This window comes from Caballeronia sp. BCC1704 (assembly GCF_902833455.1).
Lineage (GTDB): Bacteria > Pseudomonadota > Gammaproteobacteria > Burkholderiales > Burkholderiaceae > Caballeronia.
Map to the genome: position 1 here is coordinate 226,134 of NZ_CADFFT010000002.1, position 57,671 is coordinate 283,804.

Genomic DNA, 57,671 nt, shown 5'->3' on the forward strand with positions numbered 1-57,671 from the left:
AGCACCGCGCTGCCGATGACCGCCGCGAGTTCCCGGTCGCGCGTGTGCGATGCGTCGGCGGCGGGCGGCGCGTCGGGCACGATGCGCGTGGCTTCATAGCCGGCTTTCGTGATGGCGGCGAGGAGTTGGTCGTCGGTGACGGCGTCGCTCGCGTGAACGGTGGCGCGCTCGGTCGCGAGATTGACGGCGACGGCATCCACGCCCGGCACGCGCTTGAGCATCTTTTCGACGCGCGCGACGCACGACGCGCACGTCATGCCGCCGACGGCGAATTCGGCGGTCCGTTCCGATTGAGTTGAAGCCGATGACATTGGTGAAACGCTCCGGATGTGGCTGAACGGACGCAATTCCCGTTCTCATGCATCCAGTATCGACCTTCCCATGACTGGAAGGTCAAGCGCGGTTCTCAGCCGCGCGGCGGATCGCTCAGCGTGGCGGACATGACGTCGGCGAGCGCATGCGCCGCGTCGCCGCCGCGCTGACGCAAGCCCTCGACCGCGCCGAGACGGTCGGCATCGGCCTTGTTCTGCGAGAGCTTGGCCTTGCCGACGAGCCGCGTCACCTCGATCTCGATGCCGACGATCGCGCCCAGCAGCTCGTCGATGTAATCGCGCGGCGCGTCGCCCATCTTCCACGGCGCGGGCTCGGCCGCTTCCATCTTGCGCGTGAGCCGCGCGACGACGCCGCGCACGTACGCTTCGTCGTCGCGCACGGTGATGCGGCCGTGCGCATGCACGACAAAATAATTCCAGGTCGGCACTTGCCGATGCGTTTCCTGCTTGCTCGGATAAAAATTCGGCGAGATATACCCGGCTTCGCCCTGAAAAATCACGAGCACGTTGTCTCCCGGCGCGACTTCCTTCCACACCGGATTGGCCCGTGCCACATGCGCCCGCAGGACGCCGCGCTCGCCCGCGGCCGCTTCGAATTCGAACGGAACATGATTTGCGTCCAGCCCGTTCGGACCGTGCGTGACGAGCGCGCCGAACGGGTTCGCGGCGATCAGCGCGTGAAGCACGTCGGCGCGGTTTTCTTCGAAATGGGCGGGCAGATACATCGGTCGGCTCTGTGACGGTGGCATGAAGAACAGCAGAAAACCCGATGTTACGCGATGCCGGCGCATGCGGTTTGCTTCCGTCATCAGCGCCTGATGACGGTTTTGGCAGCGGCTCCTTGCCTATCATCAGCGGATACGTTAAAACCCGAATTTCGAGATAGTTTCCGCGCCTGTAACAAAGGCGCAAACGTTAAGGCGGCAGCATCGGTTTGCGCGCCGGAAGTTGCGTCAACCCATGCGAAACAAGAACCGGACTCCCATTCGAATGAACCTACCACGACGCTGGACCTTCCCGCTCAACGCCGCTTTCTGTCTAAGCGCAAGCATCGCCGGAGTGAGCCTCCTGTCCGGCTGCGCGGCGAACAAGCCGCCCGAAGCCAAAGCCAGCACCGGCTGGGTGAAGGACCAGGTGGCGGACGCCTACACCTTCGGCTTCCCGCTCGTTGCCTCGGACATCGCCCGCGAGCGCGCGAGCGGCAACGCGGCGCAGTCCGGCCGCGCGCCGCTCAACACCTTCCGGCACGCGAGCGCGCTGCCGCCTGTGGGCGCGGCGGGCTGGCCGAGCGTCGATACGCTCGACTCGACCGCATGGCTGGATGTGTCGGCCGATCCGGTGATCGTCTCGCTGCCCGCCGCGCCGCGCGGGCGATATCTGGACGCGCGCGCCTTCGACGCGTGGACCAACGCGCTCTATTCGAGCGCCGATACCACGCCGTATCCGAAGATGCAGTCGATCGCGTTCGTGCCGGCGGGCTTCAGCGGCACGCTGCCCGCGGATGCCACGCGCGTCGAATGCCGCACGCGCTACGTGTGGCTCTCGGTGCGCGTGCGCGTGAACGGCCCGCGCGACGTGCGCGAGGCGCGCAAGCTGCAAACCGGGATGCGCATCGAGCCGCTCACGCCCGCGAAGGGCTCCGTTGCCGATGCGACGCCCGCCGTCACCGGCGCATGGCCCGGCGGCAGTAGCGGGCAGCAGCCGGCGGTGCCGCCGTTGCCCGCCGCGCCGCCGACGGCATCGCCCGGCGCGCAGGCCGAATCGCTCGACGCAAGGGCCTTCTTCGCGCGTCTTGCCCGCTCGCTCGACGACAACCCGCCCGCCACCGCCGACACGCCCGCGATGAGCCGTCTCGCCGCCATCGGCGTGAAGCCCGGCGAACCGGTGCAGTTCAAGACGACGGACGCGCCGGTGCTCGACGCGGGCATCGCGGAGGCGCGCGAGCGGCTCTCGACCGTGCCGCCCAACGCGATCACGAAGAACGGCTGGACGTGGTTCGGCGACGGCGTCGGCAACTACGGCACCGACTACACGCTGCGCGCCTACCTCGCGCGGCGGCAGACGGCGACGAGCACGAAAGACGGCGAAACGAAGCCGGTCGCATCCGTCGACAGCGACGGTCACGCGCTGAACGGCGCGAACGACTACGTGCTGCACTTCGAGCCGAATCAGCTTCCGCCGGTGCGCGGCTTCTGGACGCTCACGGCCTATACGAAAGACGGCGCGCTCGCCGATGCCAAAGTGCCCCGCCTGTCGCTTTCCGACCGCGACCGCCTGAAGAAGAATCGCGACGGCTCGATCGACGTGATCGTGTCGTCGGAGTCGCCCGGCAAGGCGCGAGCGTCGAACTGGCTGCCCGCGCCCGCGGGCGAGTTCCAGCTCGCCATGCGCCTCTATGCGCCGAAGCCGCAGGCGAGCGACGGCACGTGGGCGCCGCCGCCCGTCCAGCGGCAGTAGCGTCTTTTTTGCGCGGCGTTATCGAAGAGTTTTGACAACGTTGGCGCGGCGCATCGTCGTATACTCGGGCATCCTCCTTCCGAGACGGCGAGATCGCGCCGCGCCGATGCGCGCATCGCGTCGCCGCGCATCGCATGTCAAGCACCACGAAGTCAACGTTCACCACGGCCGGGCAGACCTTGCGCGGCGTGGTCCACGCGCCCCGCACGCGGCGCATCGCCATCGGGTTTGTCGTCGCGCTGCTGGTGATCGGGCTGCTCGGGTTCTTCGTCGCGCCGCCGGTCATCCGGCACGTCGCCGAACAGCAGCTTTCGCAACAGCTCGACCGCCCGGTGAGCATCCGGCGCATCGCGCTCAATCCCTATACGCTCGTTTTCCAAGCCGATGACGTGCATATCGGGGAATCCCGTGCGCAAGGCCCGAACGCGCCGGGCTTCGTGGATGTGTCGCGGCTCGTCGTGCGCACTTCGTGGACGTCGCTGTTCCGGCTTGCGCCGGTGATTGATGAACTGAAGATCGACTCGCCGCGCATCAACATCGTCCGGTACGACGCCGAGCATTTCAATTTCTCCGATCTGATCGCGAAGTTCTCGAAGCCTTCGTCGCCGCCCTCGGACAAGCCCGCGCGGTTTTCCGTGTCGAACATTCGGATCGAGAACGGGCGCATCGTTTTCGACGACAGGCTCACGAAGACCAAGCACACCATCGACCGCTTCGCGCTCGGCATTCCGTTCATCGCGACGTTGCCGTCCGCCACGGACATCTTCGTGACGCCGCTTTTGCAGGCGCGCATCGACGGCTCGCCGCTCGTGCTGAAGGGCCGCACGAAGCCGTTCGCGCAGTCGCGGGAATCGGAAATTGCGCTGACGCTCGACGGGCTCGACGTGCCGCAATTGGCGTTGTATGCGCCCGCCTCGCTGCCGGTCGCGGTCAAGAGCGGCCGGCTTTCGACCGATCTCAACGTGCGTTTCGCGATTGCGGGCGACGTGCCGACCATCCGCATCGACGGCACTGCCGATCTCGCCGACGCCGCCGTGACCGACCGCGCGAACGCGCCGCTCATCGCCGCTCGCGCGCTGCACGTCAAGATCGCGGACATGCAGCCGCTGCGCAGCGTCTATCACTTCGAGGAGATCACGCTGTCCGGGCCGGATGCGCATATCACGCGCGACGCCTCGGGCGTGTACAACGTGACGAGGCTCGCGTCGCCTTCGAAGCCTGAAGCCACGAAGACCGCGGATAGCAAGTCACCGCCGCTCGACCTCGCGATCCGCCATCTCGCCATCGATGGCGGGCGCCTCGCGTATGCCGACGACCTGCTGAAGCAGCATGTCGAAGCCGCGCTGACGAACCTCGCCGTGACGCTCGACGGCTTCTCCACGCTCGGCGAGACGCCCGCGCGCTACACGCTCCAGACGGCGTCGGACAAGGGCGGCACGCTCGCGGCATCGGGCAACGTCACGCTCGCCGCCCACACGGCGGACGCGAAGCTCGCGCTCGACGCGTTGGCGTTGCCGCCGCTGCAGCCGTACATCGCGAACATGGTGGCAGCGCGGGTCGTCGCGGGCACGGTGAGCGCGAATCTGCCGGTGTCGGTCGACTGGTCGAAGCCCGACGCGGGCGCGCAGGTCGGCGCGGGCGATGTCACGGTCGCGGGTCTCACGCTCGTGCCGTCGAACGCGGCGGGCGCAGCGCCGATCAAGCTCGGCTCGGCGGTCGCGAAGATCAGCAAGGTCGATGTGGCCGCGCGCACCGCCGCGCTCGACAGCGTGCGGGCGAGCGGCCTCGCGCTCGAGGCGACGCGCCGCAAAGACGGCAGCATCGATCTGGCGGCGCTCGCGGGACCGCACGAGGCCGCGCCCGAGCAAACGGCGACGCGCAAGGTGCAGAAGGCGCAGCAGGCCGGTCCGGCGTGGCGCTATCAGATCGGTCAGATCGGGCTGGACGGCGCATCGGCGACGTTCACCGACGAAACGCCCGCGCGGCCGGTGAAGCTGAGCGTCGCGCCGCTGTCGGTGGAGCTCAGGCAGTTCAGCGACGACATGACGAAATCGCTTCCCATCGACGGCAAGCTCACGCTCAACGGCCGCGGCGCGCTCGCCGTGAACGGCAATGTGACGCTCAGTCCGCTCAAGGTCGCGCTGCATGTGAAGGGCGATCAGATGGATGTGTCCGCGTTCGAACCGTATTTCGGCGACAAGCTCAACGTCGAAGTGGCGAGCGCCGCGCTCAACGCGAACGGCGACGTCGCGATTTCGGGCAGCGGCAAGACGCTCGCGGCGTCGTACAAGGGCGACGCGTCGCTCACCGACGTGCGCATGATCGACAAGGCGACCTCCGACCGCTTTGCCGGCTGGAAGCTGCTCGGTCTCACGAATCTGAAGGCGAGCTACGGCGAGCGCGGCACGGACGTGGAGGCGGCGCGCGTCACGTTCGCCAATTTCTACGGGCGCGTGCTGCTGGATGCGCAGGGCAAGCTGAACCTGAAGAACGTCGTGGCGAGCGATCACGCGGCGGCGCAATCGGTGACGCAGCCGGCGGCGTCTGCGTCAGCCTCGGCGCCGGTTGCCGCGAGCGCGCCCGCCGACACGGCGAAGTCCGGGCCGCCGGTGAACCTGCGCTTCGGCGAGCTCGTCCTGCAGAACGGCCGCGTCACGTACACCGACAACTTCATCAAGCCGAACTACACGGCGAATCTGGTGGCGATCAACGGGACCATCGGCGCGTTCGGCACGCAATCCACGACGCCCGCGCCCGTCGACGTCACCGCGAAGCTCGCGGCCAACGGACCGGTCTCGATCAAGGGGCAGGTGAATCCGCTGATCGCGAAGCCCGCGCTCGATCTGACCGCGAGCGCGCACGACGTGGAGTTGACCAACCTCACGCCGTATTCGGCGAAGTACGCGGGCTACCCGATCACCAAGGGCAAGCTGAACGTCGATCTGCACTACATGCTCGCCGACGACAAGCTGACGGCGAACAACCACCTGTTCATCGACCAGTTGACCTTTGGCGATCACGTCGACAATCCGAGCGCGACCAAGCTGCCGGTGCGGCTCGCGGTATCGCTCTTGAAGAACTCGCGCGGCGAAATCGACGTGAACATTCCGATTTCCGGCTCGCTGTCGAATCCGGAGTTTTCGGTCGGCGGGCTCGTGTGGCAGGCCATTCTGAACCTCGTGCAGAAGGCCGTCACCGCGCCGTTCTCGCTGCTGGCGCATGCGTTCGGCGGCAACGGCGAGGAGTTGAACTACGTTGAATTCGACGCCGGCTCGGCCACGCTCACGGATGCCGCGCAGAAGAAACTCGACACGATCGCGAAGGCGCTCGCGGACAAGCCGTCGATCCGGCTGGACGTGACCGGCCGCGTCGATCCGAAGGTGGACGAACCGGGCTTGCGCAGCGCGTGGCTCGACGCGCAGGTGAAGCGCGCGAAGGTGCGCGACATGTCGGGTAACGGCGAAAACGTCGACTGGGCGAGCGTGAAGGTGTCCGCCGACGACTACGACAAGTACCTGACGAACGTCTACAAGTCGGCCGATTTCAAGAAGCCGCGCAATATGATCGGTCTGACCAAGACCTTGCCGGATGCCGACATGAAGGCCGCGCTGTTGCAAAACGCGCCGGTCGACGAAGCGTCGTTGCGCGACCTCGCGCAGCGGCGCGCGCAGGCGGTGCAGGAATATTTCGACGGCAAGATTGAAAGCAGCCGGATTTTCGTGGTCGCGCCGAAGTTGACTGCCGACGGCATCGACGATAAAGGCGCGGGAAGCCGCGTCGATCTGGGCCTGAAGTAGCGGCGTTAGCCGAACGGACGATCTCGAAGAATAGCGAGGGGCGAATTACGATGAGCCAAACCGGAGATTCGAAAGAAGACGGGAGTCAGCCGATGGGAACGCCTTACGAGCAGGACGTCGTCGCGTGGGCCAGGGAACAGGCCGCGCTGCTGCGTGCAGGGAAGCTCACCGCCATCGATATCGAACATATCGCAGAGGAAATCGAGGACGTGGGTAGGAGCGAACAACGCGAACTGGCGAGCCGGATGTCGGTGTTGCTGGCGAATTTGTTGAAGTGGACGTATCAGCACGCAAGACGAAGCAAGAGCTGGAGCCATACCATCCGCACGCAGCGCAAAGAAGTGGCATACGCGCTGAACGAAGCGCCGAGCTTGCGCGGAAAGTTCGACGACGCGGCGTGGATCGACGTGGTCTGGTCGCGCGCACGCAATCTCGCGGAATCGGAAACGGGTCTGGATATCGACGCGTTTCCCGGGACCTGCCCCTGGCCGATGGCGCAGGTCCTCGATCCGGAGTTTTACCCCGATTGAGCGGAGGCCCGCGCCCGCTCTAATGCGCCCCCGCCGCGGCCCCACCTCCACCGCCCTTCGCCACCTTCGTGATCCAGATGAGCGGGATGATCAGAATGAAGATCACCGCCGAGATCAGGAAGATATCGTTCAGGCCCATCATCGCGGCCTGCGAATTCACGGTGAAGTTGAACATGCCGCGCGCCTGTGCTTCGCTGATATCGAGCGTCGATTGCGACGCGCCGAGCGCCTGCCAGAACGTCGGGTTGAAGGCATTCGCCTGCTCGGTCAGCCGTTCGTGATGCAGCGCGATGCGATCGTCCCACGCATTGCCGGCGAGCGACGTGCCCACAGCGCCGCAAAACACCCGCGCGAAATTCGATAAACCGGCCGCCGCCGGAATCTTCGAAGGCGGCAGGCCCGATAGCACGATGGCCGTCAGCGGCACGAAGAACATCGCCATCGGAATGCCCTGAAGCAGCGTCGGCAGCACGAGGTGGAACGTGTCGATCTCGATCACGTATTTCGAGCGCAGCCAGAACACGAACGCGAAGCCGATGAACGCCATGGTCGCGATCACGCGGGCGTCGCTGCGCGGCAGGATCTTGCCCATGATCGGCGCGAGTATCACGGCGAAGACGCCGAGCGGCGCGGTGACGAGCCCGGCATCGACGGAACGGTAGTTCAGGTACTGCTGCATCCACTGCGGCAACAGCACGAGGTTGCCGAAGAACACGCCATACGCCACCGAAATGGCCACCGTCCCGCCGAAGAAATTGCGCCCGGTGAAGAGCCGCAAATCGACCACCGGATTCGCCTCCGTCAGTTCCCACACGACGAAGAACGCAAACGAAATGGCCGCGACGATTGCCAGCACGACGATCACCGGCGACGAGAACCAGTCGAGGTCGCGTCCCTTGTCGAGCATGATCTGCAGCGACGCCACCCACGCGACGAGCAGCGCGAGCCCGATCACGTCGATCGGCGCCTTGCGCGTCGGCGATTCACGCGTGCGGTAGATGAACCACGTCACGCCCGCCGCGAAGATGCCCACCGGTATGTTGATGTAAAAGATCCACGACCACGAATAGCTGTCGGTGATCCAGCCGCCGAGCGCGGGGCCGGCAATCGGCCCGACGGTCGCAGTCATCGCCCAGAGCGAGAGCGCCATCGACGCTTTCTCTTTCGGATACGAGCCGAGCAGAATGGCCTGCGAAAGCGGAATCAGCGGCCCGGCCACCGCGCCTTGCAGCACGCGGGCAATCAGCAGCACCGGCAGATTCGGCGCGAGCCCGCAGAGCCAAGACGACAGCACGAACATGAGAATCGCGCCGACGAAAAGCCGGATCTGCCCGAGCCGTTGCGTGAGCCAGCCGGTCAGCGGAATGGAAACCGCGTTCGACGCCGCGAACACGGTGATGACCCACGTGCCTTCGTTCACCGACACGCCGAGGTTGCCGGAGATCGTCGGAATCGCGACGTTGGCAATCGACGAGTCCAGCACGTTCATGAAGGTCGCGAGCGCCACGGCGAAGGTGGCGAGCACGAGTTGGCCGCCCTTGAGCGGCGGTGGTGGCGGTGCGGCGTTGGTTTGCGGCGGCGTGCTCATGCAGTTCCCGGCGAAGCGCCGCGACGGTGAAATCGCGGCTGGATGTCAACGAATCCGCCAGTGTGCCTGCGCTTCAAAAAAGCTGCACAGCCGCCGCCACGCAGCTTACTTCGCTGAAATGTCGATGTTGCCGAGATACTTCTTCGCGTACTTGTCGATGGTGCCGTCCGCCTTCACCTTCGCGATGGCCGCGTCGAGCTTGGTCTTCAGCGCATCGTCGCCCTTGCGGATGCCGTACGCGATGCCGCTGCCGAGAATCTTGTCGTCGCGCACCGGCGCGCCGGCAAACGAAAAGCCTTCGCCGTCGGGCTTCGAGAGGAAGCCACTTTGTCCGGCGGGCGCGAGCACGAGCGTCGCGTCGAGACGGCCGGACTTGAGGTCCGCATAGACCTGATTCTGGTCCTGATACGGCACGATCTTCACGCCTTCATTCTCCCAGTGCGCCTTGGCGAACGTTTCCTGAATGGAGCCTTGCAGCACGCCCACGCTCTTGCCTTTGAGCGCCGCCGCCGTCGGCTCGATCCCGCTGCCGGTCTTCGCGATGAGTTGCGTCGGCACGCGATACACGACCGTCGTGAAGTCGATCGCCTGGCGGCGCTGCTCGGTGGCGTTCATCGCGGAATTGATCGCGTCGAACTTGCGGCCCTGCAGCGCGGGAATCAGGCCGTCGAACGACGTTTCGACCCATTTGCACTGCATCTTCGCGGCGGCGCAGACGGCGTTGCCGACGTCGATATCGAGTCCTTGCAGTTCGCCCGTCGCCGATTTCGATTCGAACGGCGGGTACTGCGCTTCGACGCCGAAGCGCAGGGTGTCGGCGGCGAGCGCCGCGCCGCTCGCGAGCGAGCACGCGACGAAAAGCGCGGCGGCGAGGTGGTTGTTCTTCATCGTGGTCTCCGGGAAATCAAAGGGCTAGATCTGGCAAAGGCGGCGCGCGCCTTCGACGAGCGTATCGTCGTCCTTCGCGAACGACAGGCGAATCAGGCGATTGTCGGTGCCGTCCGTGTAGAACGCGGACAGCGGAATGGTCGCGACGCGCGCCTCGCGGATCAGCCGCAGCACGAAATCGCTGTCGGGCGCGTCCGAGATGGCGCTGTAGCGCGCGAGCATGAAGAAACTGCCTGCGCTCGGCAACAGTTCGAAACGCGAGCCGGCGAGCGCGCGGGCGAGCACGTCGCGCTTGTGCTGATAGAACGGCCCGAGGTTCAGATAGCTCGATTCGTCGGCGAGCGCCTCGGCGAACGCCATTTGCATCGGCGTGTCGGCGGAGAAGGTCATGAACTGGTGAATCTTGCGGATCTCGGCGGTCAGCGCGGCCGGCGCGAGGCAATAGCCGACGCGCCAGCCCGTCACGTGATACGACTTGCCGAACGACGACACGATCACGCTGCGTTCGGCGAGCGCCGGATAACGCGCCATGCCGTGATGCGGCGCGCCGTCGAACACGACGTGCTCGTACACTTCGTCTGACAGCACGACGATTTTCGTATCGCGCGTGAGCGCCGTGAGCCGCTTGATGTCGGCGGGCGTGAACGCGCTGCCTGTCGGATTGTGCGGCGTGTTGACGAGAATCATGCGCGTCTTCGGCGTGATGGCGGCGGCGACTTCGTCCCAGTCGATGCGAAAATTTTCCGGCGACAGCTTGATCGCGATCGGCGTCGCGCCCTGAAGCTGCACGATCGGCGCGTAGCTGTCGAACGACGGCTCGAAGTAGATCACCTCGTCGCCGGGATGCACGAGCGCGCTGATGCTCGCATACAGCCCTTCGCTCGCGCTCGCGACCACGGTCACTTCCGTGCCCGGATCGTACTGCGCGCCGTAGACCTTCTGCGTCTTGACGGCGATGGCCTCGCGCAGTGCCAGCACGCCGGACATCGGCGAATACTGGTTATGTCCTGCCTGCATGGCTCGCGTGACGCCTTCGACGAGCCTCGGATCGCACGCGAAATTCGGCGCGCCCTGCGACAGGTTCAGCGCGTGATGCTCTTCGGCAAGCTGGCCGATGACCGTGAAAATGGTGGTGCCGACTTTCGGCAGCTTCGATTCGGGAATGCAGGCGCTGTGCACGACGGCTCGCTCCAATAGACAGTGCGACGATTCAACCGCGGCAATAAACGGCCGACAATCGAAACTTTGTCATACTAGCCATGTGCGCCGCTCATGGCTCCTTTCGTTAACCCGATGAAACCGCTGCCCTCGCTCGACGTTCTCAAGACTTTTCTCGTGGTCGCCCAGAAGCTGAACTTCACGCGCGCCGCCGATGCGCTCAACGTGACGCAGGGCGCGGTCAGCCGGCAGATCGCGGGACTGGAGGCGCAGCTGGGCTACGCGCTGTTCGTGCGGCAGGCGCGCGGGCTTGCGCTCACGCATCACGGCGCGCTGCTGATCGCGCCGTTGCAGCAGGCGTTCGCGCAGATCGGCGACGCGCTCGCCAAGGGCGGCAGCGCATCCGGCACCTTGCGCGTCAAGTGTCCGACGTGCGCGATGCGCTGGGTGCTTCCGCGCGTGATCCGGCTGCAGAACGAGCGGCCCGAACAGGTCGTGGAAGTGACGGCGTCGGTGTCGCACGGCGTCGAGTTCAATGCGGAACAGTTCGACGCCGCCATCGTCTTCAGCCCGACGTCCGCCAAGCCGTCGGGCAAGGGCCTGACGGTGCATCATCTGTTCGATGAAGTGCTCACGCCGGTCTGCGCGCCCGAACTCTGGAAACCGCGCGGCAACGCGGAGCCGACGCCCGACGACCTCGCGGGCCAGACGCTGCTGCACCCGACGCGCGATCGCCGCGACTGGCTCTTGTGGCTCGGCGCTTACGGCTACGACGGCTTGCCGTCCGCGAAGGCGCAGCATTTCGACACGCTCGACCTCGCGATCTCGTCGGCGATGCAGGGCCTGGGCGTCACGATCGGCGATGTCTCGCTGATCGAAGAAGACCTGCGCGCGAAACGCGTGATCGCGCCATTCGCGTTGCGCGTGCCGAGCGGCGCGGCCTACTACCTCGTCTATCCGGAGCGGCCGGCGCCGTCGCCCGCGTTGCAGCAGTTCGCGCAGTGGCTGAACGGCGAAGCCGCGGCCACGCGCGACAACCTGCGTTCTCAATAGCGCCTACATGCCGTGCTTGGTGACGACGGTTTCCCACTGCCCGTTCTTCACCTGATACAGCGTCGACGACGCGTTTTTCAGCGCGCCGTTGTCGTCGAACGCAATGGGACCTGTGATGCCCTCGAACGAAATCTTCTTCAGCACCGGGCGATACACCTTCGGATCGGCGGAATTCGCTTTCTCCATCGCGTGCATCGCCGCCCACGCCGCGTCGTAGCCGAACGGCGCGTACGACAGAATCGCGACGCCGAAGCGCTTCTGGAACTTGTCGCTGAACGCCTTGCCTTGCGGCAGCTTGTCGAGCGGGCTGCCGTATTCCCACGCCTGCGCGCCTTCGGCGGCGTCGCCCGCGAGCTTCAGGAAATCGGCGTCCATCACGCCGCCGCCGCCTACGAACTGTGCGTTGACGCCGAGCTGCTTCATGCGCTTGACGACCGCCGCCGCTTGCCGGTCCAGTCCGCCGAAGAAAATCAGGTCCGCGTTCAGGGCCTTGATGCGCGTGAGTTGCGCGCTGAAATCGACGGTCTGGTTGTCGCTGAATTCGCGGCCGACGATATTGCCGCCTTTCGCCTTCACCGCTTTCTCGAACTCGTCGGCTTCGCCCTGACCGAAGGCCGTGCGGTCGTCGATGATCGCGATGCGCTTCGCTTTCGTCGTCGTCACCGCATAGGCGCCGGCATTGCCCGCGTTCTGGGCGTCGCTGGAAATCACCGTGAACACGTTCTCGAGGCCGCGCGTGGTGATCGTCGGATTCGTCGCGGCCGGATCGATCATCGGAATGCCGGCGTTGTTGTAGATGGGCGAAGCGGGCAGCGTCGTGCCGGAATTGAAATGACCGACGACGACCGCCACGCCGTCATCGACGAGCTTCTGCGCCGCCTGCACGCCGACGCGCGGGTCCGCCTGATCGTCTTCCGCCTGAATCTCGAACTTCGCCGTCTTGCCGCCGATGCTGATCTTCTTGGCGTTCGCCTCGTCGAGCGCGAGCTGCACGCCGTTCTGGAGATCCTTCCCGTAGCCCGCGTTCGCGCCCGTGAGCGGCGCGGCGAAGCCGATCTTAACCGTGACGTCTTCGGCGGCGGCGGTCATGGGCGCGGCGGCGAATGCGGCGCTCGCGCACGCCACCAGCCATGCCAAGGGTTTGACGCTCGTACGGATACGCATGGTTTCCTCTCCTTTTGTGGTTTGGCAATCCAGGAACGCGGCTACTGCATGGAACATGACCAATTACCCGCCCGCAAGACGGAGTTGCCCTCGGCGCGGCGAAAGTCGCATCCGGACCCGCATGGCGGCGGACAAGCGCAATGTAGGAAGCCAAATTGGCGGCGTCTTGTCGATTCGTCGCGCGGCAACTGCGGATTTCGGCACAGGCGCGGCAGGGCGCTTTTCCAGACGCGGCGCGGCGTCACGCGTTTCGCCGAGCCCGGGCGCGCGACGATTCGTGCCGCGTCATGCGCTTGGCCTATCGCGCCGATGAAAACGCGCCATTTGACACGAGTGCATATACACATATAAGCTACGAGTCATGTCAACGCACTCATCTCCTCTCGACTGCAACTGCTTCGCCATCCGGCAGGCCGCGCGATATGTATCGCAACTCTACGAGCGGCACATGGGCGAAGTCGGCCTGACTTCGGCGCAATTCACGCTGCTCGCGTCGATTGCGCGCAAGCCCGGCGTGCAGATGGTCGAGCTCGCGGACGCCATGGTCATGGACCGCACGACGCTCGTGCGCGCGCTCAAGCCGCTTCAGCGCGACGGCATGGTGCAGGCGGATCAGCAGTCGCCGAATTCGCGCGCGGTCGGTCTCACGTTGACGGCCGCAGGTAAGGCGCTGCTCGCGCAGGGCGTCGAGAAGTGGCGGACGGCGCAGGCCGAATTCGAGCAGAAATACGGCGAGAAGCGCGCGAAGTCGTTGCGTCAGATGCTGTTTGAGATCACCGCAATGGATTGAGTCCAGCAAACCGGGCACGCAGGGCCGCGTGCCTTTTTTATGTCGGCTAAAGTGCATATTCACTAACAGGAGCAGTCATGCAGATCAAGGGAAAGGTCGTACTCGTCACCGGCGCGAACCGCGGTCTCGGCAAGCAGTTCGCGAAGTCGCTGTTGCAGGCGGGCGCCGCCAAGGTTTATGCGGCGGCGCGCGATCCGGGCAGCGTGGATATCGAAGGCGTCGAAGCCATCCGCCTCGACGTCACGAAGCCTGCCGACATCGCCGAAGCCGCAGCCAAGTACACAGACGTGCAGATCGTCATCAACAACGCGGGGGCGTTGGCGCGCGGCGCGCTGGTCGATCCGGCATCGACGCAAGACATGCGCGATCTTTTCGAAGTCAATGTGATCGGTCCGCTCGCCGTGACGCAGGCGTTCGCGCCCACGCTCAAGAAGAACGGCGGCGGCGCGGTCATCAACGTACTGTCCGTGCTGAGCTGGGTCGCGCTGCCGGATGCGGGCGCGTACAGCGCGTCGAAGTCGGCGGCGTGGGCCGTGACCAACGCGCTGCGCGGCGAGCTGCGCGGACAGGGTACGCTCGTGGTCGGCGTGCATCCGGGCTACATCGACACCGACATGGTCGCCGAAGTCGACGCGCCGAAAACATCGCCCGCGAGCGTGGTCGAGCAAGTGCTCGCGGCTGTCGAGCGAGACGAAGAAGAAGTGCTCGTCGATGACACCGGCCGCGGCGTCAAGCAGTCGCTGTCGACCGCGAAGCCGATTTACATCACCGGCATTCCCGGTTAAGCCGGCCTCTGCGCCTTCTGCATTTCTTCGAAGCCGGCGGCGGCTTCCTGCACGTCGGACGGGAAGTCGCCGAACTCCTGCACTTGGCGCACTTCGATGATCTCGTTCGCCGAAGCGGGACACCGCTTCGCCCATTCGATCGCCTCTTCGCGCGACTTCACCTGAATCATCCAGTAGCCGCCGAGCACTTCCTTGGCTTCCGCGAACGGCCCGTCGGTCACGCGCGGCTTGCCGCCTTCGAACGTGACGCGCGCGCCCATCGACGGCGGATGAAGTCCGTCGAGCGCCAGCAGCACGCCGGCCTTCTGCAACTCTTCGTTATACTTCATCATCGCGGCGACGGCTTCAGCGCTCGGCATCGCGCCGGGCTCCGCGCTTTCGTAGCCGCGCGGGATCATCAGCATCATGAATCGCATGGAGTGCTCCTGTTCGAGGTCGACAAACGCGCGGTTCCGCGCGTTCACACCTTACGACGCGCACGCCGCCACGCGATCGACACGAGCCGTCGAACTTTCGCTTAGGCGTTTATCCCTATCCGATTCGGGTTGCCTTCCGGACAAACACCGTCGAATAATGTAATCCATTACATTTCGTTCGCCGCCCGGCACGCAGCATGTCCGATCCCGTGCGTCCTCCCGAGGAAGTATCGATTGCCGACGTTGCCCGGCGTGCCGGCGTGTCCGTCGCCACGGTGTCGCGCGTGCTCAATAGCCACAGCAACGTGCGCGAGGCCACGCGCGAGAAGGTACGCGAGGCGGTCGCGGCGAGCGGCTATCGCGTGAACGAGCTTGCGCGCAATCTGCGCACGGCCGAAAGCCGCCTGCTTCTCACGATGGTCCCCGACTTCGGCAACCCGTTCTATGCGGCCATCGTGCGCGGCATCGACACGGTCGCGCGCCAGAACGGCTACTTCATGCTTCTCTGCGACACGGGCGCCGATCCATTGCGCGAGCGCAGCTACTTCGACCTGCTGCGCGGGCGTCGCGCGGACGGCGCCATCTGTCTCGACCCTGCCGCCGTGCAGAAGGCGCTCGTCGAGCAGGCGTCGACGCTGCCGTGGGTCGCGTGTTGCGAATTCGATCCGGCCGCGCGCGTGCCTTACGTGGGCATCGACAACCATCTTGCCGCAGGCGATGTCGTGCGTTATCTGTTGGACAAGGGCCACGAGCGCATCGCGCTGATCAACTCGGGCGAAGGCTATCTGTATGGCCGACAGCGCCTCGCGGGGTATCGCGATGCGCTGCAGGCCGCGGGCATCGTCGCGAATCCGGCGTGGCAAGTCGAACTGGACAGCCTCGATTACGACGCCGGCGAGCGCGCCGCCCGGCAGCTCGCGTCGCTCGGGCGCGACCGGCCGACCGCGATTTTCGCGGTGTCGGACACGCTTGCCATCGGCGTGCTGAACGGCCTGCGCAGCGCGGGGCTGCGCGTGCCGGAAGATGTCGCGGTCGTCGGATTCGATGACATCGCGGTGGCCGCCCACGCCGTGCCGCCGCTTACGACCGTCGCGCAGCCGATGCGCGCGCTCGGCGAGACGGCGGCGGAACTCTTGCTCAAGCGCCTGCGCGATCCGCGCGCGGAGGTGCCGGGCGTGCTGCTGCCGCATCGCCTGATACAACGAAGGAGCGCCTGACGATGACCCTTGCCGTGCGCTTCGACGCAGTCGAGAAGAACTTCGGCCCGGTGCGCGTGCTCCACGGCGTGAGCTTCGATCTCGCGCCGGGGCGCATCTACGGCTTGCTCGGCGAAAACGGCGCGGGCAAGTCCACGCTGATGAAAATCCTCGCGGGCTACGAGCGCGCGAGCGCCGGCGACGTGCTGATCGACGGCACGCCCGCTGCCTTCGCGAGTTCGCGCGACGCCGAGCGCGCGGGCATCGTGCTAATCCACCAGGAACTGAATCTCGCGGATCATCTGAGCATCACGCAGAACATGTTTCTCGGCCACGAGCTGCGCAAAGGCTTCTTCCTCGACGAACCCGCGATGCGCGAGGACGCCCGCGCCGCGCTAGGCGAAGTCGGCCTGCACAAGAACCCGGACACGAAAGTGCGCGAGCTGATCGTCGCGGAGAAGCAGCTTGTCGAGATCGCGAAGGCCATGCTGCGCGACACGCGCCTGCTCATCATGGACGAGCCGACCGCCACGCTGACGCCGTCGGAAACGCAGCGCCTCTTCGCGCTGATGGCGCGCCTGAAGGAGGCGGGCACGACGATCGTCTATATCTCGCACAAGCTCGACGAAGTGGAACGCGTGACCGACGAAGTGATCGTGATGCGCGACGGCCGCTTCGTCGCGCGTGCGCCGACCGCCGACCTCACGCGCCGCGAAATGGCGAACCTGATGGTAGGCCGCGAAGTCTCCGACATGTTTCCTGAAAAGCCCGCGCTCGCCGCGAACGCGCCGCTCGCGTTTCAGGTGGAAGGCGCGTCCGTGCCCGGATGGGCTGAAGGCGTGAGCTTTTCCGTGCGCCAGGGCGAAGTGTTCGGCTTCGCGGGGCTCGTCGGCGCGGGACGCACGGAACTGTTCGAGGCGCTCGTCGGCTTGCGGCCGCTCGCGGCGGGGCGCATCGCCATCGAAGGCGAGACCGTGAGGCTCAAGAACCCGCGCGACGCGATGCGCCACGGCATCACTTATTTGAGCGAAGACCGCAAGGGACGCGGCCTGCATGTGGACATGGCGCTCAAGGACAACCTCACGATGATGACGCTGGAACGCTACGCGCGCCCGCTCATCGACTCGCGCGCCGAGCGCGACGCGCTGACGCTGGCGGTCAAGGACTTCGGCATTCGCACCGGCAACACGCGCAGCCGCGCCCGCATGCTCTCGGGCGGCAATCAGCAGAAGCTGGCGCTCGCGAAGTTCCTGCATCCCGATCCGCGCGTGGTCGTGCTCGACGAACCCACGCGCGGCGTCGATGTCGGCGCGAAACGCGACATCTATTTCCTGATCCACCGCCTCGCCGCCGAAGGCCGCGCGGTGATCGTCATTTCTTCCGAGCTGATCGAACTGATCGGGCTGTGCCATCGCGTCGCGGTGATGCGCGCAGGCGAACTCGTCGCGACGCTCGGCATGGACCTTCTGACCGAAGAGAGGTTGATCGCGCATGCGACCGGCACACACTGAAGACACCGCGCAAGAAAGCCGCCTCACCGCCGTCGCGCGGTTTCTGCTCGGCGTCGGGCCGCTGATCGGGCTCATCGCGCTGTGCATCGGCGGCACGCTGCTGAACGGCGACTTCGCCACCTTCGACAACGCGATGAACGTGCTCACGCGCACGTCGTTCATCGGCATCATCGCGGTGGGCATGACCTTCGTCATCATTTCGGGCGGCATCGACCTGTCCGTCGGATCGATGGCCGCGCTCATCGCGGGCAGCATGATCTTCATGATGAACGGCCTGCTTCAGGGCGTGCACGGGCATGCGCTGCCGCCGCTTCTGATCGTCGCGCTCGGCATCGTGCTCGCGCTCGTGCTAGGCGCGCTGTTCGGCTTCGCGCACGGACTGCTCGTGACCAAAGGGCGCATCGAGCCGTTCATCGTGACGCTCGGCACGCTCGGCGTCTTTCGCGCGCTGCTGACGTGGCTCGCGGACGGCGGCGCGCTCACGCTCGACAATTCGCTCGTCGATCTCTACGGCCCCGTGTATTACGCGAGCCTTTTCGGCGTGCCGGTGCCGATCTGGATCTTCGCGATCGTCGCGGCGGGCGGCGCGCTCGTGTTGAACCGCACGGTGTTCGGGCGGCACGTGCAGGCCATCGGCTCGAACGAACAGGTCGCGCGCTATGCGGCCATTCGCGTCGATAACGTAAAGATCGCGACCTACGTGCTGCTCGGACTGTGCGTGGCCGTGGCGACCGTGCTCTACGTGCCGCGCTTGGGGTCAGCTACGCCGACGACCGGCCTCTTGTGGGAACTCGAAGCGATCGCCGCCGTGGTGGTCGGCGGCACGGCGCTCAAGGGCGGCGAAGGGCGCGTGATCGGCACGGTCATCGGCGCGATCCTGCTTTCGGTCATCAACAACATCCTGAATCTCACGAGCATCATCAGCGTGTATCTGAACGCGGCGGTGCAGGGCGCCGTGATCATCTTCGTAGCCTTCTTGCAGCGTGGCCGTCGGTAACTTTCTACTTCGAATAACAGGAGACATCGTCATGAAAAAACTGCTTCGCGCGCTCGGCGCGCTGACGCTGGCGGCGAGCGCGTTCGCCGCCGCATCGTCCGCCTTCGCCGCCGACAAGGTGGTGCTCGGCGTCGCCATCCCGACCGCCACGCACGGCTTCACGGGCGGCATCGTCTGGTGGGCGAACGAGGCCAAGAAGGAACTGGAGAAGGCGCATCCTGATCTCAAGATCATCGTGAAGACGGCGTCCGGCGCGCCCGAGCAGGCCAATCAGTTGCAGGATCTGGTGACGGTCAACAAGATCAACGCGCTCGTGATCTTCCCGTTCGAATCCGCGTCGCTCACGCAACCGGTCGCGCAGGTGAAGAAGAAGGGCGTGTACGTGACCGTGGTCGATCGCGGCCTCACCGACACCAGCGCGCAAGACGCGTATGTTGCTGGCGACAACACCGCGTTCGGCAAGCTGCCCGCCGAATATCTGGCGAAGACGCTGAACGGCAAGGGCGATATCGTCGCGCTGCGCGGCATTCCGACGACGCTCGACAACGAGCGCTGGACCGCTTTCGAAGGCGTGATGAAACAGCATCCGGACATCAAGATTCTGGATGCCAAGTACGCGAACTGGAACCGCGACGACGCGTTCAAGGTGATGCAGGACTATCTGACGCGCTTCAAGCATATCGACGCCGTCTGGGCCGCCGACGACGACATGATGATCGGCGTGCTGAAGGCGATCGATCAGGCGCACCGCACGGATATCAAGGAAGTGTTCGGCGGCGCGGGATCGAAGGAAGCGGTCAAGCGCATCATGGACGGCGACCAGCGCGTGAAGGCGGACGTCTCGTACTCGCCGAAGTTCATCTATGACGCGATCAAGCTCACGGCCGAAGCGCGCCTGAAGGGCGACAAGCTGCCGCCGACGACCATCATTCCTTCGGTGCTCATCACGAAGGACAACGCAAAGCAGTTCTATTTCCCGAACTCGCCGTTCTGAGTGCACAGCCGGTCACGCTGAACGGCGCTGACCGGCGTTTCTAACGAGGCGAAAGATGAAGACCATCAAAGGCCCGGCGATTTTTCTCGCGCAATTCATGGGCGGGGAAGCGCCGTTCGACACGCTCGCCAGTCTTGCGTCGTGGGCGGCGGGACTCGGCTACAAGGGCATTCAGGTGCCCGCCGATCCGCGCCTGATCGACCTGGAGAAAGCCGCATCGACCGATGCCTATTGCGACGAGATCCGCCGCACGGTCGAGGATGCGGGCGTTGTCATCACCGAATTGTCGACGCATTTGCAGGGGCAGTTGGTCGCGGTGCATCCCGCTTACGACACGCTCTTCGACGGCTTCGCCGCGCCGCATGTGCGCGGCAATCCGCAGGCGCGCACCGAATGGGCGATATCGCAGTTGAAGCACGCGGCGGCGGCATCGAAGCGGCTGGGTTTGAGTGCGCACGTGACGTTCTCCGGCGCGCTCGCATGGCCGTACGTGTATCCGTGGCCGCAGCGCCCGGCGGGTCTCGTCGAAGCCGCGTTCGATGAATTGGCCACGCGCTGGCGTCCGATTCTCGATGAGTTCGACCGCGCGGGCATCGACGTGTGCTACGAGTTGCATCCCGGCGAAGACCTGCACGACGGCGTGACGTTCGAGCGTTTTCTCGCGGCCGTGAACGATCATCCTCGCGCGAACATCCTCTACGATCCTAGTCACTTCGTCCTGCAGCAACTGGACTATCTCGCGTTCATCGACATCTATCACGCGCGCATCAAGGCGTTTCATGTGAAGGACGCGGAGTTCCGGCCGAATGGGCGGCAAGGCGTGTACGGCGGCTACTCGGGATGGGTGGAGCGCGCGGGGCGTTTCCGGTCGCTCGGCGACGGCCAGATCGACTTCAAGGCGATCTTCTCGAAGATGGCCCAATACGACTTTCCCGGCTGGGCCGTGCTGGAATGGGAATGCGCGTTGAAGCATCCGGAAGACGGCGCGCGGGAAGGCGCGACGTTCATTCGCGATCACATTATCCGCGTGGCCGAGCATGCGTTCGACGACTTCGCGGGCAGCGGCGCGAGCCGTGAGCAAATGCGCGATGTGCTCGGCATTGGGAGCAAAGCAGGAGAAAAGCGATGAGGCGCGTGCGGCTCGGCATGGTCGGCGGCGGCGAGGGCGCGTTTATCGGCGCGGTGCATCGCATGGCGGCGCGGCTCGATGATCGCTATGAGTTGCTGGCGGGCGCGTTGTCGTCCGATCCGCAGCGCGCGGCGGCGAGCGCTGCGGCCATCGGCTTGCCGCGCAGCTACGACGATTATCGTGAGATGGCGCGCGTCGAAGCGAGCCGCGCCGATGGCATCGAAGCGGTCGCGATCGTCACGCCGAATCACTTGCATGCGCCGATTGCGACGGCGTTTCTGGAAGCCGGCATCCACGTGATCTGCGACAAGCCGCTCGCGGTATCGCTCGCTGAAGGCGAGGCGTTGGCGAAGCTCGCGCAGGAGAAGAATCGCGTGTTCGCGGTGACGTACACGTACACCGGCTATCCGCTCGTGCGCCATGCGCGCGCGCTGGTGCGGGATGGCGCGCTCGGCGATATCCGCGTCGTGCAGGTGGAGTATGCGCAGGACTGGCTGTCGATGCCCGTCGAGACGCAGGCGAACCGGCAGGCCGCGTGGCGCACCGATCCGGCGCTCGCGGGCCCGGCCGGTTGTCTCGGCGATATCGGCACGCATGCGTATCAGTTGGCGGAGTATGTGACGGGCATGCGGCCTTCGGCGTTGTCGGCGGAAGTGACGACGTTCGTGCCGGGACGACGCGTCGACGATCACGTGCAGGCGATGCTGCGTTATGCGAACGGCGCGCGCGGCATGCTGTGGGCGAGTCAGGTCGCGGCGGGCGAGGAGAACGCGCTGCGGCTGCGCGTGTATGGCACGAAGGCCGGTTTGATGTTCGATCAGCAAGCGCCTAACGAACTGTGGTTCACGCCGGTCGGGGGCGTGTCGCAGCGGATTACGCGCGGGCGTGTGGAAAGCGCGGAAGCGCAGCATGCGACGCGCGTGCCCGCCGGGCATCCGGAGGGGTATATCGAAGCGTTCGCGCAGGTTTATGCGGATGCCGCGGGGTGTATTGCGCGAGGGACCACGCAGGGCGACGAGTGGCTTACCACTGTGGAGGATGGGGTCGCGGGGTTGAGGTTTGTGGAGGCGGTGTTGAGGAGTAGTGCGGGGGAGGGGGAGTGGGTGAGGGTGGAGTAGAGGGGGCGTGTCCGATATCGACATCCTTAAGCGGCCCCCGCGGCAGCGAAGTGAGCGGGGTTTTCCTTTTCTCTTGCATACGTTTCAAAGCTGCCTCGGACACAAGGAGGCGGACAGGCTTGCATCCGGTTCGCTGAGGCGAGGCGCATGCTGCGGCCCGCCGCATCGACGATCTCGGCGACGTATCCGAGCGGGTCGTAGGCAATCGTCGTCGCGTGTCCGGTTGGGTCGACTACGCGTACGAGCTAGTCGACGCGCCAGTAGCCATCATCGTGCAGTCCATGCGAGGGACAAAACGACAGGCCGTTGTGATCCGTATGGCGCACCATCAAACGCTCGCCGCCATATCCAAATCAGTACGGCGCATGGAGCGCATCGTAGAGCGCGACCCAGCTACAAGTTAAGAGCCGCCTTCAAGGCTCTTGGTGTTGGCGCGCAGCGGGAGGGGATTAGCGTGCCCGCATCGAGCGCGAAGTCCCGCGTCGACCGTCGCGTCGTCCCGGCTCATCTGCGCGAAGCACTCGCTCACATGCGCCTGCCTTCGACCGACAGAAAGCCATCTCGATCGACTTCGGCCAACTCGGCGGCTTGCGCGTAGCGTTCAGCGGCGTGCGGGTAGTCGGCTTGCATCCAGTAGACAGAGACTTCGCCGAACAGGCCGTTGATGACGAGCTTGTTGCCTGCTTCGTGGTTCGCCTGAACGGCCTCCCGCCCGGCGTGCGTCGCCTCTTCGTAAGCGGATAAGGCGAGCTGCGGCGAATTCCACTCCCTCAGTTGATTCTTTGCGCGAACTCCCCCCAGCACGCCGAGCGCCGGTGAGGCAGTGAAGATAGGGATAGGGACTTTTCGCGTTCCCTTGGATTATCGTCCTAGCATGCGCTTCAGCCTTTCAAAGAACTCCCTACAAGCTTCCGCTTCGTCGGGATACGACCGCTCTTCGGTGCGCTGACCGCGCTCGCTATAAAAGATCCTCCAAGTGTTTCCATCATGAATCAAACAGAGCGATTGGTCTGATACTTCATCAAGTGAATAACTGTCCTTAGGAAAGTCAGTTGATTTCAATACTTTAACTAGTTCTTGTTTATCCACAATTACTCTTTACCTCCGCAAGTGACCAGAATCGATGAGCTCCTGTACTGACCGTGGCAGAAGATATTGAATTCCTCCGCCCAGCTCGCCAAACCATGCAGCAATCTTGCTCGCTTTTACTTCCTCTATAGGCTTGACTACCTTGTAGGCGTAATAGGGTTTGGTGACATCGGTTCCTGGCGGCAAGGCTCGCATCGGGTATGGCGTCCCTATCGGTGATGTGTAACTACCTCCCGGATAGCCATAACAATCGATAAGCGTTCCCGGCTTTAAGGTGATAGTGCTAACGGGCCCTGATGCGCCATCATTGGGCGGCCAATGCGGAACAATCTCATTAGTTAAGCCCGTAGGATCGATCCACCCGAACGTATTTGGCGCAAACTGATAAGGATTAACGCCGCCCTGCAGGCCGATCGGATCTTGCGAAATGAACCGTCCGGTGTTGGGATCAAAGTACCGATGCCTGTTGTAATGTAATCCAGATTCCTGATCGTAATACTGCCCCTGCAACCGAATCGGCTGATCGATCGTCTCGGTCGCGGCGTAATCGACGCCACCGGTGACACCATAATGCGCCTCCCATGCGATCTCGCCGTCACCTGAACGCAATTTCACCGGCGCGCCGTTCACATCGTTCTGGTAATAGAACGTACGAACGGCTATCGCGCCAGCCCCTTCATCTCTCGAGCTGAGCTGCATCACGAGCGGCTCAAAGCTATTCAGATGATACGCATAGAAGCGTCCCTGCTGTTGTACCGGCGTGTCGCGCACTTCGCCGGCCATCGCATCGCCGTCCCACAGGAAGCAGGTCTGCGCTTCGTCGGGCGTCGTGCTGTAAGGCCCACCCAACGCGACCTTACCGATCCGCCTGCCCAACGGATCATAGCGATAAGACCACTTCTCGTTGTGCGTATTCTCGAACTCCGCGAGCCGCCCGAACGCATCCCACTTGAAGCACTGCACGCCCGACCGGCGGTCATGCCGCTCGACGAGTTGCCCCGCTGCATCGAGCCACCAGCGCGCGCCGTCGTGGTGCTGAATGTGCCGTCGGTTCCCATCCGCATATTGGCTGCTGAAGCGGTCGCCTTGCTTGTCATACACGAAGTAGCGCAGCGTCTGCGCGGGATCTGTATGCGCCACAATCTGCCCCAGCGGATCGTAGCGGTAGCTGTCCACGCCCAGCCGTGAATCGTCGCGCTGCGTCAAGTTACCCAGTGCGTCGTAGCGATAGGCGACCTGATCGACAGCGCGCGCGGCCCGCATCGTCGTATGGCGCGCAAGCCGTCCGGCGCGGTCGTACTCGAGAACGTGATCGAGTTCCGCCGAGAAGCTCACGCGGCTCAGACGTCCCGCAATGTCGCGCGTGAAGCGAATCGGTTCTTGATTGTCGATCTGGAGCGTCTGAGGATGGCCCAACGCGTCATAGCCATAGGTCAGCGTCTGTTCGAACGATGATCCCGCCTGCGACCGCATTGTGCGCTGCTGCGTGACCAATCGTCCGGCCTCGTCATAGGCATAGTCGATCGCGCCGGCGAACGACGCCTGCTGCTGCGTTTCACGCGTGAGTCGGCCATCGGCATCGTAGGCGCGCATGACCGTCCCGTGCGCATTGCTCGCCTCGGTCAACTGCCCCTTACGGTTATAGGCGTAGCGTTCCGCTTCGGCCGACTGTGCGCGTCGCTTGACGACCCGTCCCAGCGCATCGCATTGAATGGCGAGTGCTTGCCCCAGCGGATCGATGGTCCGCGTCAGATGACCGGCGGGGTCATAGCTGTACTGTCGCGCTTGTCCCCAATAGTCCACTTCTTCGATGAGCCGGCCATTGCCGTCGCGCTTGAGTTGCCACTGCTGCCCAAGCGGATTGCTCACGCCGATCAGCTGTTCCTCAGTGTCGTAGTGGTAGCGCGTGACGCTGCCGTCCGGGGCCGTGCGCGTGCGCAGCTTTCCTTGTCCGAAGTAACTGAACGTCGCGTGTTGGCCCGCTTCGTCGATGTAGCGGATGAGATTGTCTTGCGCGTCATACTCACAGCGCACAAGGCGCGAGCCGGGCAGCTCGCACGCGCTCAAGCGGTTCTTCGCGTCCCAACGGTATGTCGTGACGTCTTCGCCTGGCGCTTCGCGGCGCAGGAGATTGCCGCGTGTATCGTGCGAAAGACGCATGCTGCGGCCCGCCGCGTCGACGATCTCGGCGACATATCCGAGCGGGTCGTAGGCAATCGTCGTCGCCTGTCCGACCGGATCGACTACGCGTACGAGTTGCCCCGCGGCGTCATAGTGGTAAGCCGTTTTGATGCCCGCAGGCGTCGTTTGATCGACGAGGCGGCCGCGTGCATTCCAGGTCTGCTTCCAGACGCCGCCCTCGGGATCGGTGATCGCCACGGGCTTGAGCGTCTCGTCATACTCGGTGCAGATCTGGCTTCGATCCGGCAGCGTGTGCGTGAGCACGTTGCCGAACGCATCGTATGCCCACGTCGTGCGATTGCCCGCCGGGTCGACCATCGACGTCGTGCGCCCAAGGCCGTCGTACTGATAGCTGGACACACCGCCCATCGGATCGGTCAGCATGATGGGCAAGCCGCGCGCGTCGGCTTGCAAAAGCGTCACGCCGCCGAGCGAATCGGTGATGTGCGTCTCCAGATGCGTCAGGTCGTACTCGAAGCGGTAGTCATACAGTCCGCCATCGCCCCACGCATGATCGACGCGCCACAGACCATCGTCGTGATGCTGGTGCGAGTAGTAGAACGACAGTCCGTTGCGATCCGTATGACGCACCATCAGATGGTCGCCGCCGTATTCGAAGCGATACGGCACGTCGAGCGCATCATGCACGGCGACGAGATCGCCCGCGCGGTCCTGCACGTAGCGCACGAGTGCGTGGCGCTCGCCGTTTGCATCGAGGAGCGTGATCTCGCCGAGTTGGCCGCGCAGCCTTCCTTGCGCGCATTGCACGCTTCGGCCGGTAGGCACGTCGCCCACATATTCGATCAAACGCAAGAGCGGTTGCTGTGGCGCATCGCGTCCGGTCCGCCAGCGAAGGCGCCAAGCGTTGCCGTCCAGGTCGTTAAGTTGCTCCAGCCATAGCGAGAGCGGTCGGTTTGGCGCCGCCTTCAGCGCATCCTCGTGCCATCCATCGTGCGTTGCAAAGCGATATTCGAGCCCTTCGCGTGTGCGAACGATGAAGCGCTCGCCATCGCGGTAAAGGGCATGGCCTCCGACGCCTTCGATGATTCGCGCGGACCATCCATCGTCGTGCGGTATCTGATCGAAGGCCACGAGTTTGTCGGGCAGGCTGAGGATGATGCCGATATCGCCATCATGTTCGAACAGGTCGAGACGGATGTCCGCAGGCGTGCGCCAGCCCTCGCCCGCGGCGCCCGGCGAAAGGTTGTGGCTCGCGTAATAGCGATTCCAGACGAGAGGCAAGCGTCCCGTGACCGTGAAGTCGTGTTGCTCGACGATCACTTCGCCGGTTACGCCATCGACGGGTTCGCCGAAGGCGCGCCGGACGAGCCCTTTGATGAATCGGCCCCACAAACCATCGCCCAGCCGATCTTGAATCGCCTGAGATATGCGGCAGAACTTCGGATTCTGCTTCATCGCGTGGGCGTGTGCCGCTTGCATCGCCATGCCGGCGAGCGCCGCGATGCTCGGCACGGGCGGGCCGCCGACCAGAACCGGACGCGATGCGGGGATCGGCAGCATGAGGGAGGTGGGCAGCGAGGGAGATTCGCGTTTGCTGTGCTCTGCGTTGTGCGATAGCGGAAGCATTCCCGCGAACCAGCAACTCAGTGCGGGTAGTAATGCGTATGACATCGGGTCACCGTTAGCGCGCACGGTGAGGCTGCCAAGGAACGACTCGCTATTGCTGGAAGGCTTGGGCGCATCGTCAGCGGTGAACGTGCCGCCTATCGGAAAATGCAGACCCGGAACGTGCATCGTCTGCGTACCGGCAGTGGTTCGCATCAGGCCGTTGACATAGATCGGCCCGCCACCGCCGCCTGCGGCCATCATGACGCCCATCGACGCCAGACCGACCGCCGCCGCGCCAACACTGCGCATGCCCATCTTCGCGATGGAAGCCGCGCCCATCGCCATCATGCCGATGGAGACCATGCTGCCGACGCCTTCGGGCAAGCAACTCAGGTACTCCATTGGATCGAGCACCAATCCAACATGCGGGTGAGGCAGCGGAAGAATGGGGCCTGCGACTGTTTGAATCAGGTGGACGTCGATGCCGATAACCGGCGTCAGGTGATTGACTGCGAGCAGCGCCATTACGCCTGACCTCCTGCACCAAGCGGTAATGCTTCGGCGAACTGCTGTGTCACTTCACCTGCTGGTAGCGGGCGGATCGTTTCTGGCCAGTTCTCGCCATAGAGGGCGACAAGGCGCGACGTCAGATCGCGTCGCTGTTTGTGAAACGAGCCGACGCGCTTAAGCAGGCTTTGCGCGACCATCTGCAGGTTGCTGTTGGCGCGCAACGGGACGGGGATTAGCGTGCCCGCATCGAGCGCGCGGAGCCCCGCGTCGACCGTCGCGTCGTGCCGGCTCATCTGCGCGAAACACTCGCTGCACATGCGCCAGCCTTCGACGCAGAGAAACCCGTCGCGATCGGCTTCGGCCCGCTCAGCGGCTTGCGCGTAGCGCTCGGCTGCGCGCGCGTAGTCGGCTTGCATCCAGTAGACAGAGGCTTCGCCAAAAAGGCCGTTGATGACGAGCTTGTTGCCTGCTTCATGGTTCGCCTGAACGGCCTCGCGCCCGGCCTGCGTCGCGTGTTCATATGCGGATAAGGCAAGCCGCGGCGAATTCCACTTGAGATACGCCGCCCCCGCAAGCAAATGCACGACGACGCTCTGGTCGGGCCAGCCTTGCGTCTTCGTGATCGTCAGAGCCTGCGAACGCAGTTCTTCCAGCCGTGCAGGCGTGCCGCTGGTGATCGTGTCGTTCAGCGCGACGAACAGCCGTCGGAAGTCCGCGGCCGGGCCGCGTTCGCCAGAGTCGGCGATCAACTCGCGCGGCAACGCTTCCATGTGGTAGCGGCCGTGCAGCACTTTCACTTGTTGCGGACGTTCTTTCGTGAGCCGAGGAAGCGGCTCGCTCTCGGTCCCCGTCAGCAAGAGGCGCAGACGCAGGGCTTTCCATGCGTCTTGTTCGAGGTTTGCGAGCAGGGCGTCGAGCCAACGCTCGAAATCGGCAGGCTTGCGGATGGGCTCGGGTTCGAGGACGAGCACCAGTTGCGGAAAGACGTCCGGGTGATGGCGCATCAGGCTGCCGGTCAGGCGCAGCAGATAAGCCGTGGCCGCTTCGTTGCGACGTCGCAAAGGCGGCGTCCAATCCGCCGTCACGCCGTTTCCCGTCGAGGCTTCCTTGCCGCTTTCGTACCAGGCGATGATCTCGTCGGCCAAGGCGGCGGCATAGAAGTCCGCATCGTCGAAGGTCGAATGCAGGCGCAGTACTGCGCTCGATAGCTGGCTCTGCCGCTGGATGTAGGCGGCGATCATGCGCTGATCGCTTTCGCTGGTGTGCCAGTAGAGCAGTCGCGCTTTCGGATCGCTTGCGAAACCGATCCAGTCTTCGTGAACGGCCATGAAGCGGCGTTCGACCGGATTGGTGGGGTGCCAATCATTCATTTGGTTGTTCTAAGAGTCTGCCTGAGGAGCCACTCGCCGGCGTTGGTTTTATTGAGTTACGAAGCTGTTCTGTTGCTCTTGGCGCAGCGAGTTTGATCGCGCGCCGTAAGAACGGTCGAGCTGCGAGCGGCTCGATACGACGGCAACACGCTATGCGGGATCTTTTTCGAGAGGAATCAGGGAAAGCGTTTAAGCCAAATACACTGATAAGCGGCAGCGAAACGCGGGACGTGCTTGGGGACGCTGTGCGCGGGGGCGAACGTGCTTCGGGAGGAGAGAGCGCTTGGGGGCGCGTATATTCGAGAATGGCTTTTATTGACGATTCGCAAGCTCGTCGAGGGCGCTTCAACGGCGGACGCCGAGTCAGATTTTCAGAAGTTTCTTAAGCTGCCTACGCGGCAGCGAACCCTGCATGGCCGCAGGCCGCACGTAAGCGGATTTTCTAAGCTGCCTACGCGGCAGCGAACGCGATGCAAATCGACGGCTCGGCGGACTTCACGTTTCTAAGCTGCCTACGCGGCAGCGAACAAAGCCGCCCGCAAGGGGCGGCAATCCGCAGATTTCTAAGCTGCCTACGCGGCAGCGAACGTCGCAATCGCTGAGCGCGTTGCGATCGAGTGTTTCTAAGCTGCCTACGCGGCAGCAAACTACCACCGTGTCCGCGATCAACGATGACGCCATTTTCTAAGCTGCCCACGCGGCAGCGAACTCGACTTGACCGTTATCGCTAATCGGCGCGACTTTCTAAGCTGCCTACGCGGCAGCGAACGTATCTGACTTTGCTGTTGCACCTGCTGCACATTTCTAAGCTGCCTACGCGGCAGCGAACGGCCGAAGCCGGCGAGGCGCTTGAGCGAGAGCTTTCTAAGCTGCCTACGCGGCAGCGAACGCGCAGATGCGCGAGGTCGTGCGTGAGGCGCTTTTCTAAGCTGCCTACGCGGCAGCGAACAGTACACCGCCGGTAAGGCCGGGGCTTTACGATTTCTAAGCTGCCTACGCGGCAGCGATCAGCGAGCGGCACGACGCTTTCGCCAGGATGACTTTCTAAGCTGCCTACGCGGCAGCGAACCACTTCTCGCTCGACGAACTCGTGCAAAGCCATTTCTAAGCTGCCTACGCGGCAGCGAACGAATACGCCGCCGCGCGCCGCGCGGCTCTGGAGTTTCTAAGCTGCCTACGCGGCAGCGAACAGATACCTGACGCGATCGGCTTTCGGTGTGTCTTTCTAAGCTGCCTACGCGGCAGCGAACTAGGCCCAAATGACAGCAACCCGCTGATTCAAAAGGAAACTAGCGAAGATACGGCCAAAGTACCCAAATTCCCGAACAGATCGTAACCCGTTGATCCTTCAGGCCCCCGACCTCAGCCCCCAAAAAAGGGTTAAAACCAGGGCACGCTGCCGCCGCAACTGAGCCCATAAGCGTTGAACGTCCCCGCCACCGCACCAGACGCCGATACCACCTGCTCCACGAACAGGCAAAACGACTGCCCCGTGCTGGCACTGCGGAGTTGCACATACGGCAGATGCGGACGTCGTTCGACGCTGTCCGGAATCGCAACCGCAGCCTGCTCCGCCGATTCGCCCTTGCGTCGCATACGACGTCGCCGCAACCGCTCGACATTCGTCTTGAACTGCCGGCGTTGTACGACGCAATGCGCCGCATCCGGCGGCACCGATACGCAGCGCGTGACCTTCACATGATCCGTCATGCCCTGGAGCCAAGCTTCAGTCATCAGCGACCGCAGTTCGGCTTCCGTGCCATGCAATCGCAAAACGTCGCCCAATGTACGCGGACGCAAGCTATACCCAGGAAAACTGATGCCGATCTGGTCCGCATGAAGCCGCACCAACGCTCGATGCAGCTTCGCCACGAGCGCGCCCAGCAGATGCGCCGGGTTGAACTCGGGATCGGGTAACAGCGTGATGTCGATATAGTGGCTGGTCATGGACGTCAACTCGCATCGCCGAAAACGCCGCCACGGATCATCACGGCCATGACGAAGTGTTGCTGCTCGACAGGCGGCGTCTTGTCCCTGAGCAACCAGTCATCCAGTAACGTGTAGAAATCCTGCGTCTGCTTGGGCTGACGATACGCCTTGCCTTGCGTCGTAACAGAGCCGTACGGCTCGACGGCAATCGGTCCGAGTTCGTGTGCGTCCGGGTACCACGTGTCGATCGTCCGCACAGCGTTTCCGATCTTTTGCGAGTGAATGGCTGCCACGTTCTGCACGTCGTAGAGCGTTTTGCTTTTCCGGCTGCTGCCCTTATCGAGAATCAGCTCTTGTGACGGAAACACTTCCTGTCCGAACCCGAGGCGCACGTAGGCTGTGACCTGCAACAGCACATGCGCATCGCCGGTCAGGCCGTCGGCTATCAGTTGACCCAGCGCCGCGACATCCGAATCGAATTCGTTCATCGCGCGAAGACTGACGGACAGGGCGTCGAAGGACCAGGCTCGTTCAGATTGGCCGTTCTTCTGTTGCGCCACGTCCACCTGGACGCTTTCCGCCCCGATGCGGTTGCGCCAAAGGAAGCGTCCGTTAGCCACATTGGCCGCATAACGGGTCGCCAATTCGGTATAGCCTTGTTGCGCGACGTAGCCATCAACGACGCCTTGCAGCTTCGCCCGGTAAGGTGCGCTATTACAGGCCGATGGCGTGCCCGCGCCTGACAGCACTCGCAGTGTGAACTGCACTCTGAGCGTGTCGGCATCGGCCGGCAACGTCGCGACATCGACAGTTTGCAAGTTGGGATTCTGGATAGACGCATCCAGCTTCGCCGGATCCTGATCCTTGGTCTTCTGACGGTTGGAGATCGTGCCGCGCACCGATTTCTCACGAATACGAATCGGTGTCCATGCCGACGCATCGCCGCGATCGTCCCAGCGGCCTGAGTGGAACAACGCATCGGATGGATCCAGTTTGCGCTCGAAGGCGAGGACGGATGCAGTAGTGAGTTTTTCAGACATATCTTAGCTTAACTAAATGAAGTGATGAAACGACGTGATGAGCCCGGCGTGGGCTACATTGATTCAATCGAATTCGAGGGTCTCGGTATCGGCCCGTGAGGCAGCCGAGTCATTGAACACGTAACCGCTTCGGCAGCGATATAAACCGGTCGCAAGATCGGTTTCCGGCCGCCACATCAGTTCATGGACGCTGCTCAGTCGATGGGGGCCGATCCATTCGCCGAACGAGTAGACCGACTCCACGAAGACGAAGGGTGTGGAAGCATCGCGCGCGTTGGCGACGCTGCCGGCAGGATGCGGCTCTCGGAGCGCCGCGTATCCCACGGGTATCGGCACGGTCCAGCCGCCGCCCTTTTGCCTGGCGGGGTCTGCCCATCGCAGCTTTTTACTCGATGTTTCCTGAGCGTCGCCCTCCGACACGGGCTGATGATTGAACCGCGCCGCGTGTAGCCAGGCATCGAGCAACGTAGCGCCGGACTGTTCGCTACTCAGTGTGCGAAGACGATCGGTCAGCAGATCGTCGCGCCCAACCAGCGCATGGCCTGGCAGCCACTGGCGTCGCCAACGAGCGAAGGCGCGTGTCTTTTCATCTTGGTCTTCGGGAAGCAATGCCATCCACGGCCGTGTGCGTCGTCCCGGTTTGGGACGAGTCGGAAGCACGCTCCCGCCAGCGATGCGCATACGCGCGACCACTTCGCCCATCTGCGCAGCCCATTCGGCAAATTGCGCTTCGTGATTCAGTGGCCACGGAGCGCTGACACCGTTGTTCGCGTGCGGTGTGACCAAAAAAAGCAAGGTAACGTCCAGATGCATCCGGCCTTCTTCTGCAATGGCCGCAGTCTGGCCGCTGCTATCGAGGGGATTGCGCGTCAGGCGAAAGGTCTTGACGTATCCTTCCGTTACCTGCTCTTCGTGGTGATGGCACACCACGCCCACCGCGTCGAGCTTGATGGGTAGATGAGCGGCAACGAGCTTGCGTTGCAATGCCCACATGAGCCCCGTGAAGGCGGTAATGGACGGGAAGCCATGTGTGAGGGGGCTCGATATGGCGTTGGCGTTTTGCACGCGCAGATGCGGCAGTACGAGCAGCGCCTCGGGAGCGTTTGATCTGGTCATGTCTGTGACCCTGTTAGCTGGTTATTGCGCATCGGGAATCGAGCCGCTCACGTACGGCCCGTAGGTGTTGCATCCAGCTACCCTCATCGTCCAGGAGGATTCTTCGCCATTCGCGAGACTCGAAGTATCCGACCTCGGGTAGCTTGTCCCGCAGCCGGGCATTGAGCCATTTGCCGAAACGTTCTCCCACATGAGCGGGCCAGTCCAGCGACAACCAGCGGCCGGCGAACTCGCCTTCTTCCGGCAATTCGGCCCGAAGCGGATCGAGCCACAGTTGCTCCTCTTCCGCCAAATCTTCAAAGGCTTCGTCCCTCGTCCAGCCCGCCGGATGCTGGAGCAGTTCGCCGGCGTAGGCGACGAGTTCATCGACAAGCTCGTTGACGAGCTCGCCGACGCGATCGCGCGTGTGCATGTTCTTCGGTCGGCTGCCTAACAGTACGGACTCGAGTTCGCGCAGGACCGTACGCACCAACGGGCGCGCGCCGAATGCTCTTTCGAAGATGGAGCGCGCATTGACGGGAAGGTAGTGGCGCTGGCTTTGCCAGACGGGCGGTGGCAGCGACGACAGTAAGTAGCTGTTCCCGCCGCGTTCGCTATTGAGTTGGGAAATGTTCTGCGGCTTCGTGCCTCCTAACTTCTGAACGGCGAGATCACGGTATTCTCGGTACACGCCGTCGAAGGGCAAGCCGTCGCGGCGAGCTTGCCGGGCGAGCTTGTTCTGCTCGCCGAAACGCACGTCTTGAACGTCCTCGTAAAGCGCTTGAGCGAGCGAGGTGGCGTACAGCGGCGCGAGAAGATGATATTGCGCATCGTCAGCGGCATCTTCACCTACGAGCCAATACAACTGCTTGGCTCTTACATGTGAGATAGCGCCGGCATCGCGCTCGTCGGTCAGGCTGACTAGTGCGTCTCTTAGTGACTTGGCTTTGGCGGGTTCATCGTCGAGCGCTTGCAGCGCGTCTGTGTCATTGGCACGAAGGGCCTCCAGCAAGCTGCGCCCCCGGATCTGCAGCTTTAACAGCTTGTACACATCCAGTGCTGCTGCGTTTCCCACGACATCTACCGCAAACTGACTGCCGAGCGCGTGACTGCCTAAGTCGTTCAGCGCCGGCAGACTGGATGGTGTTACGTAGATGTTGGTGCCGCGTGCCTCGGGATGCATCGGTTTCAGGGAATGCGTCACGGCTTGAATCTGCTTGACGCGCCGCGCTGCGCTTTCGAGCCACGTGTCGCGTTGATGGTCCGCAATGAGTTCGGTTCGCTTGGGATCTTCGGGCGCCAGCTTATCGAGCTTTGTTCGAAGCCGGTCAAGCAGAAATGCATCGATCGCGGAACGAAAGCTCGGACAGTCTTCCGTCGCATTTTCATCGGTCATATAGGAATCCGTATTAAAAGAAATTTGCAAAACAGCAACCAGAGCCATGGTCGGCGCGGCTAGGAGCGCCGCGCGCCGACCGAAGCATAATCTTCAGTCAGAAACCAGTCAACCTTTAGAATTTCGGATATCGAACTAAGGTAGAATGCGCGCCGCATGCAGTGGTTTAATGCTTGTTCTACTGAACAGGTAGCTGAGCAAAGTCAGCCTTTTGGCGTCGTCGATTCCTGCCGCAGAGGCAGCGCACCCTCACTTCTTCGTGAAGCCCAATGCCGGGTGATATCTCCAGCCGTCTTCCGACTCAGGCAAGCTCACGGTCGCCATGCTCTGAGCACTGTTGAGGAGACTCTGATCGCGGGCGGCGGCCCATTGCCGAAGCAGATCAATGAGCTCGACCTGAAACCAAGGGGCAATGCGCGGGCCGCTCAGGTCAGATTCCGGCACCAGGCATAGAAGATTGCGAATATCCACGAATTGCGCTTTCTTCCCGTCCGACTGATCGAGGACGCGATGCAGGCGCACCTCGTCCTCGTCCTCCGTGGGCAGCAACACCACGTCTTCCCGTGGCTGAGATTCGCGGCGGAATCGCTGCAACTGTGGCAGTACACCGGTCAGCCAGATTCGCGTCTGCCGGCCTTCCCGACTGTACCAATGCCGCGTGGCATCGCGCGACACGGGCGTGTAGAGTCGGCTGGTTTCGTCGCGCGGCAACATGGTGTCACGCATGCGGGCGTGCTCTAGGTCGGCCAGGCGGGAACGCGGATGCAGCTGTTTCGGCTGCTGAATGCGGGGCTGCGCATCGATAGGCCAATCATTGTCGGAAGGAGGCAGATCCAGCAAGCTGCTCAACTGATGCGACTCCAGATGGAAGCACGTCTGCGAGTCTTTCTTGCGGTCGCCGCTATTGCCGCTGTACCTGTTCATTTCGAAGCCGGGCTTACAGAAGGCAGGCTGTGCATCGCCGCCCCGTTCGAAGTACCGCAAGTTCGTATCGAACAGCGCGATATTCGCCCGCTCGACGAGCCCGGACCGGTGGCGTCGCACACGCCCCGCGAGCTGGATGAACGAGCGCATCGACGACGGTTCGGCGATCGCCCAGTCCGCATCCCAGTCTCGACCGACTTCGCAGACCGGCGACGCAAGGACCACGAACATGTGATGCGGCTCATCGTGCGCTTCCAGCAAAGCGCGCACGGAAGGATGCTGCACCGATGACTGTCTCGCGTGCGCACTCGGGCGGCGATCGAACACGGCATCCAACTGCTGCTCGATGTGCGAGCGCGCGATAAGCGGGAATTGCGAGTGATACACGCAAGGGTGCACGCGCACGCCCTCTGCCGGTGACCCCTGCCGATACATCGCCAGTGCGACATCGAACAGCGCGTCGATATTTGCCATCCGAACCAGGCCGAAACTCACGCGCTTGCCTGTCGCAGGATCGACGGTGTGGTTCTGCGCGTCCTGGTGCAAGGTCCACGCGCGCTCGAGTGCAAGCGATGCGAAGGCTTCACGGCGCTTGTGCTTGCGCATCGCTTTCCATTCATGCACGGGCACTCTTATCAATTGCACTCGTCGTCGGACTTCCGCCTCGGCAAGATGTGAACAGCGCTTTTGCACGAACTCATCGTGCACTGCTGAGAATTCGTTTCCACTGGCGCAGTCCGCATGAGTTTGCGCGAACTCGTCGACCCACAGACAGGGCACACGCGGCGGTTCGTCGGGCCGCTCGCTACGATTACGTTGATAGTGGCGCCGACCATCCAGGTAAGCGAGATACAGCCCTTGCACCAGCGCCGGCGGCAGCGTAGCCGAAGACAGCAGCACGCGCGAACCAAGGAGCCCCGCCCAATGCACGAGCCGCGTCAGCGCGGGTAGGTCGTCCATGTCGAAATCGTCTGGCTCGTCGAGAACCAGATCGCCAGTCATCAGCCGCAGCATCGGTGCAATTTGGCGCCCTCCGCGCAGGCTTTCGGTGGCGGGCGTCAGGTGATCGACGGTGCAGACGAGCAACGGGGCCGCGATCAACGAACGCATCTGCGGATCATCGACTAATCGCTGAAGAAGGGGATGCTGATCGTTGCCCTCGAACAGCACCTGCCCCCCTTCGTCGAGCAATCCTTGAGCGGAGGCAGAGCCGGTCGATTCGGCCTGACTCTCTCCATATTCGAATAACGCGCGGCTGGCCGCTCCGCCCACCATGATCGCGACTCGGTCGTCGTTCAGCGCGAGATCGCCCTGGAAGCTGCGTCCGGTTTGCAACGTAAGCGTACGCAGGCCGATTGCAAACGCGCAGCGCATACCCAACTGTGGGTCGGCAAGCGCGTTCATGATCCGTGCGTTGCCGATTGTTTTGCCGCAGCCCGTGGATGCCATGTTGACCACGAACGCACCGTGCTCGGCCGCGCGTAATCGCACACCGGCAGCGAGATCGGTTGCTTTGTCCTGCCATTGGAAGCGTGGGTCGGTGTTGCGCTTCTTAAGGCTGCGATGGTTCCGAAGCGTGGGCAGGCTTCGGACCAGCGTCGGCAGCGAACGCGTTATGAGAGAAGCATGTGCTTGCACGCCGAGCAGGTGCTCATCTAGCGTTTGATTGAACGACAGACGCGGCAACTGATCGGGGCTCGCTTGACGGCGGGTGTTGGCGTACAGCGGATATCCGGGATTGAGATAGGGCTTGCGACGCGCTTCGTCATCAAGACTCGAATAATGGTGATCCGCGAGCATCAGACATAACCGCGACACGTGCATCACGAACGGATCGTCTAGCGCGGTGGTCATGTCCGAATTCGGCAGATTCAGGAGCTTGCTTGCGTAGCGTGCCGCTTGCTTTCGCCAGGACGAAGTGGCGACCGGAAGGCCGCAGGGAAAAGACCAGTGCGCCTTTAGAATGGCCTCGCTTACTTCTTCACGAGGTTCATTCCAGTTCGCGTCGATTCGGTCAGGTAGATCGACAAGTTCGTGCGGATAGACGGTTGCGAGGTTTGCCCCGAAAGGGCGGGAATTGTGCTCGGTTGTGTCGACATCGGCGTCTGCGCTTTCATCCTCTTTCACGATCGGCTTGCACGGCATGCGGTGATGCGTCATGACCAGCCATGCCACGGCCTGGGCCAGAGGCGGCATTGTCGCGAACGGCAAGCGACTGCGCGCTTGGGGCTCATCGAGTCCGTCGCGTAGCAGGCGACCGCCTTGGTGATCGAGCCACTGCGCCCCGAACGCCTGCACATCGGTGGACGCATCGGTACACGATGCCAGGCGACGCAGCCAGTCTGCATCGTCTTTCGCGTCACCGACGAACGCCTGGAACAAGCGCACGGATACCCATTCATGACGGTAGTGATTGCGCTGCCTCATGCCGGGATTGCGCAATCGGTCCTGAAAGGCCCGGGTGGATTTTCCCAGGTCATGCAGCAGAGCGGCTAGTGCGGTCAGTGCCGACATCGCGGGTAGCCGGTGCCACGCGGTTTCATCGTCGACACGCAACACGTCGTTCGAGGTGACGTTCGTCGGCACTGCTCCTTCGGGATTGAATTGCCGTGCATCACCGACGATCCACAGAAGCTCGCTGTGGTCACGCGCCCGTATCCAATGGCAAGCGACGGCCGTGTTCTTGCGCGCGTTTTGGCGCAACAGCTTGCGTACCGTATCGAGTCCCCCTTGCGTGATTGGCGTCTGCCAAGTGCGGTCGCCGCGCCGTTCGGCGAACTGGTCGAGAACGCGCCGTGTCTCAGTGAGCGCGCGCTTGGTACATTGCGAGACGAACAGCACGTTCATCGGAGGACAACGGGTGGGTTGGCGCGGGCTGCAGTTTCGATGGCGATGGCTTTCAGCGTGTCGATGATGAAGTCCAGTGACTCGTCGCGCGTGAGCGCCTCGATGCATTGCCGGCGGAACTGCTGCTCGTCGTCGCCGCGCATGGCCGACAAGAATGCCTGCGGCAGTATCACGGCATCCTTGATCAAATCGGCCGCATCGAACACGAGCGCACCGCGTCGCGTTTTGCCGTGCAACACAGCGAGTCCGTGGGGCAGGCCCAGAACCCAGGTTGCCGTGGCGCCGAGGCCGTAGCCGAGATAGTTGCCGTGATCGAGGAAACGATTGGCGGCATCGGTGCCGCTGCCACGTTTCGCGCGAGTAAATTCCCCGTAGCCGACGGTGTCCACCGCGAGCTTGAAGAGAGCCTTGGTCAGGCGAGCTTCGACGGTGAGCAGCGCGGTAGTGTCCGGTGCATGCGCGATTTGATCGACAGCCTGCCGCACGAGTGTCTGCAAACGGTCGACGTCGACGGAGAATCCAGTCTCTCGCGACGGTTGTGCGGTCCACGCCTGCTGAAGTCGTTCGAGCCGCTTTGTCTGCAACTGCTTGGCAGCGGCTAGGCGCAGCGCTTCGTCGAACCAGAAGCGAACCCACGCCTGAAGATACTCGGTCGGCCGGTATTCGCTTTGAGGCGACATCCACGCCACTTCGACGTCAGTCTCGTTCGCGCTGAAGAGCGGCGTGCCGCCACCGCCGCAAAAGCCCACCAGCACTCCCGCCTTGGCGAGCTCGCGCATGGCCGCCTGCGTGACGGACGTGCCTGTTCCGAGCAGGATACTGGTTGTATTGGCGATCGGGATATTCCAATAGAGGCTTTTCTTACCCGCGTCAGTCACATATTCGACGCGTCCGCCCTTCACGAGTACGCGGCAATGTTCCAAGTAGTACAGATTGGCGCGCTTTGAATGCAGGATGGTCTTAAGGTCCGTAGTCCGTATCGATTCCACGCTGCCTCGAATGTTTGTGAAGAGTCTGATTGGTCGTTGTGGGATCGACTCTAGCAGAGGGGTAATCGATTGTCGTACTCGGGAATCGTCAATTTTGCGCTGGCGCAAGGAGGGCGAGCGGTGAGGGTTTGTTTATGGTCTTTCCGGGTGGTTATTAGCTGTGTGGCGGCAGCGGATGGCAGGAACCGTTGCTAACTGGCTTGCAACGCTTTGTAAGCTGCGTACGCGGCAGCGAACAGCGATCCGCCGCAAGATCGAGGACGGCAAGTTTTCTAAGGTGCCTACGCGGCAGCGAACGATATGACCCGGCGCACACCGGTGATTCGGCGCTTCTAAGCTGCCTACGCGGCAGCGAACTCCGGGCGCGTCCATCGGTCTTTTCTAAGCTGCCTACGCGGCAGCGAACGCGCGCGACCTCGTCGCGCCGTACGGCATCAATTTCTAAGCTGCCTTCGCGGCAGCGAACCCCATGAACAAGCTGAGCGACATTCAGTCGATTTTCTAAGCTGCCTACGCGGCAGCGAACGCGAAGGCCCTGATGTCGGCGAAGATCAACGATTTCTAAGCTGCCTACGGGGCAGCGAACACGGCACTCTTCGTCATGCTCAACCCGAGCACTTTCTAAGCTGCCTACGCGGCAGCGCACAGGTTTTCAGGAAGATGCCGACGCTGCGCAGTTTTCTAAGCTGCCTACGCGGCAGCGAACGACGAGATCCACATCCGCCGTTTGCAGGGCGATTTCTAAGCTGGCTACGCGGCAGCGAACGCCGCATGGATTAATGGTGCATCGGCGCGACGTTTCTAAGCTGCTTACGCGGCAGCGAACCGCCACTCCTGGTACTTCTCGTAAAAGTAATCTTTCTAAGCTGCCTACGCGGCAGCGAACGCTGGTGGGGCGACGATCCGCTTCACCTGATCTTTCTAAGCTGCCTACGCGGCAGCGAACAGCGTGCGCGATATCTGAAGATTTGCCACATATTTCTAAGCTGCCTACGCGGCAGCGAACACGGAGTTTGACATCACGACTCCGCCCCGGCTTTTCTAAGCTGCCTACGCGGCAGCGAACGCAGGACGACGTACTGACGACAGTCATGGTCTGTTTCTAAGCTGCCTACGCGGCAGCGAACCACGTAACGATCCGCGCGGGCAGTCGTCTGCTTTTCTAAGCTGCCTACGCGGCAGCGAACGTTGATCGTGGAAACCTTCGAGGAGTTGTTCGACTTTCTAAGCTGCCTACGCGGCAGCGAACGCTTGCAAGACACGCTGCAAGATGCGCGGTGGTTTCTAAGCTGCCTACGCGGCAGCGAACTATGGCGCGCCACACGCTGAGCGTCCAGGCGATTTTCTAAGCTGCCTACGCGGCAGCGAACGATCATCATCTCCGCGCGGAAGGTGTCGTATTTTTCTAAGCTGCCTACGCGGCAGCGAACGAGCGCGGGCGGTGTCTCAAGCGCTGGATATTTTTCTAAGCTGCCTACGCGGCAGCGAACTGCTACTGCGACGATAGTCTCACCAGGGACCATTTCTAAGCTGCCTACGCGGCAGCGAACGCCGAGGGCGTTTTCGGCGCGCGAGCTGCGGCTTTCTAAGCTGCCTACGCGGCAGCGAACGGGCGACGGCACTGGAAGCGGAGATTCTCGCATTTCTAAGCTGCCTACGCGGCAGCGAACGCGTCATGCAGGTGACAGCGAGCGACACGATCTTTTCTAAGCTGCCTACGCGGCAGCGAACCGACTTTCGGCTCGGCGTGGGGACGTTCGGCGTTTCTAAGCTGCCTACGCGGCAGCGAACGGCAACTCTCACCTCGACCGCCTGCGCGAAGATTTCTAAGCTGCCTACGCGGCAGCGAACCGGACGGCAATCCGACGGCGGATCCGTCCGAGTTTCTAAGCTGCCTACGCGGCAGCGAACGTCGGACAGGGCTTGCGCAAGGCCTGCGCTCGTTTCTAAGCTGCCTACGCGGCAGCGAACAGCACTTCGATGTTGTCGACCGAGTCGGAAAGTTTCTAAGCTGCCTACGCGGCAGCGAACCCGCTCGCTTACGCCGAAGGTCTGCTCGTCGATTTCTAAGCTGCCTACGCGGCAGCGAACGCGCAGCACGAGGCCGCCCGAACCCGTTCCCTTTTGTAAGCTGCCTACGCGGCAGCGAACGATGACAACGCATGACGACTGACCCGCGCGACTTTCTAAGCTGCCTACGCGGCAGCGAACGCGCCGCGAAGCTTCCGCATCGCGGTCGGCTATTTCTAAGCTGCCTACGCGGCAGCGAACTTATCGAGAAAAACATCGAGGCGGTTGCGGTAGTTTCTAAGCTGCCTACGCGGCAGCGAACGTGGCCTACCGCGGCGCCGTAACATTCGACGATTTCTAAGCTGCCTACGCGGCAGCGAACTAGACACAAAACATGCGAACACTTTGATTCAAAGAGACATTTCCCTCGCCAGACCTAGATAACCCAAAACCCCGCCACCATCGCAAGACCTTGATTCAAAAGGCGAGAAGGAGCCCGACGAAAAAAAGGCTTAACCGGCAATCGTCGCATCGTCTGCACCCGGTCCCACGATTTTACCGACCGACGTCGCCGGCCAACACATCCACGATGACCGACTGCGTGTCAAAGCGTGCCGCTGGACGGTCAAATGTGGAAAGCGAACAACCACCGCCGTACCGCGCAGGATCGGCTTACGCATCATCGACGCGGATGTCCCGGCGCTGCGGCGACCAGCACGTAATGACCGGCGAGCCGTGCTTCAGACGGCGCCAAGACAACTGAACCACGACCGCACAAACGACAAAGCCCCGGCCGAAGCCAGGGCTCTCTCAGCAGTCAGTGCAACACAAACCGCCCGTCGCGCCTAACTAATCAACCAGCAATCACGCCCAATTGGCGTGAAAGCTCCCCGCCTTATCCGTCCGCTCGAACGTATGCGCGCCGAAGAAGTCCCGCTGCGCCTGCACCAGATTCGCCGGCAGCCGCTCCGACCGATACGCATCGAAATACGCAATCGCTGATGAAAACGCCGGCACCGGAATACCCGCCTTCACCGCCGCGACGACGACATCGCGCAATGCGTCCTGATACTTCGCGGCAATATCGCTGAAATAAGGATCGAGCAGCAGATTCGCGAGGTCTTTATTCGTCGCATAAGCATCCGTGATCTTCTGCAAAAAGCGCGCGCGAATAATGCAGCCCGCCCGGAAAATCTTCGCGATCTCGCCGTATTGCAGATTCCAGTTGTACTCTTCCGACGCCGCGCGCAACTGCGCGAAGCCCTGCGCATAAGAAACGATCTTCGACAGATACAGCGCACGCCGCACCGACTCGATGAACGCCGCGCGATCGCCGTCGAACTTCGGCGTCGGCCCCGACAGCACCTTGCTCGCCGCCACGCGCTGATCCTTCAGCGACGACAGCACGCGCGCAAACACCGCTTCCGTAATCAGCGGCAGCGGCGCGCCGAGATCCAGCGCGTTCTGGCTCGTCCACTTGCCCGTGCCCTTTTGCGCCGCGCGATCCAGAATGACATCGACCAAATCCTTGCCTGTTTCCTCGTCCTTCTTCGAGAAAATCTTTGACGTGATCTCGATCAGGTAGCTGTCCAGCTCGCCCTGGTTCCACTCGACATAGACCTTGCCCAACTCTTCGTTCGACAGCCCCGCGACGCGCTTCAGCACATCGTAGCTTTCGGCGATCAGCTGCATGTCGCCGTACTCGATGCCGTTGTGCACCATCTTCACGAAATGGCCCGCGCCGTCCGGGCCCATGTAGGCGACGCACGGCTCGCCGTCCGGCGCTTTCGCGGCGATTTCAGTGAGGATCGGGGCGACCAATTCGTACGCTTCCTTCTGTCCGCCCGGCATGATCGACGGCCCTTTCAGCGCGCCTTCCTCGCCGCCGGACACGCCCGTGCCGATGAAATGCAGCCCCGACTTCGCGAGGTCCTGATTGCGGCGGATGGTGTCGGTGAAATGCGTGTTGCCGCCGTCGATGAGGATGTCGCCCTTCTCCAGCAGCGGACGCAGCGCCGCGATGGTGTCGTCGGTGCCGGCGCCGGCTTTCACCATCATCAGAATGCGGCGCGGCGTTTCGAGCGACTGCACGAACTCTTCGAGCGTGTACGTGGGCACGAGCTTCTTGTCGGGGTGTTCGGCAATCAGTTCGTCGGTTCTGGCGCGGCTGCGGTTGTAGACCGACACAGCGTGCCCGCGGCTCTCGATATTCAAGGCCAGATTGCTGCCCATGACGGCGAGACCCACCACGCCGATAGCTTGTTTGCTCATGCTTGATCTCCGAATGACCGAAGCGATCGCGGCTCGTGGCGCGTGTCGCTTCGGGAAAGAAACGTGTCGATTGAATGCGGGCTTCGCGCGGGAGGGGTCGTCCTCATGTCCGACCGGCGAAGGATTGCGCCGCCGCCCGGCCGGTGCGCGAGCGCAGACCGCCCGAATTTACCACTTCGGGCGTTATCCGGCAGCGTGCGCGGTTGTGCGCGGCGCGGTTCGCCGGCATAGAATGGACGCCCGCCATCGGCGCAACACGCCAAGAGCCACGCAATCAACGAATCATGGCGCTTTCCCGGCGCACGCGAGCGCATCACTATTCGGTTTATGTCGTCGAACTCTCGGACGCGGTCTGGAATGAGGCGCGCTTTCGTCGTGCGAATCCGGATTACGTGCTCGGCAAGCCGTTCGTGTATGTCGGCATGACGGGCGTGGACCCGGACGTGCGTTTCGACAAGCACAAGGCGGGCATCCAGTCGAACCGTTATGTGCGCGATTTCGGGCTGCGACTCTTGCCGCACCTGTACGAGATGTACAACCCGATGCCCTACGACGGCGCACGCGACATGGAAGTGGAGCTTGCGATCGGCTTGCGCGAAGCGGGTTACGGGGTTTGGCAGGCGTAAAAGCGAAGATCCAACAACTATTGCGATAAGGAGCGAGACATGCGGATTCTGGTCGTAGGCGCGGGGGCGATCGGCGGTTATTTCGGCGCGCGGCTTTTGGAAGCGGGCAGGGACGTGACCTTTCTCGTGCGTGAACGCCGCGCCGAGCGGCTGCGCGAAAGCGGCCTGAACGTGCGAAGCCCTGAAGGCGATTTGACGTTTGCCAATCCGCCTATCGTTCTCGCGCAGGATATCGATCAGCCTTTCGATCTCATTCTGCTGAGTTGCAAAGCCTACGATCTGCAAGGCGCGATCGATTCCTTTGCGCCCGCCGTCGGTCCCAACACGGCCATCTTGCCGCTCCTGAACGGCATGGCTCATCTCGATGCGCTCGACGCGCGTTTCGGCGCCGCGAACGTGCTCGGCGGCCAATGCGTGATCGCCGCAACGCTCGATGCAGAAGGCACGACCCTGCATCTGAACAACATGCAGTCGATGACCATCGGCGAGCGCGCGGGCGGCCGGACGCCGCGCATCGACGCCATCGCGCAGCAACTCGGCGGCGCGCGCTTCGAACTGAATGTGAGCGAGAACGTCCTCCAGTCGATGTGGGACAAGTGGGTCTTTCTCGCGACGCTCGCAAGCGGCACGTGTCTCATGCGCGCGCCGATCGGCGACATCGTGGCCGCGCCGGGCGGCGAAGAGCTGCTGCGTCGGCTATTCGACGAGTGCCGCGGCATCGCCGCCGACAACGGCCACGCGCCCGGCGACGCGGTGCTCGCGCGTGCGCGTGCGTTCTTCTCCGAGCGCGGTTCGCAGATGACGGCCTCGATGCTGCGCGATATCGAGAACAACGCGCCGATCGAAGCGGATCACATCGTCGGCGATTTGCTCGCGCGGCGAAAGTCCGCGGTGGATGCGTCGTCGTCCGTGCTGGCAACGGCGTATGCGCATCTGAAGGCATATGAAGCAAGGCGGGCGCGGGCGTCGCACGCTTGAATCGACGCGCGGGCCGCTTTTGCACGGCGGCCGGACGCTGTACGCTCTCGGCTTTTGCCCTTGTTCGCGCCATGCCACCGGATTCCCCGCGTCCCACGATTCCCGAACTTTTCTTAGGTTTTCTGACGCTCGGCCTCACGGCGTTCGGCGGCGCGCTGCCGCTCGCGCGACGCGAGATCGTCGAGCGCCGCAAATGGCTCGACGCCGAAGCCTTCACCGATCTGCTCGGCCTCTGCCAGTTTCTGCCGGGCGGCAACGTGATCAATCTGTCCGTGGCTGTCGGCATGCGCTTTCGCGGCGTGCCGGGCGCGATTGCCGGTCTGCTCGGTCTGCTCGTCGGGCCGTCGCTGATCGTGATCGGCCTCGGCGTCATCTATCAGCGCACGCATCATGATCCGCGCGTCGCGCATCTCTTCGCAGGGCTCGCGGCGGCTGCGGCGGGACTTCTGATCGCGATGGCCGTGAAGCTGCTCTGGCCGCTGCGCCAGAAGCCGGAGGCCGCCGCCGTCGCGCTCGTGATGTTCGCGGGCATCGCGTTGCTGCGCACGCCGCTTCTTCCGTCGATGCTCGTGCTCACGCCCATTTCCGTGCTGATCGCGTGGAAGGTGCGCCGATGAAAGACGATCTGTTCTCGCTCGCAGCCATCTTCAGCCAGCTGTCCTTGCTCGCGTTCGGCGGCGGCAACACCATCCTGCCGGAGATGCAGCGGCAAGTCGTGCAGGTGCATCACTGGATGACGAAGGCGGATTTCTCGGCGCTCTTCGCGCTCGCGCAGGCCGCGCCGGGGCCGAACATGATGGTCGTCACGCTGATCGGCTGGCATGTCGCGGGATGGCCGGGCGTGCTGGTGACGTCGCTCGCGAAGTTCGGGCCGTCGTCGCTCGTGACGATTCTCGCGCTGCACGCGTGGGAGCGCTTCAAGGACCGCCCGTGGCGGCGCTATGTGCAGCTCGGGCTGGTGCCGATTACCGTCGGACTCGTCGCGGCGAGCGCGCTGCTGATTGCCGAGGCGTCGGACCGCGAGGCGGTGCTCGTCGGCATCACGGCGGCGGTCGCGGTGCTCGCGTACAAGACGAAGCTGCATCCGCTGTGGCTGCTCGCGGGCGGCGCGATGATCGGGCTGTCGGGCTTCGGGCAGTGACCGAACAACGGCGTAATTGATTGTGACTGGCGGTTCTTCGGAAGCAAACGAGCGACGGCAAGCCGTAACGGCGCGCTGATGTCCGGCTCGGTGCAGTAACCGACGAATGACTAGCTGTCGCGCTTCGGCCACTAACCGGCCGAGCGCCAGCCTGGCAGGCTTCCTGCTGATTCTCACGACGATGCAAACACGAGGAACGCGCCATGACCATGACCACCGAATACGCGAAGACCGCGCCCGACCGCAGCGAAATCGACGCGATGACCGCGCCGACCGTCGTCGAATTCGGCACGGACTGGTGCGGCTTCTGCCGCGCGGCGCAGCCGCTGATCGCGCAGGCGTTTCAGGCGCATCGCGGCGTGCATCACATCAAGATCGAGGATGGCAGCGGCCGCCCGCTCGGCCGATCCTTCCGCGTGAAGCTGTGGCCGACGCTCATCTTCATGCTTGAAGGCAAGGAAGTCGCGCGCCTCGTGCGCCCGGGCGACGTCGGAGAAATTCGCGACGCGCTCGCGCTCATCGACGAGCCGCTCGCCGAATAATCGCTCGCGCTTCTTAGCGCGCTCAGGGTTATCGCCAGCAAGACAGCGCCGCGCCTGACTTGTATGATGACCCGATGACTTTGCACCCGTCCACGCCGCGCCTGTTCGAAAAGATTCCGCCTCGCGCGTTATCGGACACGGTCGCGCAGCAATTGCAGACGCTGATCGAGAACGGCAGTTTCGCCGCGAGCGGCAAGCTGCCGAGCGAAGCCGTGCTCGCGCAGGAGTTCGGCGTGAGCCGCACGGTGATCCGCGAAGCCGTCTCGCGTCTGAAGAACGAAGGCATGGTCGAGCCGCGGCAGGGCAGCGGCGTGTTCATCGTGGAGCGGGCGGGCATCCGGCCGCTGCGCATCGACTATGCGCAGGCCGTCGAGCCGGGCGCGGTGGTGCAGATTCTCGCGCTGCGTCGCGCCATCGAAGCCGAAGTGGCATCCGAAGCTGCGATGCATCGCACGGACGCGCACTTGCAGGCTATCGACGCGGCGCTCGGCCGTATCGACGAAGCCGTGCGCGAAGGGCGCGACGGCGTGGCCGAAGACGTGGCGTTTCATCGCGAGATCGCGAACGCGACCGGCAATCCGTATTTTTTGAAGACGCTCGCTTTTCTCAATCAGTATCTGGAGGCGGGCACGGTCGTCACGCGCCGCAACGAAGCGCTGCGCGAGGACTTCTCGCGGCAGGTGCGCGAAGAGCATGCCGCGATCGCCGACGCCATCCGCGCGGGCGACGCCGTCGCCGCGCGCAACGCCGCGCAGACGCATCTGATCAACGCCGCGCGCCGTCTCGCGGAAGCGGGCATTCGCTAACACTTCACATCAAACCAGAGGAACGCCATGTCGAGAAACGTCGGAGTCATCGGGCTGGGCGCGATGGGAATGGGCGTCGCGCGCTCGCTCTTGCGGGCGGGATTCGCCGTCCATGCGTGCGACGTGCGCCGCGACGTGCTCGACGCCTTCGCGGCACAAGGCGGCATCGCGTGTGCGTCGCCGGCGGAATTGGGCGGCAAGTGCGATGTCGTCGTGACGCTCGTCGTCAACGCGGCGCAGACGGAAGCCGTGCTGTTCGGCGAGTCCGGCGCCGTCGACGCGATGAAGCCGGGCAGCGTCGTGCTGGCCTGCGCGACGGTCGCGCCCGCGTTCGCCGTGCAACTGGGCGAACGCATCGCACAAAAAGGCGTGCTGATGCTCGACTCGCCCGTGTCCGGCGGCGCGGCGAAGGCCGCATCCGGCGAAATGACGATGATGACTTCCGGCCCCGCCGCCGCCTACGCCGCGTGCGAAGACGTGCTCGACGCGATGGCCGGCAAGGTGTATCGGCTCGGCGACGCGCACGGCGCGGGCTCGAAGGTCAAGATCATCAATCAACTGCTCGCGGGCGTGCATATCGCGGCGGCCGCCGAAGCGATGGCGCTCGGCCTGCGCGAAGGCGTCGACCCGGAGGCGCTCTATGACGTCATCACGCACAGCGCGGGCAATTCGTGGATGTTCGAGAACCGCGTGCCGCATATCCTCGCGGGCGACACCACGCCGCTTTCCGCCGTCGATATTTTCGTGAAAGACCTGGGCCTTGTGCTCGATACGGCGCGCACCACGAAGTTTCCGCTGCCGCTTTCGGCGGCCGCGCATCAGATGTTCATGATGGCGTCGACGGCCGGGTACGGCGGCGAGGACGATTCCTCGGTCATCAAGATCTTTCCCGGCATCGAGCTTCCGAAAGGGGCGAAGTGACGCCAGATGCAGTAAGCCGAGCCGCCACAAAGACACTGAAGGAGAACACGCGATGCCCCGCTTCGCCGCGAATCTGACGATGATGTACCCCGAACACGCGTTCCTCGACCGCTTCGCCGCCGCCGCGAAAGACGGCTTCAAGGCGGTCGAATTCCTGTTCCCGTACGACTTTCCCGCCGCCGACATCAAGGCGCGCCTGACCGACAACGGCCTCACGCAGGCGCTTTTCAACGCGCCGCCCGGCGACTGGGCGGCGGGCGAGCGCGGCATCGCGTCGTTGCCGGGGCGCGAGGACGAGTTCCGGCGAAGCATCGACAAGGCGCTCGAATACACGGCGGCGCTCGGCAACAAGAGGCTGCACGTGATGGCCGGCCTCATCGCGCCGGATCAGCCGCGCGACGAGCACGGCGCCGTTTATCTGCGCAATCTCGAATACGCGGCGAAAGCGGCGCAGACGGCGGGCGTCGGCATCGTGATCGAGCCGATCAACACGCGCGATATTCCCGGCTTCTTCCTGAATCGACAAGACGAGGCGCAAGCCATCTGCGATGAAATCGGCGCGCCGAATCTGCAAGTGCAGTTCGACATCTATCACTGCCAGATCGTCGAAGGCGATATCGCCGTGAAACTCAAGCGCGACATGAAGCGGCCGAACGCCGGCATCGGGCACATTCAGATTGCGGGCGTGCCGGACCGCAACGAGCCGGATATCGGCGAGCTGAACTATCCGTATCTCTTCGAACTGATCGATTCGCTCGGCTACGACGGATGGATCGGCTGCGAATACCGGCCGAAAGCGGGCACGTCCGAAGGTCTCGGCTGGCTGAAGCCCTATCTTTGATGCTTGTGATGCGTTCCGGAGCGACGACATGAAAATTCTGATCACGGGCGGCGCGGGCTTCCTCGGCCAGCGGCTCGCCAAGCGGTTGCTTGCGCGCGGCACGCTCGACGGCCAGCCGGTCACCGAACTGCTGTTGCTCGACGTGGCGCGTCCCGCCGACGCGCATCTGCTCGCCGACCCGCGCGTGCGCGCCGAGACCGGCGACATCGCGGAGCGCGCGGTGCTGGAACGCTGCATCGACGGCGAGACGCGCGCCATCTTTCATCTCGCGGCCATCGTCTCCGGTCAGGCCGAAGCGGAGTTCGATCTCGGCATGCGCATCAACCTGGACGCATCGCGCACGCTGCTCGAAGTGTGCCGCGCGTCGGGGCACGCGCCGCGCGTCGTGTTCACGAGCTCGGTCGCGGTGTATGGCGGCGTGCTGCCGGACATCGTGCAGGACGACACGGCGCTGAACCCGCAAACGTCGTATGGAACGCAGAAGGCCATTGCCGAACTGCTGCTCTGCGATTACTCGCGGCGCGGTTTCGTGGATGGCCGCGTGCTGCGGCTGCCGACCATCAGCGTGCGGCCGGGCAAGCCGAACGCGGCGGCGTCGTCGTTCGCGAGCGGCATCATTCGCGAGCCGCTGAACGGCGAACGCTCGGTGTGTCCGGTGGACGGCGACACGCGGCTGTGGCTGCTTTCGCCGAAGAGCGCCGTCGATGCGCTGATCGCCGGCTGCGAGATCGATCGCGCCGAGTTCGGCATGCGGCCGATCATCAATCTGCCGGGGTTGTCGGTGAGCGTGAACGAGATGGTCGCGGCGCTGCGCGAAGTGGCGGGCGACGAGGTCGTGTCGCGCATCGACTGGCAGCGCGACGAGCGCATCGCGAAGATCGTCGCAAGCTGGCCGGGCGCGTGGGATACGTCGCGCGCCCAGCAACTGGGACTGACGGGCGACCGGTCGTTCGCTGACGTGATTCGCGCTTATATCGAGGAAATGCGCGGGTAGCCGCGCAAGTCGGCGAGAGCTCATGCGGAAGCGGCGAGGCAGAACTGTCGGGTGATGCCGCCGCCGACGCCTCTTAGCCGCGTTCGTCGCGCAAACACCCGCAGCCAATTCAAGGAGCGGATAGCTAACGCTATCGCGCCCGGCATGCCGCGCACGTGTCACGCTTACATCCTTATTTCCGCGCTACACTCCTCTCTTCAGTGTGACGAAGGCCGCAGTGGATCACGGGCGTCGCACGCCCGTTTCTCCCTCGCTCGCGGCCGGATTGCCGCCTTCGCCGCGCTCGCGGCAAGCGCTTCGGTCACGTCAGAACGCCATCGCGCACGCGGGAGATCCCATGTTGCTCCACCAGCTAGTCGATCGTTTCGGCCCAGCGATCGTTTTCATCAACGTCATGGGCTCCGCGCTCGGGCTGCCCGTGCCCGCCATGCCGACGATGATCATCGTCGGCGCATCCACCGCGCTCATGGCCGTGAACGGCGGAGCGTTCTGGCCGCCGCTCGCGGGCGTCCTGGCCGTCGCCGTGCTGGGCGGCGTGCTCGGCGATCTCGTCTGGTTTCAGGGCGGGCGCAAGTACGGCGACCGCACGCTCAAGACCATCTGCAAGCTGTCGCTCTCGCGCGATACCTGCGTGAAGAAGACCGAACGCTTCTTCGGACGCTGGGGCGTGCGCATTCTGCTCGTCGCGAAGTTCATCCCCGGTCTGTCGCTCGTGTCGGTGCCGCTTGCGGGCGCAATGGGCGTGCGGCTGCGCAGCTTCGTCCTGCACGACGGCGCGGGCGTCGCGTTGTGGAGCGCGGTCGGTCTCTCCGTCGGCGTGGTGTTCGCGGCGGAACTGGAAATGGTCTTCGCGATGATCTCGCGGCTCGGGCGGCAAGCGGTGATCGTGGTCGCGGTGCTGCTCGCCGTCTACGTGACGTATCGCTGGTGGCGCCGCCGCACGCTCATGGCGACGCTGGAGAAAGCGCGTATCTCGGTGGACGATCTCTACGCGCTGATGCACGGCGACCCGCTGCCCGTCATCTTCGATATCCGCTCGGCGGAAAAGCGCATGCTCGACCCGTACGTGATTCCGGGCGCGCTGTTCGCGGACGAGCGCGAGTTGCAGAAGATCATCGAGAACTACGACAAGGACCGCAAGCTCGTCATCTATTGCTCGTGCCCGAACGAAGTGTCCGCTGCATGGATGGCGAAGACGCTGCGCAACGCGGGCTTTCGCGATGTCCTTCCGCTCACGGGCGGCCTCGACGCGTGGCGACTCGCCGGCTTCGAAGTGGCGAAGCTGACTGAGTTCGGCGAAATCGTCGCGGCCACGCCGGAGGAAGCGGAGCAAATGGCCAATACGTGCTCGCTGCCGATGGTGCGAGATGCGGCGTCGCCCAACACATCGTCCGCCAACATAACGTCGGCGCCCCTGCATGAACCCGGCTTACCTCACGGAGATCACGCATGAGCACCACCCCGAACAGCGATCGCGCCACGCAGATGCCGAATGTCGTGGCGTGGAGTCCGGGCATGCCGCCGCCGGACGATTCGGGCACGCCGGCGCCTGCCGCCGCGGCCGCGCCCGAAGCGGAGAGCGCGCCGTTTTCGCCGCTGCAAACGCGGGCGCACCAGATGTTTCCGCGTCTCACCGACGACGAGATCCAGCGCATGTCCCGCTTCGGCGAGGCGGCGCGCTGGCGCGCGGGCGAGTGGATGTTCCGCACGGGCGAAGTCGGGCGCGGCATGGTGGTCATCCTGAAGGGGCTCGTGCGCGTCACGCGGCGCGATGCGCTCGGCAAGACGCATATCGTCGTCGAACACGGCGCGGGGCATTTTCTCGCGGAAGTCGCGCAGCTTTCCGGCAAGCCGTGTCTGGTCGACGGCATGGCGGCCGAAGATGTCGAAGGGTTCGTGATCCCGCCCGAACGGCTGCGCGCGCTGCTCGTCGCCGAAGCGGAACTCGGCGAGCGCATCATGCGCGCGCTGATCCTGCGGCGCGTCGGGTTGATCGAGAAGGGCAGCGGGCCCGTTCTGCTCGGACAGGCGGACGACGGCCGGCTCATCTCGCTGCAAGGCTTCTTCCGGCGCAACGGCTATCCGCACACGGTCATCGACGCGAACACGGACCCGGACGCCATCGCGCTCTTGGAGCGCATCTCCGCATCCACGGCGGATTTTCCGCTCGTCATCTGTCCGGACGGCACGGTGTTGCGCGCGCCCGATGAGAATCAGGTAGCGACGCAGCTCGGCTGGCTGCCCGAGTTCGATTCGAACCACGTCTACGATGTCGCGATCGTCGGCGCGGGGCCAGCCGGTCTGGCGACGGCCGTTTATGCGGCGTCCGAAGGATTGTCGGTGGCCGTGTTCGATTGCCGCGCGCCGGGCGGGCAGGCGGGCGCGAGCTCGCGCATCGAAAACTATCTCGGCTTTCCGACCGGCATCTCCGGTCAGGCGCTCGCGGGGCGGGCGTTCGTGCAGGCGCAGAAGTTCGGCGCGCACATCGCCATTCCGACGCGCATCAAGGCGCTGCATTGCGGCGAGTCGCCCATTCAGATCGAACTGGAAAACGGCACGCGCGTCGCCACGCAGACGGTCGTGATCGCGTCGGGTGCGGCGTACCGGCGGCCGGCCATCGAAGGGCTGGAACGTTACGAGGGGCGCGGCACGTACTACTGGGCGTCGCCGGTCGAGGCGAAGCTCTGCAAGAACGCGGACGTCGTGCTGGTGGGCGGCGGCAATTCGGCGGGGCAGGCGGCGGTGTATCTCGCATCGCACGCGCGGCGCGTCGACGTGTTGATTCGCGGCGCGAGCCTCTCGGCGAGCATGTCGCATTATCTGGTCGAGCGTATCGGCTCGTTGCCCAACGTGACGGTACGCACGCATACGCAGATCGTCTCGCTGGAAGGCGATGACCGCGTGCTCACGGCCATCAACTGCAAGACGCCGGATGGGCCGCTGAGACTCGAATCGCGGCATCTGTTCCTGTTTACCGGCGCGGACCCGAACACGGACTGGCTGCGCGATTGCAGCGTGAATACGGACGCCAAGGGCTTCGTGCTGACCGGACCCGAGGCGCACGAGGGACGCACCGAAGGCGTGATGGGACTGGAGACGAGCGTGCCGGGCGTGTTCGCCATCGGCGACGTGCGCTCCAGTTCGACCAAGCGCGTGGCGGCGGCCGTGGGCGAAGGTGCGGCGGTCGTCTCGCAGATTCACGCGTTGCTGGCGCAGCGCGAAGTGGCGAGCGTCGCGGGAACGTGAGCGCTTGGCCGGACGCGCTCAGGCTGCGGCGGGAAAGCGCAGCGTGAACTCGATCCAGCCGTCGGCCGAGCACTCCGCCGACGCGCTTCCGCCGTGCATCCGCATGATCGCCTGCACGATGGCGAGGCCGAGTCCGCTGGATTCGGTCCATTCGCTGCGCGCTGCGTCGCCACGATAGAAGCGGTCGAAAAGCCGCGCGAGTACTTCGCGCGGAATCGGCGCGCCGCGGTTTCCGACGACGATGCACGCGCCCTCGGCATCCGCGTGGCCGGACAGACGCACGACGCTGTCCGGCGTCGCATATCGCACCGCGTTCACCACGACATTGCCGATAGCGCGGCGGCACATGATCGCGTTGGCGTGCATGTCGCCGGTTGCGTCGATATCGAAGGTGATGCGGCGTTCTTCCGCGATGCCTTCGAAATACGCGGCGATGCTCTGCAATTCCTCGCGTATGTCGAGACGCTCGCGCTCGATGGCCTGCTCGCCGTGATCCGCTTGCGCGAGAAACAATATGTTCTGCGCGATGCGCGCGAGCCGCTCCAGCTCTTCGAGATTCGATTCGAGCACGCTGCGATATTCCGGCGCGCTGCGCGCGTGCGCGAGCGTCACCTGCGTCTCGCCGATCAACACGCCGATGGGCGTGCGCAGTTCGTGCGCGAGGTCCGCCGAGAATTGCAGCAGGCGCTCGTAACCGGTTTCCAGACGGTCGAGCATGGCGTTGAACGACGCGGCGAGGCCCTGCAGTTCAGTCGGCGCATGGGCCACGTCGAGACGCGCGGACAGACGGTGGGGCGTGATCTCGGCGGCCTTGTCGGCCATGAGCTTGAGCGGCCGCAGGCCGCGGCTCGTGGCCCAGTACGCCAGCAACATCGCGATGAGCGCCGCGCCGATCATGTTGACCCACACGCGAACGAGATACGTGGACAGCACGCGCGCTTCCTGCGTCATCACATGCGCCGCGATTATCTCGACCACTTCGCCACTTTCGCCGATGCGCGCCTGCGCGCCGATCCAGCGCATGCGCACGCCGTCGGCACGGGCGCCTTCGTACAGATCGTCGAGTCCGATCGCGCGGTTCACCGGCACGATATGCAGCGGCGGCAACGGCATATGGTCGGGATTGACGTTGATAAACGCCGCCGATCCCGCGCGCCGGAAGATGATCACGTCCTGCCGGTCGCCGAGCATAGTTTCGAACAGCCGGGGGCGCGCTTCGATCTCGTTGATGGTGTAGAGATCGTGCAGCAGCGAGCGAAAGTGCTCCACGCGCCCGATCAACTGATAATCGGCGCGCGTGGACAGCGCCGAGTTCGTCGCCTGATACAGCGCCACGCCGACCATGCCGACCACGATCCACGCGATCGCCGCGAACGACAGCGCGATGCGCAGCGCAAGCGAGCGCGAGCGCGGAATCAAGCGCCGGCTCAAGCGTCCTCTCCGAACGAATAGCCGATGCTGCGCACCGTGTGAATGAGCTTCGGCTCGAACGCATTGTCGATTTTCGCGCGCAGGCGTTTGACGGCGACATCGACCACGTTGGTGTCGCTGTCGAAGTTCATGTCCCACACTTCGGATGCGATGAGCGTGCGCGACAACGCTTCGCCGGGATGCTTGCAGAAGAGATGCAGCAGCGCGAATTCCTTGTTGGTCAACACGATGTCGATGCCCTTGCGCGTGACCTTGCGGCGCAAGACATCCACATGCAAATCGGCGATCAGGAAAGTATCGGACTCGCGCAGCACGCCGCGACGCAGCAGCGTGCGAATGCGCAAGACAAGCTCGGTGAAGGAAAACGGCTTGACGAGGTAATCGTCCGCGCCCAGTTCGAGTCCGTGAATGCGGTCCGTGACGTGATCGCGCGCCGTGAGAAAAATGACAGGCAAGTCACGCTTCGCGCGCAACGCGGCCATGACTTGCCATCCGTCGATGCCGGGCAGCATGACGTCCAGCACGATCAATTCGTACGGGTTGGCGAGCGCCTGATGCAGACCGTCCGTGCCGTTGCGCACGAGATCCACCTGATAGCCGGACTCGATGAGCCCTTTCTTCAGGTAATCGCCGGTCTTGCGGTCGTCTTCGATCACGAGAATGGTCATGCGCGCGCGCTTCGTTATCAGGTTGACGTGATTCTATCGAGCGTCTGCCGTTTCCCGCCGCAAATGACAAAAACGTCATGGAGACGTCATCGATCGATCAGTGCGCGGCCGTTAGCATTCGTCCATGCTCGATCATCGACCCGCGAGGCAATACGTGCAAGAACGAACACTTCGGCCGGTTCAGCCGCTCTGGTTGCGCATCACGCATTGGGTGAATGCGCTCGCCATCGTTGTAATGGTGACGAGCGGCTGGCAAATCTATAACGCGTCGCCCATCTTCAAGGCGCTCACGTTCTCGCCCGCCATCACGCTCGGCGGCTGGCTCGGCGGCGCGCTTCAGTGGCATTTCGCGGCGATGTGGCTGCTGGTCGCGAACTTCATCGTCTATCTCGCGATGAATGTGGCGACCGGCCGCCTGCGCCGTCGCATGTTTCCGTTGAGCATCAAAAGCGTGTTCAGCGATGCGTTAGCGGCGCTGCGCGGCAAGCTCGGCCACGACGATCTCACGCACTACAACGCGGTGCAGAAGTTCGCGTATCTCGCGGTGATCGTGGATATCGTCGTCATCATTCTGTCGGGGCTGGTGGTGTGGAAGTCCGTGCAGTTTCCGTGGCTGCGCACGCTGATGGGCGGCTATGACAACGCCCGCGTCGTGCATTTCTTCGGCATGAGCTTTCTGGTTGCGTTCGTCGTGCTGCATGTGGCGATGGTCGCGCTCGTGCCGCGCTCGCTCGTATTGATGATCAAAGGACGTTGACGCCATGCCGATCAACAAGAACACACTCGATGCCGAGTCCATCATCAAGGACGCAGCGAAGGAACTGAAAGCGCCCGCGCGGCGCGTGTTCGGCAAGCGCATTCTTTCGCTGGGCGGCCTCGTAATGCTGTCGGGCTGCAATATCACCGACGACAAATCCGTGAACGCGATGCTGCGCAAGATTTCCTCGCTGAACGACGATGCGCAGGCGCTGCTCTTCGATCCGAACAAGCTCGCGCCGACCTATCCCGAGTCGATGATCACGCGGCCGTTTCCGTTCAACGCGTTCTATGACATCGACCAAGTGCCTGAAGTGGATCCGTCCGAGTACAAGCTCGCAGTCGGCGGTCTTGTGAAAGGCAAGCGAGTGTGGACGCTCGACGAACTTCACGCGATGCCGCAGGAAAGCCAGATCACGCGGCATATCTGCATAGAAGGCTGGAGCGCGATCGGCAAATGGGGCGGCGTGCGCTTCGCGCATTTTCTGGCGCGCGCAGGCGCGGATACGAGCGCGAAGTATGTCGCGTTCCATTGCGCGGACAACTACTCGACGAGCATCGACATGCCGACCGCGCTGCACGCGCAGACGCTGCTCACGCTGACCTACGACGGTCAGATCTTGCCGCCGAAGTACGGATTCCCGATGAAGCTGCGCATGCCGACCAAGCTCGGCTACAAGAACCCGAAGCATATCGTCGCGATAACCGTGACCAACGAATACCCCGGCGGCTATTGGGAGAACCAGGGCTACAACTGGTTCGGCGGTTCCTGATCAGACGTTGATTCAACGCTTGTCTTTTGTTCAACCACAAGGAGATTGCATGTCCATTCGCATGAAACTCGGCGTCAGCATCGCGGCGCTCGCATTCACGGCTGGTGCTTTTGCGCAGACGCCCGCTGCCAAGCCCACGCGTATTCGCGGCGATATCGTTGCGCTGTCGGGCGATACGCTCACAGTGCATCGTCGTAGCGGCGATACGGTCAAAATCACGGTCAAAGCCGACACGCCCGTGACGGCGCTCAGGAACATCAAGCTGCAGGACATCAAGCCGGGCGAATTCGTCGGCACGGCCGCGACGACGGGCACTGATGGCAAGCTCACGGCGACCGAAGTGCTGGTGTTCCCGGAAGCGGCGCGCGGCACCGGCGAGGGACATTACGCGTGGGACCTGGGCCCGCAAAGCTCGATGACGAACGCGAATGTCGATCAGGTCGTGCAGGGCACGAGCGGACGTGATCTGAAGCTGTCGTACAAGGGCGGGTCGAGTTCGATCACGGTGCCGGAGAATGTGCCGGTGGTGACGTTCGCGCCTGCCACGCACGATGATCTGAAGCCGGGGAAGAAGGTGTTCGTCGTGGCGAGCCCGGCGGGTGGGGACTTCGCGGCGCAGCGGATCGTGGTGGAGAAGGAAGGGGTTGTGCCGCCGATGTGAGGGGGCAGGGTGGGCACACGGATGCCACGCACCCGAAAAAAAACCCGGCCAAGGCCGGGTTCAATGTTCCCGCGCCCTTTCGGGCGCGGTCACCTGCAAAACACTTCCGCTTACGCCGCGAGCAGCGAGCGCAGCACGAACGGCAGAATCCCGCCGTGCTTGTA

General features: G+C 63.7%; 47 protein-coding genes and 2 CRISPR repeat arrays (2 of these 49 cut by a window edge). Of the genes, 27 read left to right on the forward strand and 20 right to left on the reverse strand.

Annotation, left to right across the window (positions count from 1 at the left end; all coding sequences use genetic code 11):
- Both HWX53_RS10850 and HWX53_RS10855 read right to left on the reverse strand, forming a co-directional pair.
- Positions 1-311, reverse strand: partial view of a heavy metal translocating P-type ATPase gene (locus HWX53_RS10850; RefSeq protein ID WP_244140071.1) — the 5' end (the start) only. It extends 1,984 nt beyond the left edge of the window; only the first 311 of its 2,295 coding nucleotides appear in the window; it begins with the start codon at positions 309-311; its stop codon lies off the left edge, out of view.
- Positions 312-406: 95 nt separating this feature from the next.
- The gene (locus HWX53_RS10855; RefSeq protein ID WP_175940859.1) at positions 407-1,057 is read right to left on the reverse strand and encodes an FMN-binding negative transcriptional regulator; all 651 of its coding nucleotides are present in this window, start codon (positions 1,055-1,057) and stop codon (positions 407-409) included.
- A 265-nt stretch (positions 1,058-1,322) separates the two neighbouring features.
- Here HWX53_RS10855 and HWX53_RS10860 point away from each other — a divergent pair, with 265 nt between their 5' ends.
- The 3 genes from HWX53_RS10860 (at position 1,323) to HWX53_RS10870 (ending at position 7,116) form a co-directional block, all read left to right on the forward strand.
- A complete protein-coding gene (locus HWX53_RS10860) occupies positions 1,323-2,789 on the forward strand; it encodes a DUF1214 domain-containing protein (protein WP_175940860.1) in 1,467 nt (488 codons plus the stop codon).
- Between the two features lie 134 nt (positions 2,790-2,923).
- Positions 2,924-6,586, forward strand: a complete 3,663-nt coding sequence (locus HWX53_RS10865) for a DUF748 domain-containing protein (RefSeq protein ID WP_175940861.1) — start codon at positions 2,924-2,926, stop codon at positions 6,584-6,586.
- 92 nt (positions 6,587-6,678) lie between these two features.
- Entirely contained in the window at positions 6,679-7,116 is a 438-nt protein-coding gene (locus HWX53_RS10870) for a DUF29 domain-containing protein (protein ID WP_175940862.1), read from the forward strand.
- A gap of 19 nt (positions 7,117-7,135) precedes the next feature.
- Here HWX53_RS10870 and HWX53_RS10875 read toward each other — a convergent pair whose 3' ends face one another.
- From HWX53_RS10875 to HWX53_RS10885, 3 genes are all read right to left on the reverse strand, one after another.
- Entirely contained in the window at positions 7,136-8,704 is a 1,569-nt protein-coding gene (locus HWX53_RS10875) for a DHA2 family efflux MFS transporter permease subunit (RefSeq protein ID WP_175940863.1), read from the reverse strand.
- Between the two features lie 105 nt (positions 8,705-8,809).
- Positions 8,810-9,592, reverse strand: a complete 783-nt coding sequence (locus HWX53_RS10880) for an ABC transporter substrate-binding protein (RefSeq protein WP_175940864.1) — start codon at positions 9,590-9,592, stop codon at positions 8,810-8,812.
- A gap of 24 nt (positions 9,593-9,616) precedes the next feature.
- Entirely contained in the window at positions 9,617-10,771 is a 1,155-nt protein-coding gene (locus tag HWX53_RS10885; protein WP_175940865.1) for a methionine aminotransferase, read from the reverse strand.
- A 93-nt stretch (positions 10,772-10,864) separates the two neighbouring features.
- Here HWX53_RS10885 and HWX53_RS10890 point away from each other — a divergent pair, with 93 nt between their 5' ends.
- The gene (locus tag HWX53_RS10890) at positions 10,865-11,803 is read left to right on the forward strand and encodes a LysR substrate-binding domain-containing protein (protein WP_244140072.1); all 939 of its coding nucleotides are present in this window, start codon (positions 10,865-10,867) and stop codon (positions 11,801-11,803) included.
- 3 nt (positions 11,804-11,806) lie between these two features.
- On the opposite strand, the gene HWX53_RS10895 is transcribed toward HWX53_RS10890, so the two are convergent.
- On the reverse strand, positions 11,807-12,967 hold the full coding sequence (locus tag HWX53_RS10895) for a branched-chain amino acid ABC transporter substrate-binding protein (protein WP_175940866.1): 1,161 nt from the start codon (positions 12,965-12,967) through the stop codon (positions 11,807-11,809).
- 361 nt (positions 12,968-13,328) lie between these two features.
- Here HWX53_RS10895 and HWX53_RS10900 point away from each other — a divergent pair, with 361 nt between their 5' ends.
- Both HWX53_RS10900 and HWX53_RS10905 read left to right on the forward strand, forming a co-directional pair.
- Entirely contained in the window at positions 13,329-13,757 is a 429-nt protein-coding gene (locus HWX53_RS10900) for a MarR family winged helix-turn-helix transcriptional regulator (RefSeq protein ID WP_175940867.1), read from the forward strand.
- Positions 13,758-13,834: 77 nt separating this feature from the next.
- Positions 13,835-14,542 carry an SDR family oxidoreductase gene (locus HWX53_RS10905; RefSeq protein WP_175940868.1) on the forward strand — a complete coding sequence of 236 codons (708 nt, stop codon included), beginning with the start codon at positions 13,835-13,837 and terminating at the stop codon, positions 14,540-14,542.
- On the opposite strand, the gene HWX53_RS10910 is transcribed toward HWX53_RS10905, so the two are convergent.
- Positions 14,539-14,958 (reverse strand): YciI family protein, encoded by a 420-nt coding sequence (locus HWX53_RS10910; protein WP_175940869.1) that lies wholly within the window; start codon positions 14,956-14,958, stop codon positions 14,539-14,541. The two genes, HWX53_RS10905 and HWX53_RS10910, sit on opposite strands and share 4 nt — an antisense overlap.
- Before the next feature lie 197 nt (positions 14,959-15,155).
- On the opposite strand from HWX53_RS10910, the gene HWX53_RS10915 reads away from it, so the two are divergent.
- From HWX53_RS10915 to HWX53_RS10940, 6 genes are read left to right on the forward strand one after another with little or no spacing between them, the layout of a single operon-like run.
- The gene (locus HWX53_RS10915; RefSeq protein WP_175940870.1) at positions 15,156-16,175 is read left to right on the forward strand and encodes a LacI family DNA-binding transcriptional regulator; all 1,020 of its coding nucleotides are present in this window, start codon (positions 15,156-15,158) and stop codon (positions 16,173-16,175) included.
- A gap of 2 nt (positions 16,176-16,177) precedes the next feature.
- Positions 16,178-17,665 (forward strand): sugar ABC transporter ATP-binding protein, encoded by a 1,488-nt coding sequence (locus HWX53_RS10920; protein WP_175940871.1) that lies wholly within the window; start codon positions 16,178-16,180, stop codon positions 17,663-17,665.
- On the forward strand, positions 17,646-18,662 hold the full coding sequence (locus HWX53_RS10925) for an ABC transporter permease (RefSeq protein ID WP_175940872.1): 1,017 nt from the start codon (positions 17,646-17,648) through the stop codon (positions 18,660-18,662). The genes HWX53_RS10920 and HWX53_RS10925 overlap by 20 nt, the downstream gene beginning before the upstream one ends.
- A gap of 31 nt (positions 18,663-18,693) precedes the next feature.
- Positions 18,694-19,656, forward strand: a complete 963-nt coding sequence (locus tag HWX53_RS10930; protein WP_175940873.1) for a substrate-binding domain-containing protein — start codon at positions 18,694-18,696, stop codon at positions 19,654-19,656.
- 55 nt (positions 19,657-19,711) lie between these two features.
- Positions 19,712-20,785, forward strand: coding sequence for a sugar phosphate isomerase/epimerase (locus HWX53_RS10935; RefSeq protein ID WP_175940874.1), 1,074 nt, complete (start codon positions 19,712-19,714; stop codon positions 20,783-20,785).
- Positions 20,782-21,903 (forward strand): Gfo/Idh/MocA family oxidoreductase, encoded by a 1,122-nt coding sequence (locus HWX53_RS10940; RefSeq protein ID WP_175940875.1) that lies wholly within the window; start codon positions 20,782-20,784, stop codon positions 21,901-21,903. The genes HWX53_RS10935 and HWX53_RS10940 overlap by 4 nt, the downstream gene beginning before the upstream one ends.
- 525 nt (positions 21,904-22,428) lie before the next feature.
- Here the strand turns inward: HWX53_RS10940 and HWX53_RS10950 are convergent.
- Positions 22,429-22,707 carry a hypothetical protein gene (locus HWX53_RS10950; RefSeq protein ID WP_175940876.1) on the reverse strand — a complete coding sequence of 93 codons (279 nt, stop codon included), beginning with the start codon at positions 22,705-22,707 and terminating at the stop codon, positions 22,429-22,431.
- A 294-nt stretch (positions 22,708-23,001) separates the two neighbouring features.
- Positions 23,002-27,003: a glycohydrolase toxin TNT-related protein gene (locus tag HWX53_RS10955; protein WP_175940877.1), complete on the reverse strand. Its 4,002-nt coding sequence runs from the start codon at positions 27,001-27,003 to the stop codon at positions 23,002-23,004.
- Here HWX53_RS10955 and HWX53_RS10960 point away from each other — a divergent pair.
- On the forward strand, positions 27,002-27,175 hold the full coding sequence (locus HWX53_RS10960) for a hypothetical protein (RefSeq protein WP_175940878.1): 174 nt from the start codon (positions 27,002-27,004) through the stop codon (positions 27,173-27,175). The genes HWX53_RS10955 and HWX53_RS10960 overlap by 2 nt on opposite strands.
- Before the next feature lie 91 nt (positions 27,176-27,266).
- On the opposite strand, the gene HWX53_RS10965 is transcribed toward HWX53_RS10960, so the two are convergent.
- The 8 genes from HWX53_RS10965 to gndA all read right to left on the reverse strand — a co-directional run bounded on the left by HWX53_RS10965 (position 27,267) and on the right by gndA (position 43,123).
- Complete coding sequence (locus HWX53_RS10965; RefSeq protein WP_175940879.1) at positions 27,267-28,622, reverse strand: hypothetical protein; 1,356 nt, start codon at positions 28,620-28,622, stop codon at positions 27,267-27,269.
- A gap of 379 nt (positions 28,623-29,001) precedes the next feature.
- Positions 29,002-29,872: a CRISPR direct-repeat array (repeat unit 28 nt; unit sequence TTTCTAAGCTGCCTACGCGGCAGCGAAC).
- A 130-nt stretch (positions 29,873-30,002) separates the two neighbouring features.
- The gene (cas6f, locus tag HWX53_RS10970) at positions 30,003-30,569 is read right to left on the reverse strand and encodes a type I-F CRISPR-associated endoribonuclease Cas6/Csy4 (RefSeq protein WP_175942334.1); all 567 of its coding nucleotides are present in this window, start codon (positions 30,567-30,569) and stop codon (positions 30,003-30,005) included.
- 5 nt (positions 30,570-30,574) lie between these two features.
- The gene (gene csy3 / locus HWX53_RS10975; protein ID WP_175940880.1) at positions 30,575-31,591 is read right to left on the reverse strand and encodes a type I-F CRISPR-associated protein Csy3; all 1,017 of its coding nucleotides are present in this window, start codon (positions 31,589-31,591) and stop codon (positions 30,575-30,577) included.
- 63 nt (positions 31,592-31,654) lie between these two features.
- A complete protein-coding gene (csy2, locus tag HWX53_RS10980; protein WP_175940881.1) occupies positions 31,655-32,707 on the reverse strand; it encodes a type I-F CRISPR-associated protein Csy2 in 1,053 nt (350 codons plus the stop codon).
- 13 nt (positions 32,708-32,720) lie between these two features.
- Positions 32,721-34,130: a type I-F CRISPR-associated protein Csy1 gene (gene csy1 / locus HWX53_RS10985; protein ID WP_244140073.1), complete on the reverse strand. Its 1,410-nt coding sequence runs from the start codon at positions 34,128-34,130 to the stop codon at positions 32,721-32,723.
- 201 nt (positions 34,131-34,331) lie between these two features.
- Positions 34,332-37,853 carry a type I-F CRISPR-associated helicase Cas3f gene (gene cas3f / locus HWX53_RS10990; RefSeq protein ID WP_175940882.1) on the reverse strand — a complete coding sequence of 1,174 codons (3,522 nt, stop codon included), beginning with the start codon at positions 37,851-37,853 and terminating at the stop codon, positions 34,332-34,334.
- Positions 37,850-38,842 (reverse strand): type I-F CRISPR-associated endonuclease Cas1f, encoded by a 993-nt coding sequence (gene cas1f, locus HWX53_RS10995; RefSeq protein ID WP_175942338.1) that lies wholly within the window; start codon positions 38,840-38,842, stop codon positions 37,850-37,852. Before cas1f ends, cas3f begins: the two co-directional genes overlap by 4 nt.
- 209 nt (positions 38,843-39,051) lie before the next feature.
- Positions 39,052-41,234: a CRISPR direct-repeat array (repeat unit 28 nt; unit sequence TTTCTAAGCTGCCTACGCGGCAGCGAAC).
- 482 nt (positions 41,235-41,716) lie between these two features.
- On the reverse strand, positions 41,717-43,123 hold the full coding sequence (gene gndA, locus HWX53_RS11000) for an NADP-dependent phosphogluconate dehydrogenase (protein WP_175940883.1): 1,407 nt from the start codon (positions 43,121-43,123) through the stop codon (positions 41,717-41,719).
- A 284-nt stretch (positions 43,124-43,407) separates the two neighbouring features.
- Here gndA and HWX53_RS11005 point away from each other — a divergent pair, with 284 nt between their 5' ends.
- The 11 genes from HWX53_RS11005 (at position 43,408) to HWX53_RS11055 (ending at position 53,218) form a co-directional block, all read left to right on the forward strand.
- Positions 43,408-43,749: a hypothetical protein gene (locus HWX53_RS11005; RefSeq protein WP_175940884.1), complete on the forward strand. Its 342-nt coding sequence runs from the start codon at positions 43,408-43,410 to the stop codon at positions 43,747-43,749.
- 39 nt (positions 43,750-43,788) lie between these two features.
- Positions 43,789-44,727 carry a 2-dehydropantoate 2-reductase gene (panE, locus tag HWX53_RS11010; RefSeq protein ID WP_175940885.1) on the forward strand — a complete coding sequence of 313 codons (939 nt, stop codon included), beginning with the start codon at positions 43,789-43,791 and terminating at the stop codon, positions 44,725-44,727.
- Between the two features lie 71 nt (positions 44,728-44,798).
- Positions 44,799-45,344, forward strand: coding sequence for a chromate transporter (locus HWX53_RS11015; protein WP_175940886.1), 546 nt, complete (start codon positions 44,799-44,801; stop codon positions 45,342-45,344).
- On the forward strand, positions 45,341-45,868 hold the full coding sequence (locus tag HWX53_RS11020; protein ID WP_175940887.1) for a chromate transporter: 528 nt from the start codon (positions 45,341-45,343) through the stop codon (positions 45,866-45,868). The genes HWX53_RS11015 and HWX53_RS11020 overlap by 4 nt, the downstream gene beginning before the upstream one ends.
- A gap of 203 nt (positions 45,869-46,071) precedes the next feature.
- Positions 46,072-46,410, forward strand: a complete 339-nt coding sequence (locus tag HWX53_RS11025; RefSeq protein WP_175940888.1) for a thioredoxin family protein — start codon at positions 46,072-46,074, stop codon at positions 46,408-46,410.
- 101 nt (positions 46,411-46,511) lie between these two features.
- Positions 46,512-47,216 (forward strand): FadR/GntR family transcriptional regulator, encoded by a 705-nt coding sequence (locus HWX53_RS11030; protein ID WP_175942340.1) that lies wholly within the window; start codon positions 46,512-46,514, stop codon positions 47,214-47,216.
- Between the two features lie 27 nt (positions 47,217-47,243).
- Entirely contained in the window at positions 47,244-48,137 is an 894-nt protein-coding gene (ltnD, locus tag HWX53_RS11035; protein WP_175940889.1) for an L-threonate dehydrogenase, read from the forward strand.
- A gap of 52 nt (positions 48,138-48,189) precedes the next feature.
- Complete coding sequence (gene otnI / locus HWX53_RS11040; protein ID WP_175940890.1) at positions 48,190-48,978, forward strand: 2-oxo-tetronate isomerase; 789 nt, start codon at positions 48,190-48,192, stop codon at positions 48,976-48,978.
- Positions 48,979-49,006: 28 nt separating this feature from the next.
- The gene (gene denD, locus HWX53_RS11045) at positions 49,007-49,972 is read left to right on the forward strand and encodes a D-erythronate dehydrogenase (RefSeq protein ID WP_175940891.1); all 966 of its coding nucleotides are present in this window, start codon (positions 49,007-49,009) and stop codon (positions 49,970-49,972) included.
- A gap of 337 nt (positions 49,973-50,309) precedes the next feature.
- Positions 50,310-51,425: a DedA family protein/thiosulfate sulfurtransferase GlpE gene (locus HWX53_RS11050; protein ID WP_175940892.1), complete on the forward strand. Its 1,116-nt coding sequence runs from the start codon at positions 50,310-50,312 to the stop codon at positions 51,423-51,425.
- On the forward strand, positions 51,422-53,218 hold the full coding sequence (locus HWX53_RS11055; protein ID WP_175940893.1) for an FAD-dependent oxidoreductase: 1,797 nt from the start codon (positions 51,422-51,424) through the stop codon (positions 53,216-53,218). The genes HWX53_RS11050 and HWX53_RS11055 overlap by 4 nt, the downstream gene beginning before the upstream one ends.
- 18 nt (positions 53,219-53,236) lie before the next feature.
- Here the strand turns inward: HWX53_RS11055 and HWX53_RS11060 are convergent, their stop codons facing one another.
- Positions 53,237-54,637 (reverse strand): heavy metal sensor histidine kinase, encoded by a 1,401-nt coding sequence (locus HWX53_RS11060; protein WP_175942342.1) that lies wholly within the window; start codon positions 54,635-54,637, stop codon positions 53,237-53,239.
- An 8-nt stretch (positions 54,638-54,645) separates the two neighbouring features.
- Positions 54,646-55,317 (reverse strand): heavy metal response regulator transcription factor, encoded by a 672-nt coding sequence (locus tag HWX53_RS11065; protein WP_175940894.1) that lies wholly within the window; start codon positions 55,315-55,317, stop codon positions 54,646-54,648.
- A 124-nt stretch (positions 55,318-55,441) separates the two neighbouring features.
- Here HWX53_RS11065 and HWX53_RS11070 point away from each other — a divergent pair, with 124 nt between their 5' ends.
- From HWX53_RS11070 to HWX53_RS11080, 3 genes are read left to right on the forward strand one after another with little or no spacing between them, the layout of a single operon-like run.
- The gene (locus HWX53_RS11070) at positions 55,442-56,074 is read left to right on the forward strand and encodes a cytochrome b/b6 domain-containing protein (RefSeq protein ID WP_175940895.1); all 633 of its coding nucleotides are present in this window, start codon (positions 55,442-55,444) and stop codon (positions 56,072-56,074) included.
- Between the two features lie 4 nt (positions 56,075-56,078).
- Entirely contained in the window at positions 56,079-56,846 is a 768-nt protein-coding gene (locus HWX53_RS11075) for a molybdopterin-dependent oxidoreductase (protein ID WP_175940896.1), read from the forward strand.
- A gap of 49 nt (positions 56,847-56,895) precedes the next feature.
- Positions 56,896-57,507, forward strand: a complete 612-nt coding sequence (locus HWX53_RS11080) for a DUF5666 domain-containing protein (protein WP_175940897.1) — start codon at positions 56,896-56,898, stop codon at positions 57,505-57,507.
- A gap of 110 nt (positions 57,508-57,617) precedes the next feature.
- On the opposite strand, the gene acnA is transcribed toward HWX53_RS11080, so the two are convergent.
- Positions 57,618-57,671, reverse strand: the final stretch of a protein-coding gene (acnA, locus tag HWX53_RS11085) for an aconitate hydratase AcnA (protein WP_175940898.1). 2,652 nt of this gene lie beyond the right edge of the window; only the last 54 of its 2,706 coding nucleotides appear in the window; its start codon lies off the right edge, out of view — the gene reads right to left on this strand; it ends in the stop codon at positions 57,618-57,620.

Bases quoted from the DNA above. Each gene is read 5' to 3' on its own strand.
- HWX53_RS10855 (WP_175940859.1), bottom strand. From the start codon at position 1,057: ATGTATCTGCCCGCCCATTTCGAAGAAAACCGCGCCGACGTGCTTCAC.
- HWX53_RS10860 (WP_175940860.1), top strand. From the start codon at position 1,323: ATGAACCTACCACGACGCTGGACCTTCCCGCTCAACGCCGCTTTCTGT.
- HWX53_RS10865 (WP_175940861.1), top strand. From the start codon at position 2,924: ATGTCAAGCACCACGAAGTCAACGTTCACCACGGCCGGGCAGACCTTG.
- HWX53_RS10870 (WP_175940862.1), top strand. From the start codon at position 6,679: ATGGGAACGCCTTACGAGCAGGACGTCGTCGCGTGGGCCAGGGAACAG.
- HWX53_RS10875 (WP_175940863.1), bottom strand. From the start codon at position 8,704: ATGAGCACGCCGCCGCAAACCAACGCCGCACCGCCACCACCGCCGCTC.
- HWX53_RS10880 (WP_175940864.1), bottom strand. From the start codon at position 9,592: ATGAAGAACAACCACCTCGCCGCCGCGCTTTTCGTCGCGTGCTCGCTC.
- HWX53_RS10890 (WP_244140072.1), top strand. From the start codon at position 10,865: ATGGCTCCTTTCGTTAACCCGATGAAACCGCTGCCCTCGCTCGACGTT.
- HWX53_RS10895 (WP_175940866.1), bottom strand. From the start codon at position 12,967: ATGCGTATCCGTACGAGCGTCAAACCCTTGGCATGGCTGGTGGCGTGC.
- HWX53_RS10900 (WP_175940867.1), top strand. From the start codon at position 13,329: ATGTCAACGCACTCATCTCCTCTCGACTGCAACTGCTTCGCCATCCGG.
- HWX53_RS10905 (WP_175940868.1), top strand. From the start codon at position 13,835: ATGCAGATCAAGGGAAAGGTCGTACTCGTCACCGGCGCGAACCGCGGT.
- HWX53_RS10910 (WP_175940869.1), bottom strand. From the start codon at position 14,958: ATGCGATTCATGATGCTGATGATCCCGCGCGGCTACGAAAGCGCGGAG.
- HWX53_RS10915 (WP_175940870.1), top strand. From the start codon at position 15,156: ATGTCCGATCCCGTGCGTCCTCCCGAGGAAGTATCGATTGCCGACGTT.
- HWX53_RS10920 (WP_175940871.1), top strand. From the start codon at position 16,178: ATGACCCTTGCCGTGCGCTTCGACGCAGTCGAGAAGAACTTCGGCCCG.
- HWX53_RS10925 (WP_175940872.1), top strand. From the start codon at position 17,646: ATGCGACCGGCACACACTGAAGACACCGCGCAAGAAAGCCGCCTCACC.
- HWX53_RS10930 (WP_175940873.1), top strand. From the start codon at position 18,694: ATGAAAAAACTGCTTCGCGCGCTCGGCGCGCTGACGCTGGCGGCGAGC.
- HWX53_RS10935 (WP_175940874.1), top strand. From the start codon at position 19,712: ATGAAGACCATCAAAGGCCCGGCGATTTTTCTCGCGCAATTCATGGGC.
- HWX53_RS10940 (WP_175940875.1), top strand. From the start codon at position 20,782: ATGAGGCGCGTGCGGCTCGGCATGGTCGGCGGCGGCGAGGGCGCGTTT.
- HWX53_RS10960 (WP_175940878.1), top strand. From the start codon at position 27,002: ATGACGCCCATCGACGCCAGACCGACCGCCGCCGCGCCAACACTGCGC.
- HWX53_RS10955 (WP_175940877.1), bottom strand. From the start codon at position 27,003: ATGATGGCCGCAGGCGGCGGTGGCGGGCCGATCTATGTCAACGGCCTG.
- HWX53_RS10965 (WP_175940879.1), bottom strand. From the start codon at position 28,622: ATGAATGATTGGCACCCCACCAATCCGGTCGAACGCCGCTTCATGGCC.
- cas6f (WP_175942334.1), bottom strand. From the start codon at position 30,569: ATGACCAGCCACTATATCGACATCACGCTGTTACCCGATCCCGAGTTC.
- csy3 (WP_175940880.1), bottom strand. From the start codon at position 31,591: ATGTCTGAAAAACTCACTACTGCATCCGTCCTCGCCTTCGAGCGCAAA.
- csy2 (WP_175940881.1), bottom strand. From the start codon at position 32,707: ATGACCAGATCAAACGCTCCCGAGGCGCTGCTCGTACTGCCGCATCTG.
- csy1 (WP_244140073.1), bottom strand. From the start codon at position 34,130: ATGGCTCTGGTTGCTGTTTTGCAAATTTCTTTTAATACGGATTCCTAT.
- cas3f (WP_175940882.1), bottom strand. From the start codon at position 37,853: ATGAACGTGCTGTTCGTCTCGCAATGTACCAAGCGCGCGCTCACTGAG.
- gndA (WP_175940883.1), bottom strand. From the start codon at position 43,123: ATGAGCAAACAAGCTATCGGCGTGGTGGGTCTCGCCGTCATGGGCAGC.
- HWX53_RS11005 (WP_175940884.1), top strand. From the start codon at position 43,408: ATGGCGCTTTCCCGGCGCACGCGAGCGCATCACTATTCGGTTTATGTC.
- panE (WP_175940885.1), top strand. From the start codon at position 43,789: ATGCGGATTCTGGTCGTAGGCGCGGGGGCGATCGGCGGTTATTTCGGC.
- HWX53_RS11015 (WP_175940886.1), top strand. From the start codon at position 44,799: ATGCCACCGGATTCCCCGCGTCCCACGATTCCCGAACTTTTCTTAGGT.
- HWX53_RS11020 (WP_175940887.1), top strand. From the start codon at position 45,341: ATGAAAGACGATCTGTTCTCGCTCGCAGCCATCTTCAGCCAGCTGTCC.
- HWX53_RS11025 (WP_175940888.1), top strand. From the start codon at position 46,072: ATGACCATGACCACCGAATACGCGAAGACCGCGCCCGACCGCAGCGAA.
- ltnD (WP_175940889.1), top strand. From the start codon at position 47,244: ATGTCGAGAAACGTCGGAGTCATCGGGCTGGGCGCGATGGGAATGGGC.
- otnI (WP_175940890.1), top strand. From the start codon at position 48,190: ATGCCCCGCTTCGCCGCGAATCTGACGATGATGTACCCCGAACACGCG.
- denD (WP_175940891.1), top strand. From the start codon at position 49,007: ATGAAAATTCTGATCACGGGCGGCGCGGGCTTCCTCGGCCAGCGGCTC.
- HWX53_RS11050 (WP_175940892.1), top strand. From the start codon at position 50,310: ATGTTGCTCCACCAGCTAGTCGATCGTTTCGGCCCAGCGATCGTTTTC.
- HWX53_RS11055 (WP_175940893.1), top strand. From the start codon at position 51,422: ATGAGCACCACCCCGAACAGCGATCGCGCCACGCAGATGCCGAATGTC.
- HWX53_RS11065 (WP_175940894.1), bottom strand. From the start codon at position 55,317: ATGACCATTCTCGTGATCGAAGACGACCGCAAGACCGGCGATTACCTG.
- HWX53_RS11070 (WP_175940895.1), top strand. From the start codon at position 55,442: ATGCTCGATCATCGACCCGCGAGGCAATACGTGCAAGAACGAACACTT.
- HWX53_RS11075 (WP_175940896.1), top strand. From the start codon at position 56,079: ATGCCGATCAACAAGAACACACTCGATGCCGAGTCCATCATCAAGGAC.
- HWX53_RS11080 (WP_175940897.1), top strand. From the start codon at position 56,896: ATGTCCATTCGCATGAAACTCGGCGTCAGCATCGCGGCGCTCGCATTC.